Consider the following 57671-nt stretch of genomic DNA (forward strand, 5'->3'; position numbering starts at 1 on the left):
GGGGTTGTTTTAGAACCTAAATTTTATATAGAAAATGCCAACATGTTAAAAGAAAATCGTTTGCCAGTTTATAATTGGGTTTATGTAAGTGTATATCCTTATAAAAATGGAGTTAATGCTTATACTTATGGACTAAGAAATTTTAATCGTTTGGAATTTGAGGTTTATGAAAGTAAAATGGATGAAAAGGAATTGTTTTTTTCTTTGTATGATATTATTTTACATATTTTAACTTACGATATCGAATTAAAAGATTTAGATACTTTGAAATTTGAAGATGGCAAAAATATCAGTTTTTCAAAAAGTAAAGGAGTGAGTGTTGAAGGAGATAGTCTAAAAATAAATTTTTAGACTTCACATTAACTTCACAAAAATTAGATTTAATTCTTGCAACCAAAACAAAAAAAAGGAGAAAAAATGAAAATAAAATTAGGTTTAGCGGCTTTATTAGGAGCTACAGTGCTTTTAGCTAAAGATATTATTGTTCCTGCTAATACTCTTCCAAAAAATGCGCAAGAATTTATTGCTACAAATTTTAAAAATGCTCAAATTGCTTTAGTTAAAAAAGATATTGATTCTTTTGATGTAACTTTAAATAATGGGACAGAGATAGATTTTATGATCAATGGGGAATGGAAAGAAGTGGATGGAAAATATCAGGCATTGCCTAACAGTATTTTGCCAAACATTATGTCTAAGATAAGCACTTCATCAAACGCACAAATTTTAGAGGTGAGTAAAGAAGTGAATGGATATAAATTTGAATTAAATAATTATATGAAAATATATACAGATGCTCAAGGCAATATCTTAGGGCAAAAAATGGATCACTAATTATAAAGTGTTAAAAAATAATTAAAATATTTGATTTTTTTCAAATATTTTAATTAAAACCAAAAGAATATTTTTATATACTTCAATATAATACTTTGATCATCTTAAAATTCTACTGATTTATTAATTTTTAATTAATAAAATATTTCGTAAAAATTAATTATATAATAAAAATATCTGTAATATTTACAAAAATCTGATATAATGATTCACTTATTTTATCGTTAAAAAAAGGAAAAACAGATGAATACTTCTAACAATACATGGACCAGCCACGATATAAGGTGGGTGTTATCTCTTTTTGGAACAGCAATTGGCGCAGGTGTCCTTTTGCTACCTATAAGTGCAGGACTTGGTGGATTGATTCCCTTGCTAGTTATACTTGTTTTAGCTTTTCCTATGACTTATTTAGCTCATAGAAATCTATGTCGTTTTGTTCTTTCAAGTTCTAATCCAAAAGATGATATTACTTTTGTTGCAGAAAGTTATTTTGGTAAAGGCGGTGGATTTTTAATCACTGTATTGTATTTTTTTGCTATTTTGCCTATTTTGCTTGTTTATAGTGCAAATCTTACAACGACTTTGATTGAATTTTTAATCAATCAGTTTCATTATGATGCAGCAACACTTCATGGGGCTCGTATATGGATAAGCTTTTTAGTTGTAGGTGCTTTAGTTCTTGTTTCAATTTTTGGTGAAGGTGTGGTTACTAGAGCTATGAGTTTTCTTGTTTTCCCTTTCATTATATTTTTATTTATCCTTTCGTTGCTTTTAATTCCTCAATGGAATACAGCTTTATTTACAAATATAGATTTTTCAGTATTTCAAACAAGTAATTTTTGGGTGACTTTATGGCTTGTAATTCCTGTTATGGTATTTAGTTTTAACCATTCTCCTATTATTTCATCTTTAGCGTGTTTTTGCAAAAAAGAATATGGCGATGATGCAGAGTTTCGTGCTAGAAGAATTATTTCTTCAGCGGTAGTTTTAATGGTTTTTGTGGTTATGTTTTTTATTTTTTCTTGTGCTTTGACTTTTACTCCTGCAGAATTTGCTTCTGCAAAAGCTCAAAATGTTAATATTTTAACTTTTATCGCAAATAAATTCCCTCAAGTAGCTGTTTTAACCTATGTTGGGCCTATTGTTGCTCTTGTTGCGATCAGTAAAAGTTTCTTAGGACATTATCTTGGTTCTCAAGAAGGTTTAAATGGTATTTTATACAAGGCAAGTAATGGAAAAATTCAAGGTAAATTAGCTCAAACTTTAACAGCGATTATCACTTTTGCTATTGCTTGGTATGTGGCTTATGAAAATCCAAGTGTTATAGGTATTATCGAGACTATAGGTGGTCCTGTTTTGGCGATATTGCTTTTCTTAATGCCAATTTATTGCATTTATCGTTTTGATATTTTGGCAAAATTCCGTAGTAAAGCTTTAGATATTTTTATTGCTATTATGGGAATAGTAGCAATTTCGGCTGTTGTGCATAATCTTATTTTAGAATATTTTGTAAAGTAGGATATGATGAGTAATTTAAGTATTTTTAAAATAGGGGTAGGTCCTTCATCTTCACATACCTTAGGACCTATGCTTGCTGGAAATTTATTTTGTAAAAAGATTGCGAAAAGACTTGATGAAATAACTAAAATTCAAGTTACTCTTTATGGTTCTTTGTCTTTAACTGGCAAAGGACACTTAAGTGATAAGGCTGTAATTTGGGGCTTAAATGGCTTAGAAGCTAAAAATTTAAGCGCCTCTATACAAGAAGAAGCCAATAAAAACGCTTTAGAAAAAGGTAAAATCAATCTATGTGGAGAAAAAGAATTAAATTTCAATTATGAAAGAGATTTGATTTTTTCTAAAGATTTTTTACCTTTGCATGAAAATGGAATGCAAATTAAAGCTTTTAATGAAAAAGAGGAACTTGTTGATGAAGAAACTTATTATTCTGTAGGAGGTGGTTTTGTTTTAACTGCTGCAGAATTAGAAAAAAGAAATAAGAATTCAGGTCAAAACTTATCAAGTAAAAATGAAATAGAGCTTAATAGTGCTAAAGAAGTTCTTGAATTTTGCGAGAAAAATAATTGGAATTTGGCAGAGCTTTCTTATCAATATGAATTGCAATTTCATACAAAAGAAGAGATTAGGTCTTATTGCCTTGAAATTTGGGAAGTGATGCAAGAAGTTTATTATAATGGAATTCATCCTACCGAAGAGTATTTGCCTGGAAAGCTTAATTTAAAACGCAGAGCTAAAGGCTTACATGAGCGTATTTCTATGACAGCTGATCCTATGGGAATAATTGATTTCATTTCATTATATGCACTTGCAGTTGCAGAAGAAAATGCAAGTGGTGCTAGAGTAGTTACAGCTCCTACGAATGGGGCTTGTGCAGTTGTTCCTGCTGTTATGCTTTATCTTAAAAATCATACTATAGGTTTTAATGATGATCAAGCTGTAAATTTCTTATTAGCAGCTATGTTAATTGGTTCATTGTATAAGAAAAATGCAAGTATTAGTGGAGCCGAAGCTGGATGTCAAGCTGAAATTGGTAGTGCAAGTTCTATGGCTGCTGCCGCAATGGCTACGGTTTTGGGTGCTAATGCCTTCAAAGCTTGCAATGCTGCTGAAGTAGCAATGGAACATCATTTAGGTTTAACTTGCGATCCCGTTGCGGGACTTGTCCAAATTCCTTGTATTGAAAGAAATGCTTTTGGAGCGATTAAAGCTATTAGTGCGGCAAGAATGGCTATGACTCGACAATCAACCCCTAAAGTTGGTCTTGATGAAGTGATAGAGACGATGTATGAAACTGGTAAAGATATGAATTATAAATACAAAGAAACTTCTTTGGGTGGTCTTGCTACAAATTTAAAAACTGTATGTTAAAGCATTATGCTTTAACATTTTTTCTTTTTTTTAAAAATTCTCTTATTTCTTCTTTTGAAAATTTTTTTAATAAATTGATATGTTTAAAAAGTAGATTAGTGCTAATAGAACTTGCGATTAATACTATAATACATAAAATTAGAAAAAACAAATCGGTTAGGTTAAATTGTATCAAAAATAAACTAGCAAAAAACAAGCTTCCAAAAAATAAAAAAGATAAAAGCACACTTTGTTTTGTTTGAATTTCTCCGAGATTGTCTGAATTTTGGGTTAAATTTTTAAAAAATATGATTTTTCTACCAATATTTAAAATAAGAATTTCATCATTTTCCTTAAAAACTTGCTCTTTTATTCCTTGATAGATAAAAGTTTCCCCATTTGGATTAAGTTCATCTTTGTAAGACTTTAAAATATAATCTTTTAAAATAATATTTTTAATATCACTTTTCTTTTCAATTTTAAAGAAATTAAAATCATAATTTACGCGAAAAATTTTATTCAGATTCATAAATGCCATAGGTATCATTTCCTAAAAAATTTTTATAAAGAGGTTTTAAATTTAAAGGTATTGTAACATTTTTTTGATCATTTAAAATGGAACTTTGAAAAATTAAAAATAAATCCATTTCATTTTTAAAACTTTTTAAAAAATTTTCTCCTCCTTCATACATTAAAAATCTAGCTTTTTCTGGAATTTGAGTATAAATTTGGCGATTTGGAATTTGGAATAAAGGGATATTATGATCAAAATTTTCTAGTTTTTCATGGCTTAAAATGCAAAGATCGGGCGCCTTTCCTTGACAAAGTCTTGCATCTAAAGTCGGTTTATCTTTTCTTATGGTTTGACCACCTACTACCAAAAGATCTATGATTGATCGAATTTTATGAGCATAAGTTCTGCTTAATTCATTGCTAACGATTTTTCCTAAAGCTGATCCATTCATAGAAAGGGCTAATTTGAAAAGTTTAAATTGCCCTTTTTGCCATTTTAAAAAAGGTTTTAAAAGATCTTTTCCCTCTTTTTCGAGTATGCCAAATTCTACCTCTATATTTTGTTTTCTTAAAAAATCTCCCCCGCCTTTTGCGATATCATTTTCATCTTTAACACTGATAAAAATTTTTTTAAAACCAAGTTCGCTAAAAAGCTTTGCGCAAGGAGGGGTTTTTCCTTGATGAGAGCAAGGTTCTAAGGTAACAAAAGCGATAGCTTCTTTAAATATATTTTGATGATTTTTACAAATAAAATCATGCAAGGTATTAGCTTCTTTAGGCATTGAAATTTCAGGCTTTAATCTTTTAAAAGCATGAGCAATTGCATTGAGTTCTGCGTGTGCTAAACCTGCTTTTTCATGTGCTTTTATGGCTAATATTTTTTCATTTTTATCTAAAATCACACAGCCTACTGCAGGATTAGGATAGGTTAAAAATTGATATTTCCAAGCCTCGTTTAAGGCTAATTGCATGTAAAATTCTTTCATTGTTTCCATTAAAATTCTTTTTAGAGGATTATATAATATTATTATGTTTTTGTATAGGGTGGTATTTAAGAAGTTAGTGGCCGGGAGAAAGGGATTCGAACCCCTGGAGGTGTTACCCTCAACGGTTTTCAAGACCGCCGCTTTCGACCACTCAGCCATCTCCCGATTATGATTTTGTGCCTTTTTTGGAGGCGACATCCGGATTCGAACCGGAGATCAAGGCTTTGCAGGCCCATGCCTTACCGCTTGGCTATGTCGCCCTGATAAAATTAGAAAGTGGTGCCCGAGGCCGGACTTGAACCGGCACGGAAGAAAAATTCCGAGGGATTTTAAGTCCCTTGTGTCTACCAATTCCACCACCCGGGCGGGTGATATGGAGCGGGAAACGAGATTCGAACTCGCGACCCCAACCTTGGCAAGGTTGTGCTCTACCCCTGAGCTATTCCCGCAAAGTTTAAAGATGAAATTCTAGCAAAATAAACTTAAAATGAGTTTATTTTGCTATTTACATATAAATAATGCTGTAGCGCTTAAGCTTTGTTCTGTATTTTTAACAACAGGCAAGGATAATTGCATATCATTGGATTTTGCAGCAAAAAATCTTGGTGATATATTTGCATTTAAATTTGTATCTAGGGTTTTTAATGTACAAGTTTTATTTAAATCTTTAGAGTAAATTGTTTCATAAGAATAGGCCTTTTGTAAAAGTTGGCTATAAAGTTCTTCTTTATTTTCTTGTAAAAGTTTTTTTGAAAATTTAGGTTCTAAAGAAGGTATAGAAACTCCCACAAAAGAACTTTTTTTAACTATAGTATTTAAATCATTTAAAAAATGGTTGAAATTTTCAAGATCATTTTCTTTGATAACGCATTCTAAATTTGCATTTAATTTTTGTCCTTTTATGGTTTGTATGCCATCTTTGTAAGAAAAATTAGGTTCTAAAGAAAAACTTCCCCCGCTGCAAAAATTATCTTTTTGGGTACGTTGTATGATTTGATTAAAAGTATCTGCAATTTGTTTTTTTTCATCGTCGCTTAGGGTGATTTTGCTATCAAGATTTTCATTAGCCCAAAAGTTAATATTTGTATAGAATTCATCAGGTTTTAAATGAGTGCTAATTTCTATATTTCTTGAAAAATTTAAAGCTTGATTTGAATGTTTTTTATCTAAAAATTCAACATTAAAAACCACTCCAGCTACAAAAAGTAAAAGACATAAAAATCCTACACCTAAACCTTTAAAAAAAGCCAACATTTTTTTCCTTTATTGTTTTGTTATTTGAATAAATGATTATATCAAATAAAACTTGAAATCTTATTTTAAATTTAAAACTAAAAAATTTATAAATAATAATTAAATAATAAATATTTTTAAACTTAAACTGAATTGCCATAAATAACAATGTTAAAAATTTTCTAAAAATTTTTCTCATTATTTTTTCCTTGATAAAAAAATATTGATTTGCAAATCTTTCAAAATCATAACATAAAGTATTAACCCTTTTTTTGTTCAACTTAATTTAATCTTAAAGTAATTATTTTATAGGGATTTAAACGCAATTTTTATTTTTAAAAAAACTTAATTAAGTTTTTTTAAGTAGATTTTTTGCAAAAAATGATACTCGTTTAAATATCTATTTTTTCATACTTTTAAGTGAAATTTTTTCAAAAACTGCCACTATAAAAAAGCCACAAAAAAAAAAGGGGGGGGGTTAATATTTTTTTTCATTTTTTTTAAAAATGAGGAAAAAAAACTCTTTCAAAGCATCATTTTTTCATAGTTTAAAAAAATAAATTTTTTTCAAAAAAAATCATTCAAATGATTTTTTAAATTATTTTTTTAGTAAATTTTATTTTTTTTGTATTTTTTTAAATAAAATTTATATTTATTTCATATTTTTTATTATTTTTTTAGCTTGTTTTTTATTTATATTAAAGAAAGCTATTTATTTATAAAGATTCTATTTCTTATTGTGAAAAAGTTTTTTTCTTACCTTTGTAGTTTTTTCTATTTTTATTATTAATGCTTTTTCTTATCATATATTTTTTGCATATTTTGTATTATGTTTTCATATTTTTTATTATTTTTTCTTTTATTTGTGCTTTGTTTTTTTATCATTTTTTTAGAAAAAAAATAATTTATTTTGAGAGTAAAAAATTAAAAAAAGTTTTTCAAAAAAATATTTTTTATGTATTTTTTTTATCGTTTTTTTTATCATTTTTTTCTATTTATTTTTTATATTTTTTTTAGAAAAAAAATAATTTATTTTTTAAAAGCAAAAATTAAAAAAAGTTTTTTTTAATTTTATTTTTTGCAAAAAAATCTTTTTTAACGTTTAAAGACCTATAAAATAGGGATTTGAGTTAAAAAACAGCCACTATAAAGGGTTATCCTGCCTCTATACAAGTTTTATATTTTTTACTATAATTTTTTCAATTTCAAATTACAAATTTTTAAGAAAAAAAATGCAAAAAAAATATAGAAGAATTACTCGAAGAAATAAAAAAAGTTAGAAAAGCAAGTTCTGTTATAAAAGATAAATTTGATAGAAATAAAATATTTAATCATTATGTCAGTTCTTATTCAATAAAAAACAATGTTAATAATTTTAATAAATCCTCTTTTTCTAAACAAGTTGTCGTAAAACTTTTAAGTAATTTATCAAGTGCTGGAGCGAAAAGAGCGATAAACTATATCTTAAAAAATAATGATACTCCTTACCTGATTAATGAAAAAGGGGAAGAGGTTTTAGCTAAAGAAGTTTTAAAAGATTGGAATAATGATTTTTCTAAATCAGCAAACGCAAAAGATGCTTGGCATTTAATGTTTTCTATAAAAGAAAGTGCTACTCCTAAAAATCTTGAAATATTAAAAAAATCTGTTCAGCGAGTTATGGATAATAATTTTCTAGGTTATAAGTATGTTATGGTTTTACATACCCATCAAAATAATCCACACGCCCACATAGTTTTAAATAAAAGAAATATATTGACAAAAAAGAAAATTCATTTCAATAAAAAAGAAGATATAAAAGAGTTTTGGGACGATGTTAGAAATAATTTTAGTATGACTTTAAATAACAAAGGTTTGCGTTATCATAATCATTCCATTTTAGAAAAGGATTTAAAGAAAGAATGTCAAAGAATTAAAAGAAATTTATACCTTGATGAGTATGAAACCAAAAATGATTTAAATGAAATTTTATTAAATAGTATCAAGAGAGAAAATATTAAAATTGAAAAGAAAAAAAGTAGAATTGATTTCTTTTATGAAGAGAATAAAATTTTAAAAGATGAATGAAAAAATTTGCTTAATCTTTTTAATCAATATAAAAAGAAAAATAATAAAAAATTTTATAAAATTGGGCGAGATTTAAAGCTTAATAATAAAAAAATAAATGAGAATGAAAAAATTATTTTAAATGAGATAAAAGAGTTAAAAGAAATTTATCCAAAAATTGAAATTTTAAACAAAGAATTAAATAAATTAACTTATGAAAAAATAATCGATGTAAAAAGATTAGAAACGTTTTCAGATAGTATAAAAAATGTAAAAATTTCATCAAAAAAAGATTATCAAGAATTCTTAAAAGTTAGAAGTTCTATTTCTAAAAATAATCAAAATTTAGATGATACCATTAAAAAGAATTTGGAGGCAAATTTAATCTCTTTAAGTCTTTTTAACGGCAAAAAACAAAATATTTTTAATTTAAACAATAAAATTCAAAGTTTAGATAATGCAATTTATTTGCTTAAAAAATCAAATTCTGAAGTATGGGAATACGAAAACTACCTTAAAACTTTAGAAAGCAATAAGGACTTCTTAAAGGATAATATTTCCTTGAGATTTAAAAATTTAAAATTAGAACTTTCAAATAAAAGCACTAAAAAGATTAATCCTTTTTTGATTAAAGAATATCAGAAAGGTTGTGAAATTTTAAATATCAAAGATGATTTAAATATAATCAATAAAATTAATAATTCTAGTTATTTTGGTAAGGTTAATAATAAGCAAAATGAAAATTTAAATGATTTAAAGAATAGAAGTTATGATTAATGCGGATTATCCGCATTAATTAAGGTATTTACTATCTTTTGCTTCAGTAGGGTCGCAAATTACAGAGTTATTTTTTTCCTTATAACAAATAATATTGACTAATTTATATTTATTTTCATTATTTTTTAATAGAAAATAATTGAAATATTGATTATCGTCAGATGGATTTTTTTGAACATAGTCTGCTAAAAAATCGGCAATTTCATTTCTAAGTTTAGAATCAACATGACTTAAGTTTTTAATTGAAGTATAATCATAAATTTCACAATTTGGATATTTACTTTTAATTTTTTCAATTGCTGGATTATAAAAAGGAGAATTATCCTTATTTTCTGCTTTTATTAAGCTATCACTGCACCCCGCTAAAAAACTGATTAGCCCTAAGACTAAAATTCCTTTTAAATTTTTTTCATTTTTTTCCTTTCTTGAAATGTTTTTAAGGTTTAGAAAACCACTTTTCCATATTTTTATCAAAAATAATCTCCAAACTTATATCTTTAATCATTTTTAAATGTAAATGATATATTGTAGCTTTGCTTACTATGACGTGGCAATACAATATCACCAAAATTTTCATGATGAATCGCATCAGGTAAAGTCTGTGCCTCTAATGCAATGCCTTCATTTTTATTTGCCAAAGCGCCTTTATCTCGGCTAAATGAAATGTTTTGTCCTTCGATCTTTTCAGGCGTATAAACAACAAGTCCATTACGATCAGAATGCACGATAATTTGACGCTTGCTTTCTTTATCTTTTAAAATGGCAACCAAATTTGTTTTAAGCACATAAGCTGTATCTAGTCCTTTAATTTCTTTAAGCACGGATTCTACATTTTTAAAATGACGAAAATCATAAGGTGTGTTATCAACAGCGAGAAATTTTCCAGTAGGGATTAAATACTCATCAGTTTCTAAAATATGATCGCTATTGATTTGTAATTCATGCGTTGTCAAATCGCGACGATTGCTCAGATTAAAATAAACATGGCACGTTGGATTAAACAAAGTATCTTCTTCGCCACCTATTGCGCTATATACAATGCTTACTTTATTTTGATTATCCAAGGTATAAACAATACTAGCTTGTATCTCTCCAAAAAAGCCATCCATACTTTCATCGATCTTTTTTTGAAAAGTCACACTCGCTCCATTTTCATCAACCGAAGTTGAATATTCCCAATTCCAAGTTGAAAAGCCATGTGACCCACCATGAAGAGTATTACCATGATCGTTTTGCGGCAATTTATAATGCTTATAAGATGCGTTTTTGATCCTTCCAGCAACCCTGCCGATTGATTTGCAAATATTTTGAGGATTTGAGTAATAATCGTTAATATTATCAAAACTCAATAATAAATTTTGATGCTCTTTATCCTTAGCCGGAACTAAAAACTGATGCCAAATTGCCCCCATACTAAGGCAGGAAATTTCTACATTATTGTCATTGATCAAACGAATTCGCGTCACTTTTTCATCATTATACTCGCCAAATGTTTCTTGCAATATTTTCATTTTTACCCTCCTAAAAAATCTTATACAATTTTGACATTAATTAATAAATACTTTTTAAGAATGGTGTAAAAAAAATTTAAAAGTGATTTAAAAAGATAAGAAGTAAAAAAATATTTAGGGAATAACCCTAAATATTAGTGAGAACAAGCGCTTTTTCCATTCATAATAGGCTGAATTGCAGAATTATCCGCACCGCCTTCATTGTTAATCTTTTCTATGAAATTCCAAATTTTCTCAGCCGCCATTAAATAACGCTTTGAACTCACGCTTTCAGGATGATAAAAACTCACTGGTTTTCCATCATCCCCACCTTCTCTAACGATCATTTCAATAGGAATTTGTGCTAGAACTTCGCTTTTGTAAGCTTTCGCCATTTCTTCAGTAGTTCCTTTGCCGAAAATATCATATTCTTTGCCATTATCAGGGCATAAAAATCCACTCATGTTTTCTACGATACCTGCGATTGGAATATGAAGTTTGTTAAACATATCAAGCGCTCTTTTGCTGTCATCTAAAGAAACGGTTTGTGGAGTGCTTACACATACACCTGCAGTGATTGGGATGCTTTGTGCAGAAGTGATTTGTGCATCACCTGTTCCTGGAGGCATATCCAAAAATAAAACATCAAGTTCAGGCCAAATCACATCAGCGAGTAATTGCTCCATCGCTTTCATGATCATCGCACCACGCCACATAAGTCCTTGTCCTTCTTCGATTAAAACTCCCATACTCATCATATAAATTCCATGAGTTAAAATAGGCTTTAATCTTTGTCCAACCACTTCAGGTTGAGTTTTGGTTTCTCCAAGCATTCTTGGGATATTTGGCCCATAAATATCCGCATCCAAAATCCCTACTTTTTTACCCATTTTTGCCATAGAAATAGCTAAATTTACGGTTGTGGTCGATTTGCCCACGCCACCTTTACCACTTGAAATCATGATGAAATTTTTCACTTGCGGAACGATATTTTTACCGCTTCTTGAATTGCTTTTTTCTTCAGGAATTTTTGGTGTGATGATATTAATTTCTATATTTTTTAAATTTAAAGATGATAAAACTTCGCTAACATTTTTGCGAATTTCATTAGAAACTTCAGGATTAGACGAAGCGATTTCGATATTGATAAAAGCTTCATTATTTTCTACTTTAACTTCTTTTACAAAATTAAAACTGACTATATCTTTTTCAAAACCAGGATATTTAACGCTTTTGAGTTTTTCTAAAATTTGTTCTTTCATAATTCTAATCTTTCCTTAAAAAATTAAAAATTTATTTTACTAATAAAAATCTAAAATTTAGCTTTTTGTAAGTGTATAATATGGTAACATTATATACATAGATAAAATTATAAATTTTAAGGAACAAAAGTGCAAGAATTAAGTCTAATTATGCTAGCAGCTGGAAATTCTACACGTTTAAATATGGAAGTTAAAAAGCAATTTTTACGTATAGGAGAAGATCCTTTATGGCTTTATGCGACAAAAAATTTAAGCTCTTTTTATCCGTTTAAAAAGATAATTGTTACTTCTGGTAATGTTTCTTACATGAAAAAATTTACAAAAAATTATGAAATTGTAGAAGGTGGAGACACAAGAGCGCAATCTTTAAAAAAAGCCTTAGAATTAGTCGAAACAGAATTTGTTATGGTTAGCGATGTTGCAAGAGTTTTTATCAGTAAAAATTTATTTGATCGTTTGCTTGAAAATATCGATAAAGCAGATTGCATCACCCCTGCTTTAAAAGTTTGCGATACCACGCTTTTTGATGAACAAGCCATACAAAGAGAAAAAATCAAACTCATTCAAACGCCACAAATTTCACGCACAAATTTACTCAAAAAGGCCTTAGAGCAAAATTCTGATTTTACGGATGATAGCACCGCTATCGCAGCTTTAGGAGGTAAAATTTGGTTTATAGAGGGTGAAGAAAATGCTAGAAAACTAACCTTTAAAGAAGACTTAGTTAAATTAAATCTCCCAAAACCTAGTCATGAAATTTTTTGTGGAAATGGTTTTGATGTCCATGAATTTGGCCAAACAAGACCTTTAATCTTAGGCGGTATCGAAATTCATCCTAGCATGGGCTTAAAAGCACACTCAGATGGCGATGTTTTAGCGCACTCTTTAACCGATGCGATTTTAGGTGCGGCTGGCTTAGGCGATATAGGCGAACTTTATCCCGATACTGATATGAAATTTAAAGATGCTGATTCTATGGAACTTTTAAAAAAGGCTTATCAAAAAGTCAAAGAAGTCGGCTTTGAGCTTATAAATGCTGATATTTGCGTTATCGCAGAAGCTCCAAAACTACACAAATTTAAAGAAGAAATTAGAGCTAATATAGCCTCAACCCTTAATATCAGCGAACACAGGATCAATGTAAAAGCCACTACCACAGAAAAACTAGGATTTATCGGTCGCAAAGAAGGCATAGCGGTTTTAAGCAATGCAAATTTAAAATATTTTGATTGGACAAAGTTATGAAAGTTTTAATCATAGAAAATGAAATTTACTTAGCACAAAGCATCGGTATAAAACTTAATAATATGGGCTATGATTGCACTATTATTAATTCTTTTAATGAATTTAATGAAGAAAAACGTTATGATATTATCTTACTTTCAGCTAATACTAGTAATTTTTTAAAAGCTGTAGAACATTTTAAAAACAGTATTATTATTTTACTGATTTCTTATATAAGCACTGATGTAGTTTCAACGCCTTTAAAAATGGGTGCTAGTGATTACATACAAAAACCTTTTATGATAGAAGAGCTAATAAGAAAAATAAAACACCATCAAGATTTTAGAAAGCTTTTAGCAGCAAATAAAACTTATGAAAGCTACATAAAATCTCGCATAAAAATGATAAAAATTCCAGAATACAATTATAAAAAAATCAAACTTCCACTCATTTTAAAATCCAATCTCCAAAATTCAGCCGATGCTTTTGTTTTTAAATATCTTTATGAACACAATATGGAATTTGCTTATATTGATTTAGCTGCTACTAATGCCATCGAAAAAGTAATGAAATTTCATTTTGAAAATTCTCTTTTATTTTTAAATAATCTTCAAATTTTAAAAACATCAGAGAGAGAAATTTTATTTAATTTCATAAAAAATAAGCCTGTAATTTTGCACACGAATTCTCAAATAGAAAATTCAAAATTCAATCAAATAGATCTAAACGATGATCAAAAGGGTATCATCAGTGATGAAATTTTAACTATTGATGAGTATATAAGATACATAGTTTTAAACTATCAAAATGTGCTTTCTGATACAGAGCTTTCTAAAAAAATAGGAATTTCTCGCAAATCCTTATGGCAAAAAAGGAAAAAATATGACCTCAAGAAAAAATAAAACAATCATAATTGATGAAAATGAATTAGGCATTCTTTCTCTTATAGAAGAAGGTTTACTAGGGAATTGCAATTATTTAATGGATGAAAATGAAAGTAAAGAAATTTTAAAAACTGGCAAATTAAAACGAGAAAATTTTCCCTATCCTTTCACCTTTGCTCCTAAAAATGCAGAAAAAGTCTTAAAAGATCTTAAAGAAAAAGATAAAATCGAACTCATTTGTAATGAAAAAATAGTAGGTTATATAGAATTTAAAAATAAATTTAAAAATGATAAAAATTTTTCGAGTATTTTCAGCTCTAGAACCTGTTCTTTAGAAAACAATGGAAAAACTTGTATCAGTGGAAAAATAAAAATCTATGATTCTCCTATAAAAACTATCAAACAACAATTTCAACTCGTAAAAGAAAAACTCAATGCTCAAAAAATAACTGCTTTAGTGACCAATCTTGATCCTTTGCATAGAGCACATGAAAGAATGTTTCGTTGGACTATAGATAAAGCGGATTTAGTAGTGATCTTTTTAGTAGAATCTTTTGATGAGGATGGCTTTGAATTTAATTTAAAAGAAAAATATTTGCAAAAACTCATACAAAATTATTTGCCACCCGATAAAATCTTTGTTTTTCCCTTAAAAAATATTGATCTTTTTCATTCTCATTTAAATCCTGCACTTGAAAGCATAGTGGCAAAAAATTTAGGCTGCACTAAACTTGTGGTAGGACAAAATCACACAGGCCTTGGGATGTTTTATGATGAAAATCAACCCAAATCGATTTTGGATGAATTTTCCAAAGATTACGGCATAGAAGTGATTATTTTACCTGAATTTGTATTTTGCAATGTTTGCCATATGATCGTAAGTACTCGATCTTGTCCGCATGGATTTCACCATCATTTACATTATAATTCTCAATCTTTGAAAAATTTATTAAGATTGGGTATTATTCCACCTGCGCTTTTTATGCGAAAAGAAATTTCAAGTATGATTTTATCTTCAATCTTTCCAAAGCGTTTTAAAAATTTTCAAAAAATATATAACGATCTTTTTGCCACAGATGGCATTTTAGAAGATAAAGAAGATGAAGAATTTTATCAAAAACTTTTAGAAGCGTATCAAATGTCTTATATCGTTTGAAAGGTAATAATGCAAAAAATTTTCTTGACTTTTTTTTATTCAGGTTGCGCCCCAAAAGCATCTGGAACTTTTGGAACTATCGCTGCTTTAATCCCCGCTTTTTTTATTTTAAGATATCTAGGAAGCACCACATTAGTACTACTTAGCTTTTTGATTTTTCTTATCAGCATACGTGTGATTGATGATTATGAAAAAAGCACAGGAATTCACGATGATAAACACATAGTAATTGATGAAGTTGCGGGAGTTTTTTTAGCTTGTGCTATAGCAGCTAATGCATCGAATTCTTTATTAAATTTCATCATGGCTTTTGTATTTTTTCGCTTGTTTGACATCACTAAACCTTCTATTATAGGAAAGATTGATAAAAAAGTTAAGGGTGGCTTAGGAGTGATGCTAGATGATATGGCAGCGGGTTTATTTGCTGGACTTTTAAGCGCTGTAATCTATGGAATTTTAATCAAATTTGATCTTTTATTTTGGGATAAAAAATTAATAGATTTATTTTGAAATTTTTCTTAAATTAATGAAATTTTAAATTTTATTCTTATATAATTAACCCTTAAAATTTCAAAAAAGGAATATTTAATGGCAAACCATAAATCTGCTGAAAAAAGAGCGAGACAGACTATTAAAAAAACAGAAAGAAATAGATTTTATAGAACAAGACTTAAAAATATCACAAAAGCTGTAAGAGAAGCAGCTGCTAAAAATGATAAAAACGCTGCAAATGAGGCTTTCAAAATAGCTAATAAAAGCATTCATGCTATGGTTAGTCGCGGTTTTCTTAAAAAACAAACTGCTTCACGCCGTGTAAGCCGCTTAGCTCTTTTAGTTAATAAAATTGCATAATTTTATTTTTAATGTTAGCTGATAAACTAGACCCTTTTTTAAAACGCTATGAAGAGTTAAATTCTCTTCTTAGTAGCTCTGATATCATTAATGATATCGAAAAGATGACTTCTCTCTCAAAAGAACAAAAGAATTTAGAACCTATTGTTTTAAAGGCTAAAGAATATTTAAAAACTTTAGAAAGTATAGAAGAAAACAAGGCTTTGCTTAATGATAGCGAACTTGGAGAACTAGCTAAAGAAGAACTAAAAATTCTAGAAGAATCTAAACCAAAACTTGAAGAAGAACTTAAAATTTTACTCTTACCTAAAGATCCAAACGATGAAAGAAATATCTTTTTAGAAATTCGTGCGGGCACTGGTGGAGATGAGGCTTCTTTATTTGTTGGCGATCTTGTAAAAGCCTATTCAAGATACGCAGAAAATCGCAATTATAAATTAGAAATAGTTAGCTCAAGTGAAGGAAGCGTTGGAGGTTTTAAAGAAATCATAATGCTAGTTAAAGGCATAGGGGCTTATTCTAGACTAAAATACGAAGGCGGAACTCATAGAGTTCAAAGAGTTCCTCAAACAGAATCTCAAGGAAGGGTACATACTTCTGCAATTACGGTTGCTGTTATGCCAGAAGTAGATGATATCGAAATACAAATCAATCCTAATGATCTAAAAATCGATGTGATGCGTTCTTCAGGTCATGGCGGACAAAGTGTTAATACTACCGATTCGGCCGTTCGTATTACTCATATCCCTACTGGTATAGTTGTGGTCAATCAAGATGGAAAAAGTCAGCATAAAAACAAAGAAAGTGCCATGAAAGTTTTAAAAGCTAGACTTTTTGAAATGCAAGAAAGCGAACGCTTAGCACAAGAAAGTGAAGCAAGAAAATCTCAAGTGGGAAGTGGAGATAGAAGCGAACGCATACGCACTTACAATTTTCCTCAAAATCGTATCAGTGATCATCGTATAAATTTAACCTTATATCGTTTAGACTCTATCATGCAAGATGGACTTTTTGATGAAATTATCGAGCCTTTAATCGCCCATTATCAAGCCGAGTCTTTGCAAGAGCAAAATTTATAATTTTGCTCTTTTAGTGTTTGTGTGGAAATTTATGTGGATTTCCATTAGCTCCTGCAAAGCTAATCATGCCTTGATTGATATCATAAGCTTGTCCAAAACCTTTAACAAATCTTCCTTTTTTGAATTCAAGTTTAACTAAATGAAAATCAAGCATTTTTCTTATAGTTTTTATTCCGCCTTCTGCACCTGTTTGTCTTTCAAATTCATCATAAATTTTATCAAATTGCTCCCCTCTTTCTATAAAATTTGCATCCACCCTATAACGCAACCTTTTGCGAAGTATCACAGAAGCAGCTTTGCTTTCATCCTCTAAAAACATTATTTCTATATTGCTTGGATTTGCTTTGATATTGTTAAAATGCTCACTCACTTCACTGATATAAATATAATTCCCCAAATCAGTCGCTACAAAAGGTGCATAAGAGCAAACAACTTCATTATTTTCACTTAAAGTCGCTAAACATACAGAATTAAAACTTGATTTAAATTCCTCAATTTCCTTAGCCACTCCGCTAAAATCCTGCTCGGTTTTTACACTCATACAAAGAGAAATAATCGTATCTTTTAAAGTCTCTTCATTCGCTTTTTTAGGGAATTCAATACGCAAGGTTTCATCATCGTTATAAATGATATCCAAACCCTCAAAATCAACATGACTTAATTTCACATCTTTAACTTCTTTTACACCTCCAAATTTTTTACAAAGATCGACTAAATTTGATCGGTGATGTTCATTCATGTGAGAAATAATGCTTTCTAGATTCATTTTTATTCCTTTTATTAAAAATTTTAATTTTAAAATGATATCAATTATCAAATTAAATAAATCTTAAGGACTAATCTAATATTTTTAAAATCAAAAATTTTATTTATTTTTAAGACAATAAACGATAAATTTATCACTTTATATTATGATATACATTATCATTATTTAATCTCTTAAGGAGTTAATCTTGCATAAAAAAATAACGTTGATAAAATTCTTTATCCTGATAAATTTTTTACTCATTGATATTAATGCACAAGAAAACAACGAAGAAGATAAGGTTAAACTGGATGAAATCGTTGTTTCTGCAAGTAAGCAAGATTTTGATAATAGTTTAAGAAATGTCATCGTTATTAACAGCTCCGATTTGCAAAAAAAAGGTTTTAGCTCCATAGAACAAGCTTTAGAAAGAATGGCTGAAATTAATTTTGTTAATTTTGGACTAGGAAGAAATATTGACATGCGAGGTCAAGGCGATAAATCCAATGTCGCTGTTAAAGTCATGATCGATGGAAAATCAATTAACATGCTTGATAATTCTCATGGAGTAACTCCACTAAATAGTATCAATCTTGATAATGTTGAACGTATAGAAATTATCCCAGGTGGAGGCTCTGTACTTTATGGAAATGGTACTCGCGGAGGTGCGATCAATATTATCACAAAAAAACAAAAAAAAGATTTATTTTCTATAGCTATAAAAGGAAATGGATACAATCGACACAAATTAGGTGGCAATTTAGAAATCAATGCGGCCAAAAAAATCAACGAAAATCTAGCCTTTAGTTTTAATATGGAAGGCTTTAATCAAGATGGTTATCAAGATGGTTATAATGAAAAAGGCTATTTTATAAACACTAAAACCTATATCAACCCTAATGAGCAAAGCGATTTGATTTTTGGTTATAATTATTTTAAAAGCAAAAATACAGGAAGTGGATATTTAACAAAAGCACAAATTGAAGACAATCCTAAACAAAAAGGCAATGGAGAAAATATCACCTCTATCAATAGACCTGAAATCACTCTAGATTATCATTACTATCTTGATGATACTTGGGAATTTGATCTAGAAACTTTCTGGCAAAATCAAAAAATCAATTATCTCAAAGATATTTCCATGATGACTGTTATGGGTATAACCTTGCCTGTATATCAAAATGGAAGTAGTTTTGAAGATACCTTTACAGGGATAAATCTTAAAAGCAGATACAACTATAAAGACAATTCTTATCTTATCTTTGGTTATGAATTTGCTAATCATGATGCTAAAAGAACAAGCATTATCCATTATGATATAAATATGCCTAATTTTTCAATCAATCACACCATGACAACTCTTATGGATATGAAAAAGCAAAGCCATTCTTTATTTGCACTTGATTCTCATGAATTTAATGATATTTTCAGCATTTCTAGTGGGTTAAGATATGAACGCAGTTTTTATAAAACAAATAGAAACTATACAAGCAGAATGCTTATTTTTCAAACACAAAAAAATAATACTGAAACCTTTAATACTGAAAATCAAGGCAATAATTTTGCCTTTGAAATCACTCCAAATTTTAAATACTCAAACACAGGAAGTTTATACCTTAAATATGAAAGAGGCTTTATATCTCCTTCACCGGCACAATTTGTCAATAAAGATCAAAAAACACAAAAATATTATTCTTCAGATTTAAATTCTGAAATTTTTAATACCTTTGAACTAGGAATCAATGATCTTTGGTGGGATTTTTATGGATTTAATTTAACTTTATTTTACACCTTAAGCAAGGATGAAATTTCATATCTTGGAAATCCACATTCTGAGGCAGGTGCTTTTTGGAAATATTACAATATCGATCAAACTCATCGTATTGGCGCGGAATTAAATTTCGATCAAAGCTTTTTAGATGATGCGCTTATATTTAGACAAAGCATAGCCTATATAGATGCTAAAATTTCAAAAGGGATTAACAAAGGAAAAAGAATTCCTTATGTCTCAAAAATCAAAGCTAGTCTCGGTGTAGAATACGCTATTAATTCAAATTTTAGTACCTTTTTGGATCTAACTTATTATTCTCGTGCTAAAGATGGTGGAATGATAGATGAAAAAACCGGAAAAATGAGTAAAAACACTTGGATAAAAGATTATGCTTTAACAGATATTGGTTTAAGCTATTATTATAAAAAATTACAAATTTCTAGCGGAATCAGAAATCTTTTTAACAAGCAATACTACACCTATCAAGACAGCCTCAATGACGAATATTTATCAGGAAGTGGTAGAAATTATTATTTAGAGTTAAAATATGTTTTTTAAAAATTTTATTTGGGCTATAATTATTTTTATTATTTATTTAGGAGTTATCCTTATCTCTCTTTGCTTAGGAGATGAAAATTTAAGTCCTACTCAACTTTTTTCTCATCTTATTTCAGAAAATGAAATTTTGCGTCAAATTATAATTGATGGACGTTTACCAAGAATTATAATGGCTATTTTAATTGGAATGCTTTTAGCAAGTAGTGGAGCTATAACTCAAAATGTCTTTTCAAATCCTATAGCTGATCCCTATATTATAGGTATAGCTTCAGCAGCAACTTTTGGTGCAGTCCTAGCTTATCTATTAAAATTGCCAGATTATTTTTATGGAATTTTGGGATTTTTTTGCTCTGCTTTTTTTACCTTGGCAATCTTTAAAATTTCCTCAAAATCTTCTATGGCTACTTTGCTTATCATAGGAATAGCGACTTCATCTTTTTTAGGAGCCTTTGCTTCATTTTTTACCTACCTTATAGGCGAAGATTCTTTTAAAATAGTTGCTTGGTTAATGGGAAACATTGGGTCAGCTTCTTGGTATGAAGTTGTTATTTTAATACCTCCGCTATTTTTATCTTTGTTATATTTTTATATACACAGAAACGAACTTAATATTATTTTAAGTGGTGATGATGAAGCTAGAAATTTAGGAGTGGATGCAAAAAAACTTAAAATTAATTTACTTATAATTTCTTCCCTATCTGTATCTTTTGCTATATCTTTTACAGGATTAATTGGCTTTGTAGGTCTTATTATTCCTCATGGAGTAAGAATTCTATTTAAAAATTATAATAATATTTTAATAATACCTTTTTGTACAGTTTTTGGAGGTATTTTTTTGCTTATTTGTGATACCCTAGCTAGGACAGTTATAGCACCTATACAAATTCCTATAGGAATTTTAACCGCTTTTATTGGATCACCAATATTTTTATATTTAACTTTGAAAGCTAAAAGGTTATTATAATGTTTGAAATAAAAAATTTAAATTTTTCCTATAATAAAAAAATACTGCTAGAAAATATTAATATAAATATTGAAAGTCAAACATTTATAGGAATTTTAGGTCCTAATGGATCGGGTAAAAGTACTCTTTTAAAAATTATGCTCAAAAATTTAACCCCCAAAAGTGGTGAAATAATACTTTTCAATAAAAATATTAAAGATTTTCAACTTAAAGAATTTGCTAAAATTTGTGGCTTTGTTCCTCAAAATTCAGAACTTAAAACGCCATTAAAAGTTTTAGATGTGCTTTTAATGAGTAAATTTATTCATTTAAAAAATTCTTTTAATACATACTCAAAAAAAGATATATTAGAAATTCAAGAATTAGCTCAAATGATAAAAATAGACGAATTATTACACAGAGATATATTATCTTTAAGCGGAGGAGAATTTCAAAAAATATTATTAGCTAGAGCTTTACTCAAGCAACCAAAAATTCTATTTTTGGATGAACCTACATCAGCACTTGATTTAAACCATGCTATTGAAATTCTAAGTTTTTGTGAAAATTTAATTCAAGAACAAAAAATTACTATTATAGCGGTACTTCATGATCTAAACCTTGCATCACTTTTTTGCAACAAATTACTTTTTTTAAAAAAAGGCAAGGTGAGATATTTTGGCAACACTAAGGAACTTTTAAAAAAAGAAATTTTAAAAGAAATTTATAATTTAAACTGCAAAATTATTTATGAAAATTCAAAACCTTATATTTTAGCTTTAAAGGAAGTAAAATGAAAAAAGTACTAATCTTATGTTTCGTATTTATAATAACACTCCAAGCAAAAGAACGTATTATTTCTCTTGATCCAGCAAGTATTGAAACGCTTTTTATGTTAAAAGCGGATGATCAAATCATAGGCATTGTCTCTTTAACGCATTCAGATATTTATCCAAAAGAAAAAACTTCTAAAATTACAAGTGTTGGAACATTTACAAATCCATCAGTTGAAAAAATTATTTCTCTTGATCCAACTTTGGTAATTTTAAGTTCTTATTCTCTTAACTTAAAACAAAAACTTGATAATTTTGGTATTAAAACTATGATTTTTAAAACGCAACATCTTAATGATATAAAAGATAACATAAAAATTCTTGCAAAAATAACACAAAAAGAAAAGGAAGGAAAAAAAATTTTAAAAAAATTCGAAGATGAACTAAAAAATTTAGAGAAAAATCCTTTAAATAAAAGTGCAATTTATCTTTATTCTAGCAATCCTTTAATGGCTTTTAGTGATAATTCTTTAATTGCTGATATTTTAAAACTTATCGGAATAAAAAATTTAAGTCCGAAAAGCAATATAACACGTCCAATAATATCAGAAGAATATATACTAAAGCAAAATCCTGATTTACTTATATTTGGAATCAATGCAACTGATAAAAATCTACTAAATAACAGCTCTTTATTAAAAAATACCAAAGCAGTTAAAAAAAATCGAATCTATACTTATAAAAATACATATTTATTATTACGTTTAAGTCCTAAAATTATAGATAGAATTAAAGAATTTAAAGCGGAAATTAAAACAGTCTTGCCTTAAAAAATTCACAACTTTGACAAAGCTTTTCGATGCGTTTATTTTCCTCAAAAGCTTTTTTCATCGCCGTTAAACGCTTAGAATTTAAAAGATTTTCAAAACCATCTTTAAAAACATTGCCCAAATTTATATCCCCTTTAGCATCCAAACAACAAGGAACTAAAGTTCCATCACTCAAAATTCCAATTTGATCTTTTAAGGCGTAACATTTTCCATGAAAATATAAAGGCGTATCATCCAAATTTGGCCACTTAAAAAGCTTATTTTGATGAAGGATAATGTGCCTTGCTAAATAATTTTTTGCCAAAGGAAAATCAATATCTTTTTGAAATTCTTTAGATAAAAATTCATAAATGATAAAATTTTCTTTAGGTGCTTTAAAATCAGTATCTAAATTCCAAAGCCTAAGATTAATAAAGCTTGTTTTTTGGCACCTTATATGTTCTTTGCAAAATGTTAAAATAGGATCAAAATATTGCTTTAAAGAAAACTTACTTTGGCTTAAAAAAGCCATCAAAGAAATATTAATCTGACGGATATTTTCATAATTTAATAATAAATCACGATTTTTAACATCAAAATAAAAACCGCTTGTAGTAATCTCAAGTTTCATATCATAATCTTTAGCAATGTCTAAATAACTCTTTAAATCCGGCAAAAGTAAAGGATCGCCTAAAAGATGTAGAGTAAAAAGCTTAGATTGATTATGAATTTGCTTTGCTAAAGTGATAAAATTTTCTTTAGACATAATTTTTCGTATTGCTTTTTGTGAAGGGCAAAAATCACATTTTAAACCACAAATATCGCTTAGTTCTATATAAATTTTTTTAAATTTCATTCTTTTATCCAAAAACAGTTATTTTACCAATTTTCAAGTAAAATAGTAACATTATTTATAAAAATTCTTATTTTTTTATTCCTTTACTTAGGTATTTTAAAGTATTAAAAAAAATCATGCTACACTTAAAATAAAAACTTGCAATATTAAGGACTTGTATGCAAAAATCTACTCATAAAATTCGCTCTATCATGGCAGCAAGCAGTGGAAATCTAGTAGAATGGTTTGATTTTTATATCTATGCTTTTACAGCAACATATTTTGCTCACACTTTTTCAACATCAGATAATCCTACAATCCAACAAATTAATGCTTTTGGAGTTTTTGCCGCAGGATTTTTTATGCGCCCCATAGGCTCTTGGATCTTTGGCTCTTTAGCTGACAAGATGGGTCGTAAAAAATCTATGATAATATCTGTAGTTTTAATGGCTTTAGGTTCTTTTATGATAGCAGCCCTACCAAGCAAAAATATAGTTGGTAATCTTGCTATTATCTTGCTTTTAATAGCAAGACTTATACAAGGTCTTAGCGTAGGCGGAGAATATGGTATAGTAGCAACTTATCTTTCAGAACTCGCCGTAGAAGGAAAACGCGGTTTTTACTCTTCTTTTCAATATGTAACTCTAATAGGCGGACAACTTCTAGCGGTTATGAGTATTAGTATAATGTTTTTATTTTTTAGTATTGATGATATGAAGGAATATGCTTGGAGAATACTTTTTATCATAGGTGGAATTTTAGCACTTGGTTCATTTTTTTCAAGAAGGATGATAAATGAAAGCGCCACCAAACTTCATCAAAATGAAGATCGTGGAACTTTAAAAGCATTATGTAAATCTTGGAAACCTTTTTTAATAGTGCTTGCAATAACCTCTGGAGGTTCTTTAACTTTTTATACTATCACTACTTATACGAAAACCTTTATAGAAAATGCAGGTATGGATAAAATACTTGTTAATAATCTTTTTTTAGGTGCTTTATTTATACTTATGATTATCCAACCTATTTTTGGTTATCTAGGAGATAAAATAGGACATAAGAATTCTTTAATTATATTTTGTATTTTAGCCCTTGTAGGAATTTATCCTATTTTTGCATTGATCACTAAAAATGCACAAAATAGTTCTTATTTGGTATTTATCTTGGTAGTATTATTATTTATTATTTTAAGTTTTTATACTTCAGTCGCTGGAATTTTTAAAGCTAAACTTTTTCCTGAGCATATAAGAGCTTTAGGAACAGGTCTAGGTTATGCTATTTCAAATGCTGTTTTTGGGGGCTCTGCACCTTGGATAGCTTTACAATTTAAAAATGCAGGTATGGAAAATGGCTTTTTTATCTATATAACTATTTTTATAATCATTATGCTTATAGCCACTTTATGCTTACCTAAAAAATCAGAACTTAAGTAAATTTAGAGCTTTTAAAGAAAGTATTGATAATGGGATAGATTTTAGTTCTTTAATTTCTTTAAATTCATAATCTTTAGTTTTAATTTTTAAAATTTGATGATACACTTTAATATTGATTTTATATTTAGTATAACTATGTTTAAACTCTCCTAAAAACATCATATTTTTTTGCTTTTTAAATTCATTTTGCTTAAATAAAGGAAAATTATACATGCCCTTATAAAGCTTTTCTTGACTTTTTTCAATAGCAATTTGATCTTTATAAATATAAAAAATAAGTGCTAAATTTAATTTTTCATAAAGAATTTTCTTATTTTCAGGATAAGAATGTGGGTTAAATTTGGCCTTGCAAAAATCATACAAAGGGCAAACTCCACATTTTGGATTTTTTGGCAAACAAACCAAGGCACCTATATCAAGCAAAGCTTGATTATGATTAAAAGCATCATTTAAATTTAGGATTTTATATGCTTTTGATTCGAGCTCTTTCATGTTCGTATTTTTTAAAGCAAAAAGGCGAGAAAGCACACGGCGTATATTGCCATCAACAAAAGCCACCTTTTGATCATAAGCAAAACAAGCAATTGCACCTGCTGTATAAGCGCCTATACCGCTTAAGCTTTTTAATTTCTCAAGCTCTTTGGGCAAAATACCACCAAATTTCTCCATACATTCTAAAGCTGCTTTTTTTAAATTTCTAGCACGAGTGTAATAACCAAGTCCTTGCCAAGCTTTTAAAAGCTCATCTTCATTAGCACTAGCTAAACTTTGCAAAGTAGGAAATTTTTGTAAAAATGGAAAATAAAATCTTTCTAAAACAGATTTTACCTGAGTTTGCTGAAGCATAATTTCACTGATATAAACCCCATAAGCTCTATCAATTTGTTTCAACCTATCATCACAATGAGTACTTTGTAAATTCCGCCAAGGTAGATCTTTTCGCCCTTTATCTTCATACCAAAGAAGTAATTTTTTTTGAAGTTTCTCAATGGTTTGTTTTTGCATAAATCAAAGTATATCAAAAATTTTAGATTTTTTTTGATAAAATAAACAAAATCGATTCTTAAAAAGGGGAAAATATGTTGGTAAATACCAAAGAAGATTTTTTACTTTTAATCAAACAAATAGAACAAAAAAGTGGCTATAAACAGCCTAAAGCTTTTGGTATAGCAAGACTTGATAGAGGACAAATCAATAAAAATAAAATCTTACAAGCGAGTTTTGCTTTGGTAAATTATGAGCAGAATTTTAGTTCAGCTGCGATCATACTTGAATCTTTTATGCAAAGGGGAATCGAGATCGATTTTAATGCGAGCGAATTTACTCAAGTTTTAAAAATGGAAGATATTGAATTTGCTTTATCTTGCTTCAAACCTTTTTTAGAAGAAGAAGGGCATAAAAATATCGACTTGTTAAAATTGATTAAAGAGAAATTTAAAGACGATGAATTTGCTTTTGTATGTCTTTTTGAAGATAAAGAGCCTTTGAGTGTTGAAAGCGTTTATCTTAAACTTTATTTGCTTTCTACAAAAAAAGTGCCTTTAAGAAGTATCAATCTAAATGGCGCCTTTGGACTTTTAAGCAATGTTGCTTGGAGTGATGATAAGCCTATAGAGCTTGATTATTTAAGAGAAAATGAAATGCGTTTAAAGATGACTAATCAATATCCAAAAATTGATTTTGTTGATAAATTCCCAAGATTTTTAGCGCATATCATACCTGAAGATAATACAAGAATTTTAGAAAGTTCAAAGGTAAGAATGGGTGCTTCTTTGGCAGCAGGAACAACGATTATGCCAGGCGCTTCTTATGTGAATTTCAATGCAGGAACAACGGGAGCTTGTATGGTAGAGGGTCGCATAAGTTCAAGTGTAGTCGTGGGAGAAGGATCTGATATAGGCGGAGGAGCTTCTATATTAGGAGTTTTAAGCGGAACAAGTGGAAATGCGATCAGCATAGGCAAAGCTTGTCTTTTAGGCGCTAATTCTGTTACCGGCGTTCCTTTGGGTGATAATTGTATCGTTGATGCAGGAATTGCAGTGCTAGAGGGAACTAAATTTTTATTAAAAGATGCACAAGAACTCGCAAAGCTTAATCCAAATTTCACTTTTGATAAAGAAATATACAAAGGTTTAGAACTTCAAGGCTTAAACGGACTTCATTTCCGTCAAGATTCTACAACGGGAGTGATGATCGTTGCTTTAAATAAAAAAGCAGTCAAACTCAACGAAGCTTTACATTAAGATAAATTCTCAAGTTTAGCTTGGGATTTATTTTTTAACAATAAAAAATATTTTGGATTGTTTTTTAGATAGGAAGTAAATCCTAGCATAAGCTAGGATTTTATTAAGCTACAAATTCAATAAAAGCCATTTCAGCAGCGTCACCACGACGAATTCTAGTTTTAATGATTCTAGTGTAGCCACCGTTTCTTTCTTTAAATTTTGGAGCGATTTCTGTGACTAATTTGTTAGTAGCGTTTTTATCTTGCAATGAAGCAAAAACAGCTCTATGCGCATTAAAATCGCCCAATCTTGCTCTTGTAATAAGTCTTTCTACATATCCTCTTAATTCTTTAGCTTTTGGTAAAGTTGTTTCTATTTTACCGCTATTAACTAAAGCTATCGTTAAATTTTTTAACAAAGCAGCACGATGAGATGAAGTTCTGCCAAGTTTTCTATATCCGTGTTTATGTCTCATTTTTTATCCTTCATTTTGTGCTTTTAATTCAGTGATTTTTTTGCTTAATATATCTCTATTATCACTTAATTTAGAAGTTCCTACAGGGAAACCTATGCTTTCCATGATGCTTTTGATTTCATCAAGTGATTTTTTACCTAAATTTTTAAGTCCCGCAAGTTCATTTACACTCATTAAGGCAAGTTCGCCTATATAAACAACTCCTGCTTTTTCAAGGCAATTGTAACTTCTTGCACTTAAATTTAAGTCAGTGATATTTTGCAATAATTTAGTATTTTCTAATTCATTGCTAGTGGCTTGATTTTTAATGATACTTCTAACATTAGTGATTTTATCAAACACTGATAATTGTTTATACATAGCTTCTAAAGCATTTTGAAAAGCTTCATTTGGAGTGATTTGTCCATCTGTGGTGATAGTTAAAACCACTTTTTCATAATCAGGATTATCTTCAAATAAAACTTTTTCAATATCATAAGTCGCTTCTCTTACTGGAGTAAAGAAAGCATCCAATGCTATAAATTTAGGATCATCTAAAAATTCTTTGATTTCTTCGCTTGGAACATAACCAATACCTTTTTCTATAATCAAAGTAAATTTAAGATCCGCATCTTCATTGATGGTTGCTAAATATGCATCAGCATTTACCACTTCAACTTGATCATTGTTCAAATCTTTGCCATAAATTTCTTTAGGGCCTTTGAAGTTAAATTCTACGATTTCTTTATCAGAATCATTCTTAATCTTAAAACGTAATTTTTTCAAGTTAAGAATAAAAAGCGCGATGTCTTCAAACATACCACGCATACTGTCAAATTCATGAGATATTCCATCAATATGAATTGCAGTTGGAGCGTAGCCTACGGTGCTTGTATAAAGCAAGCGACGTAAAGGATGGGCTAGGGTGATCCCATAGCCGATTTCAAAAGGCCAAGCGCTGATTTTAGCCACAGTATCACTAATATTTTCTATTGTAAATTCTGTTGGCGTATAAGCGGATGTTGTAATTTTTCTCATATTTAGCCCCTATTATTTAGAGTAAAGCTCAACGATAAATCTTTCCTCTACCGGAATGACAACTTCTTCTCTTTCAGGTTTTCTTGTAAAAATTCCAAATCTCTTGTCTTTTTCTACATCAACCCAAGCTACTATACCGGTTTGCGCTGTAAGCTCTATTGCTCTTGTAATTTGAGGATTATTTTTGCTTTTTTCGATGATTTCGATTTTAGCACCTGCTTCTACTCTAAAGCTAGGGATATCCACTCTTTTACCATTAACTAAAATGTGTCCATGAGTTACAAGTTGTCTTGCAAAACGACGAGTTGTTGCAAATCCCATTCTATAAACTACATTGTCTAATCTTTGCTCTAAAAGTTGGATGAGTAAAACCCCTGTATTACCATCTTTTCTAGCTGCTTCTGCAAAAAGTCTTCTAAATTGCTTTTCGCTAACTCCATACATAAATTTAGCTTTTTGTTTTTCTCTTAATTGAAGTCCATATTCGCTAATTTTACCTTTTCTTGCTCCGTGTTGTCCTGGTGCATAAGGGCGTTTATCTAATGCACTTTTTCCGGCTAATCTTCTTTCTCCTTTTAATGCCAAGCTAACACCAAAGCGTCTTTCTAATTTTTCTACTGGTCCTCTATATCTTGCCATAATAATCTCCTAAATTTTTCTTATATTTTAGACGCGACGACGCTTAGGCGGTCTACAACCATTGTGAGCTAATGGAGTGATATCTTTTAAGAAAGTAACTTTGATTCCTTCCATAGCGCCTACACTTTTTACAGCAGTTTCTCTACCACTTCCTGGTCCTTGAACTTTTATACCTACTTCTTTAATTCCGTGTTCTTTTGCTTTATTTAAAGCGTCTTCTACTGCTTGTTGTGCCGCATAAGGGGTTGATTTTTTAGAACCTTTAAATCCTAAACCACCTGCACTGCTCCAAGCAATCGCATTTCCCATTTCATCAGTTACTGTTACCATGGTATTGTTAAAAGTTGCACTGATATATACAATACCTTTTGCTATATTTTTTTTAACTACTTTTTTCTTTACAATTTTTCTTTTAGCCATTTCTTATCCTTATGATTTTGCACCAACGGTTTTTCTTTTACCCTTGCGAGTTCTAGCATTTGTTTTTGTTTTTTGACCACGAACAGGTAAGCCTTTTCTATGTCTTAAACCTCTAAAACTTCCCAAATCCATAAGAGCTTTGATATCCATAGCAACTTGTTTTCTAAGATCCCCTTCAACCATATAGTTTTCTTGGATTTCTTTTCTAATTGCCGCTGCTTCATCTTCGCTAAGTTCATGAACTCTTTTATCGTAAGAAATTCCTGTCTTATCAAGAATTTTTCTTGATGTAAAAAGCCCTATACCATAAATGTAAGTTAGTCCATACTCAATTCTTTTTTTCTTTGGTAAATCAACACCTGCAATACGAGCCATGTTTATCCTTGTCTTTGTTTATGTTTTGGATTTTCGCAAATAATGCGAACTACGCCTTTACGGCGAACTACTTTGCACTTGTCGCACATCTTTTTAACAGATGGTCTCACTTTCATGAGCGTCTCCTTTTAAGTAAATTCCACTTGATTTGCGACTGCATCAGGTTTTATGAATAACCAACTATTTTTAAAATAAGTGGTGAATTTTAAAAATACTTCTTTCATAGTTCGATACAAAATGTCGCAAAAACGCTAATTTTATCGAAAAAAAACTTTTAATTAGCTTATTTATATCTAAAAGTAATACGTCCTTTATCAAGACTATAAGGCGTGAGTTCTACTTTAACTTTATCACCAGGCATAATTCTTATATAATGCATACGCATTTTTCCTGCAATGTGACAAAGAATGACATGTTTATTGTCTAATTCTACTTTAAAATTTGCATTAGGTAATGCTTCGAGTACTGTTCCGTCGATTTCTATTACATCATCTTTTGCCAAAAGTTTTCTCCTTTTAATTTTTAAAATGTAAAAATTATTCTATCAAAAATTATTAAAAAATTTACTTATTTTTTGTTATTTATCGTTTGATATTTTTTTGATAAAATAAAAACAACCAAATCTTTATAAAAAGGAGATGAAATAATGATCGATTATAAAATTTTAGACAATGGAAGAATTCATAGCAAGGGCTATGCCATGCTTGGCAAAGATGCGAAATTTACCCCTTTTGAATTTTCTCGTCACGTTATAGGCGATAATGATATTTTGATAAAAATTTTATACGCAGGAATTTGTCATAGTGATGTGCATACTGCAAAAAGTGAGTGGGGAGCGACTATTTATCCTTGTGTTCCTGGCCATGAGATCGCTGGAGAGGTCATCTCTGTAGGTAAAAATGTGACTAAATTTAAAGTAGGTGATTATGCGGGTGTAGGTTGTATGGTTAATTCTTGTGGAGAATGTGAAGCTTGCAAACGCTCTCAAGAGCAATTTTGCGAAAATGGAAAAACAATTTATACCTATAACAGTAAAGATATTTTTCATAATAATGAAATCACTTATGGTGGATATTCTAACAATATAGTCGTGAGTGAAAAATTTGCAGTTTGTGTTCCTAAAGATGCACCTCTTGAAAAGGTTGCACCTTTGCTTTGTGCGGGTATTACAACTTATTCTCCTTTGAAATTTTCAAAAATCAAAGAAGGTTCTTTGGTAGCTATAGCAGGTTTTGGCGGACTTGGAATGATGGCGGTAAAATATGCGATTAAAATGGGTGCAAAAGTGAGTGTTTTTGCGAGAAATGAAAATAAAAAAAGTGACGCTTTAGTAATGGGTGCAAGTTCTTTTTATACGAGCACGGATAAAGATGCGGTTAAAGAGCGTTTTGACTTGATCATTTCAACCATTCCAACACCTTATGATCCTTCTGTTTATCTTGATTTGCTTAAATTTGGAGGAGAATTAGCTATAGTAGGACTTCCACCGGTTGAGCATAAAATAGGAATTCAAATCAATACCTTAATCCATAAAGCAGGCAAAAGGGTTTATGGATCTTTAATAGGTGGAATAGCTGAAACTCAAGAAATGCTTGATTTTTCACTTAAAAATAAAATTTATCCAGAAACCGAGCTAATCACTCCGCAAGAAATCGATAAAGCTTATGAAAATTTAACTTCTGGAAAAGCAAAATTCCGTTATGTAATCGATATGACAAAAGAATAATCAGCGATCAAAAATCAGATCGCTGATATCAAAATTTCTTTCTTTGGCTATTTTTAAAAGTTCTTGCAAGGTTTTTTCATCTAATTTTTTTCTTGCTAAAATCCATAGATATTTTTTATCAGGACTTCCGACAATAGCCACTTGATATTCTGTATCGATGAAAATAATTTCATAATTGGTTTTATTAAAAAGATTCATAAAAAAATTAAAGCTTACAGCTAATTTTCGATTAGCATTTAGCTTTGCTTTACCTTTGATGCTTGAAATTTCATTTTCTTTTTGGCAAAAATTTTCTATTTCTATATAAGGAGTTTCACCTTTGTATTTTAATGTGTATTTGGCTTTTGAGCTTTGACAGGCTTTTTGAAAAAAATTAGGCTTTCTAGCGATTTCAAGCCATTCACCCATGTAATTTTGTAAATTAATATCGCCGATAAGTTCTATCATAATTTATCCTTTTTTGTGATTTTCGCCCCATTCGCACATGGCTTCTAAGATAGGAATGAGACTTTGTCCGCGTTTAGATAAGCTGTATTCTACTTTAGGAGGAATTTGAGGATATTCTTTGCGTATGATGAGTTTATCATTTTCTAAACTCCTTAAAGTGTTGGTGAGTGTTTTAAAAGAGATTGGTTTTAAAATTCTTTTTAATTCATTATATCTTATCACTTGATTGCGAAAAAGGCAGTATAAAATACTCATTTTGTATTTACCTTCAATAAGGGATAGGGTATAATTAAAGCCACATTCATTGAAATTGCAATTTTCATCTTTTATCATCAAACGCACTCCTTTAGTATAGTATCTTACTTTATTTTTCGTATTGACTATTGTTTATAGTTAAAATATAATTTTAGCACAAAAATTGATTAAAGGAGTGAAGATGAAGACAATATTATTACTCAATGGAGCGAAGGAGTTTGGACATTCAAATGGCAAACTTAATTTTACTTTGCACAATCATGCTGCTAAAATTTTAAGTGATTTAGGATTTGAAATTTTACAAACACACATTGATAAAGGCTATAATGCACAAGAAGAATTGGAAAAATTTTTAAAATCTGATGTTATTATTTATCAAATGCCAGCTTGGTGGATGGGTGAGCCTTGGATTGTTAAAAAATACATCGATGAAGTTTTTACTGTAGGGCATGGCAAACTTTATGCTAACGATGGAAGAAGTCATGAAAATCCTACAAAAAATTATGGAAAAGGTGGTTTGGTTAAAGATAAAAAATATATGTTTAGCTTAACTTGGAATGCACCTATTGAAGCTTTTAATGATCAAAATGAGTTTTTTGAGGGTAAGGGCGTGGATATGGTGTATTGGCATTTGCACAAAGCTCATGAATTTTTAGGTATGAAAGCCTTAGAAACTTTTATATGTAATGATGTCATAAAAAATCCACAAGTTGAAAAATACCTAAGTGATTATGAAGTACATTTGAAAAAGGTTTTTAAATAAAGCAGGAAATTTCCTGCTTTATTCTTTTCTTGTTTTAGCATCTACTTTAAATAAAGGTTTATAAAGCAGTTTAAATCCGCCAATAAAACTTAAAGTATCGTCACTTGTAAGCCAATTGATGAATTTTTTTGCTTCAGTGTAATTAACATTTTTACAATGTTTTGGATTTACTGCGATTACAGAATAAAAATTTTTCAATCTATCATCACCTTCATTAACGATGATCAAATTTGGTTTTCCTTTTTCATTAAATTCATACTTGATATAAGTGCCACGATCGGTTAAAATCACTCCTTTTTTCTCTTCAGCGATTTTAATACTTGCAAGCATTCCTTGTCCGCTTTGTTGATACCAACTTTCTTTTTCTGGAACTTTGCCTATGCTTTTCCACAAGCTTTTTTCTTTATTATCGGTGCCTGATTTGTCCCCTCTTGAAATAAAGGTTAATTTTTCATCTCTTATAAGTTTTAAACTCTCTTCTAAATTTTTACCCTTAAATTTTGGCGCTAAAGATTTATCCGCAATAATGACAAAATCATTATACATTACAGGGGTTCTATCAATTCCATAACCTTTTTTGATGAATTCCTTTTCAGCCTTTGGAGAATGCACAAAAAGCACATCTGCATTACAATCTTCACCCATTTTCAAGGCCGCGCCTGTGCCAACAGCAACCCATTTTAAAGTATTGCCTGTTTCTTGCTTATAAAGAGGTTGTAAGCCATCGAGTAAGCCTGTATTGTCGGTGCTTGTTGTGGTTGCCATTCTTAATTCTGCTGCTTGAATGTTTAAAGCCAAAAACAATCCTAGAAATATCGTTTTTTTCATCTTTTTCCTTTAAAAAATTTTACAAAATATAATGTAGAAAGATTTTAACATAAATTATGCTAAAATTTCTTAATTTATTTTTTTGGACTTGTGAATTTGGAATATATTTTTGACGGTTTTAAACAAGCTTTATTATTGTTATTAAACACTGATGATAGTGTGATTTCAGCCATAAAAACAACCATGTTAAGTTCTAGTATATCTGTAGTTTTAGCTTTAGTGGTGGGCTTTCCTTTGGGTTTTGTTTTGGGATTTTTTAATTTTAAATTTAAACGTTTTTTAAGGCTTATGATCGATACAAGCCTTTCTTTTCCAACCGTGGCGGTGGGTTTGATTTTATACGCTTTGATTTCAAATCGTGGGCCTTTAGGGGAGCTTGGCTTACTTTTTACTATAAAAGCTTTAATTTTAGGCCAATTTATACTCGCCTTGCCTATAGCAATAGCTCTTTTTGCGAATCTAGTTGAAAATATTAGCAAAAAGCAATTATTGCTTATTAAATCGTTTCATTTAAATTCTATAAAGCTTATTATGATTATCATCCATGAGTTAAGGTTTTCTCTTATCAGCGTCATAGCTTTGGTTTATGGGCGTATTATAGCTGAAGTGGGTGTGGCTATGATAGTTGGCGGAAATATCAAATACGATACAAGAACAATTACAACGGCAATTTCTTTAGAAACCAATAAAGGCGAATTTGCCAGTGGCATTGCCCTTGCTTTGGTTTTAATCTCAATTGCTTTTGTTTTAAATTGCATCATTTATAAATTTAAAAGGCGTTGAGTGATAGAGCTTAATAATTTTAGCTTTAGCTATGATCAAAAAAATATTTTAAATATTAAAAAATTAGTTTTAGATACTAGCAAAATCAGTATTTTAATGGGTTTAAATGGGAGTGGAAAATCCACGCTTTTAAGAATACTTAAATTTCTTGAAGAGGATTTTGAAAATATTTCTTATTTTGGAAAAACGCATTTAAATTCAGATGAAAAGCGTCAAATTTATCTTCTTTTTCCAGAGCCTATATTTCTCAATCGCAGTATTGAAAAAAATTTTTTATTTCTTTTAAAAACTTATAAAATCGATTTAAAAGAAAGTCAAAATCGTATCGATGAAACTTTTAATTTGCTTGAGATTGATAAAAGCTTACTTAAAAAACATCCTAATGAACTTTCTTCAGGACAAAGTCAAAAACTTGCCTTTGCTTTGGCTTTGAGTGTTCGTGCGAAGTATTATTTATTGGATGAGCCTAGTGCTTTTTTAGATCAAAAAACAGCCATTTTGTTTAAAAAAGCAATTTTATTTATGCAAAAAACTTACAATAGCGGCTTTTTAATTGCAAGTCATGATAAAGTTTTTTTAGATTCTTTAGCGCAAAAAAGATATTATTTGCATTCTGGTGAAATTTTGGAATTTGAAAATACTAATGTTTTCGATCTTGAAAATAAAGGAATTTATTTTGATCGTTTTATGGATTTTAGTCCTTATATGAAAAAAAATTCAAGTAAAATAGCCATAAATCCTTATAAAATTTCTTTTGCAAAAGAAAAAGATAATTTAGATCATGCTTTTGATTTTATAATTGATAAATGTTTAGTTATAGCTTTAAGAACTAGAAAAGATTTTGTTTTCGTACGTATTAAAACTCAAGATAAAATTTTAGAATTTGGCTTAAATCAAGATCAATTTAGCCAAAGCGGTTTAAATTTATACGATGAAATTATTCTTACGTTTAATCAAGATGCTATTTATTTTTTAGATTAACATAATTTTTGTAAAATCGCTTTTTAAGATTAAAATTCAATTTTAATTTAAAAAATGTTAATAGAAAATCGTTATTGATTTTAGTTTAAAAATAAAGGATTATTATGCTTCAAACTTGTATTTTTCCTGCGGCTGGTTATGGGACTAGATTTTTACCTGCTACGAAAAGTCTGCCTAAAGAAATGTTGCCTATACTTACTAAACCCTTAATCCATTATGGAGTTGATGAGGCTTTAGAAGCTGGAATGGATAATATGGGCTTTGTCACAGGAAGAGGTAAGAGAGCTTTAGAGGATTATTTTGATATTTCTTATGAATTAGAACATCAAATTTCTGGGACAAAAAAAGAATACTTACTTAAAGACATACGATCTTTAATTGATCAATGTACCTTTACTTTTACACGTCAAAATGAAATGCGTGGTTTAGGTGATGCCGTGCTTAAAGGAAAGCCTTTGGCGGGAGATGAAGCGTTTGGGGTTATTTTAGCTGATGATTTATGCGTGAATGAAAACGGCTTAAATGTAATGGCACAAATGGTTAAGATTTATGAAAAATATCGTTGTACTGTTATAGCGGTTATGGAGGTACCAAAAGAACAAGTTTGTAATTATGGAGTGATCGCTGGAAATACAGTAGAGGAGAATTTGATCATGGTAAATTCTATGATAGAAAAGCCTGATCCTGATGAAGCTCCGAGTAATTTAGCTATTATTGGAAGATATATTTTAACTCCGGATATTTTTGGAATTTTAGAAAATACAAACGCGGGTAAAAATGGAGAAATTCAACTTACAGACGCACTTTTAACGCAAGCAACTAGTGGTATGGTTTTGGCTTATAAATTTGAGGGAAGGCGTTTTGATTGCGGTAGTGTTGAAGGTTTTGTCGAGGCGACAAATTATTTTTATGAGAAGAGCAAATGCTAAAAAATTCGATTTTTTTTAAAAAAGTAGAATTTTCTACCATTACTTCTTATGCTTATCGCATCAATGATGAGGTTCAAAGCGGTGAAATAGGGTATTATCATCTTTTTAATACGAGTTTGCCACTCGTTGAAGAAAGTTTAGAATTTATCAAAAAACAAGATCATGTTAGAAATATTGTTTTGATTGGAATGGGCGGATCAAGTTGCGGAGTTAAGGCTTTAAAAGATATGCTTTTAAATCAAAAAAGCAAGGATAAAGAGCTTTTTATCCTTGATAATACAAGTACTTATTCTTTATTTTCTGTACTGGAAAAACTCAATTTAGAAGAAAGTTTATTTTTAATCACAAGTAAAACAGGTAGCACTATAGAGGTTGTTTCGCTTTTTAAATTGATCATTGATTATTTTAAGATTGAAATTTCTAATTTAAAAAAATATTTTGTTTTTATTACGGATGAGAATTCTAAATTGCATCAAGAAGGTGAAAATTTAGGCATTAAAAGTTTTTTTATTCCTTCAAATGTTGGGGGACGCTTTAGCATTCTTTCAGCTGTTGGTATTGTGCCACTTTGTTTTTGTGGCTATGATGTAAAAGCTCTTTTAGAAGGTGCTAAGGCTTGTTTTGATGATTTTTTTATCCATAAAAAAGAAGAAATTTTACAAAAGGCTTATCATTATTGCACGCATAAAAATGCAAATATCAATGTACTTTTTTCCTATGATGATGTTTTTAAGGGTTTTAATGAGTGGTATATTCAATTAATCGCAGAAAGTCTTGGAAAAAAGCAAGGTTATAAACGCATAGGACTTACGCCCATTGCTTTAATAGGTGCAAGGGATCAGCATAGTTTCTTGCAATTAATCATGGATGGCCCAAAAAATAAAACCATCACTTTTTTAAAAGTAAAAGACAATGAAAAATCGCCTATAATTCCTGATATTCATTTTAAATTTTTAGATTCTTTGAGTAATAAAGTCAATTTACACGATCTTTTAAACGCACAATGTGATGCGACAATGCATGCTTTGATTTCTGAAAATTTAAGCGTAGATGTTATAGAAATGGAAAAACTTGATGCTTGGCATGCGGGTTATTTGATGTATTATTATGAGCTTTTTACCTCAGCTTGTGGCATAATGCTAGGTATTAATACCTACAATCAGCCTGGTGTTGAAGTGGGGAAATTGATTTTAAAAAATATTTTAAAATCCTAACCATTTTTTAAATAAAAAGAGTATAATAGTTATTAGATAAATTATATGATATAAATTTTTAACTAATAATAATTATTATTTAAGAATTTTATGTTATAATTTTCAAAAATTAAAAAAGGAGTTTAAAATGTCAGTTGTTAAACAATTATTACAAATGCAAGCGGATGCTCATCACTTATGGATTAAATTCCATAATTATCATTGGAATGTAAAAGGTTTGCAATTTTTTTCAATCCATGAATATACAGAAAAAGCTTATGAAGAAATGGCAGAGCTTTTTGATGATTGTGCTGAAAGGATTTTACAACTTGGTGAAAAAGCGATCACTTGCCAAAAAGTTTTAATGGAAAATGCAAAAAGTCCTAAAGTGGGTAAAGATTGCTTTACACCAACTGAAGTGATCGAGTTAATCAAACAAGATTATGAGTATCTTTTGGCTGAATTTAAAAAGTTAAATGAGGCTTCGGAAAAAGAAGGAGATACAACTACAGCCGCATTTGCACAGGAAAATATTGCAAAATATGAAAAAAGTCTTTGGATGCTTAGCTCCACTTTACAAAACACTTGCAAAATGTAATCATAAAGGGGTTTTTACCCCTTTATGATTTTGATACTTTTTTAAATTTATCATCTAAAAAATCTTTAACTCGTCAAGAATTAAATTTCAAAGAAAAATTACACTCTAAATTTCAAGAAAATAAACAATATTTGATCCAAATGTATCATTATTCTTTGCTTTCTCATGCTGCTTATTTGAATTTAGATTTAAAAGATATCTTTGTTAAAGTTGGCCAAAAAGAACTCTTTAGGGTTTTAACAAATTTTTCTTATAAAAATGGTATAGCCATAGGAAAATTTGATCCTTTTGTGGCATTTTATTTTATAAAAAATTTCGTTTTACTCGCTCATATTAATGAAAATTTCTTAGAATCTAAAGGTGGTTTTAGAGCGAGTTTGTTTCAAGATAGAAACACTCAAGAATTTATTTTAGCCATTGTTGGGAGTGATTTAAGGCCGATTAAATTTGATCTTGGAGATATTTGGAGTGATTTTTTAATTTTAAATCACAAAATCCCCAAAGCACAATATTTATCTCTTTGCTCTTTTTATAAAAAACTCAAATTAAAATTTCAATTTAAAAAAATCACTCTAGTAGGGCATTCTTTAGGGGGATATTTAGCACAAATTTTTATGGCGCGTTTAGGATTTGCTGTAGATAGAATTTATACCTTTCAAGCTCCTGGGCTTTCTAAAAATATAAAAAATAACAGCTTACATATAAAAAATAATTCTTATCATTTTTATACCCATCATTTGCCTAAGGAGCAAATTTGTTGGCATCATTTTAATTTTGTCCAAGCCTTGTACTCTAAGAAGGGAAATGAGATCATCTTAAATTTAGGAACAAGATTGCATCATCCAAGACTTTGTCCTGTGATGATTTATAAAGTTTTAAAACTTTTATGAAGAAAAAATTATTATAATATCCTTTTTAAAAGGAAAAAAATGAAAGTATTGAATTTTTTCTATGAAAATGCACCCAAATTTGAAATAAGCTATGAAAGAAAAGTGCAAATTTCACAAGCCAATATCATCCTTAAAGGCCCTAAAAAATCAGGTAAAAAAACCTTAATTTTTAATTATCTATCCCAATTTAAACCCGAAGAAATTTTATTTTTAAATTTAAGTGATATACGTTTTGAAAAAGAGAGTTTAAAACAACTTGGAGTTTTTTTACAAAATCATCATCAAATCAAAATTCTTTGTCTTTATGATCTTGATTTTACTTCGGATTTGCAAGATATCAAAATTCCTATTATAGTAAGCACAGATAAAAAAGATTTACATTTTAAAGATTTTAAAGAACTTTGGCTTGATTATTTTGATTTTGAAGAATTCATAAGTATCAATAAAAAAAATCTACCCATTAATCACTTAGTAGGGCTTTTTTTGCAAACTGGACGCAGTGAATTGAGCCAAAAAAATGAGCTTTTAAAGCAAAGTTTTAACTTTTTAGAGCTTGAAATTTTAAAATATTTAGCCAAAAATTTAGGGCAACAAATCAGCATTTCTAAGTTATTTTTAGAGTTTAAAACAAAGATAAAAACTTCAAAAGACAGTGTTTATCATGCCATAAAAGAGCTTGAAAATCGTTATATTATTTATCCTATTATGCATGGTGAAAAAAAACTTCAAAAGATTTATTTTAGAGATTTTGGTTTAAGGAATAATCTTTGCATTTATAAGGATTTTGCGCATTTATTTGAAAATGTGATTTTAAATGAGCTTTTTAAATTTCAAGAAGATTTTTTTTACAATAAATATTTTCATTTTTTTAGCAAAGAGTTAAAAATCGCTTATATTTCTAGTCCGACTTTGGATATTGATTTGATTAAAATTCGTGCAAGAAAAATCGTTTCTAAGGCTTTAGAATTAGGAATTTATAATGTGATATTTATCACCCTTTCGAGTGAAGATAGTTTTTTAGAGCAAGGGGTTAAATTTGAAATTTTGCCTTTTGATAAATTCGCACTTGGTTTTTAATTTTTAAAAAGATCTAAGCTTGGCTTAGAATTAAGATTATCGTATTTTTCAAGATGATATTTATCCATGACCTTTGTTACGATATCGATATAAAAATCTTTACGTTCTGAATAAGCGTGCAAGGTTCTTATAGCTTCAAAGCCTTTTATAAGTTTGCCTTCTTTCATATCTTGATACCTTGCTTCTCTAAAATTAGCGTAAGCAAAATGTCTGTTTAAATTTAAAACGTAAGAATTAACACTATCTTGTAAAGAATCAAAAATTTTAATTTTATGCTTTTTATTAGGATGTCTTAGATCAGGAATCAAGCCTTTATCACCCCAAGTCCATTCCCCAAAAAGATTGTTTGCTTCTTTTGCAAAACGACTAGTGCCGGTTGCGCTTTCAACTAAAGCTTGTGCTATGCCCATAGATTTTGGGATAGGAGCGATTCTTTTTTTATACTCGTAATAATCAAAAAGATTTTGCACTCGATATTTTTCTTTGAGTTCTAAAAGTTTGGCAAAAGCTTGTTGATTGGCCAATCTAAAGCCATTTTGAAATTCGTATTTAAAAAATGCATCGATGAAATCTTGCTCTTTAGCGATTTCTTTAAAACTTTCATCAAACATCGCATTCATTTTGACAAAAAAAACTTGCCTTTTTTCTTCTATGCTTAAGTTATAATAATCTTCCCCAAAGCCATCTTCTAAATTTGATGTAGCAAAAATTTGACTCAAAAAAAGACTAAGAAAAATTATAATTCGCCTCAAAACAGTATCTTACCTTTCCTTTAAAAAACAATTCTTCATGTTCTAATCTAAAATCAACTTTTTCTCCGCTTTTTGGAAATACGCTAGCTTTATCTTGAATTTTTTGCTCTAAAAATGCAAGATAAAAACAAGCTCCCATTCCTGTTCCACAAGCTAAAGTTTCATTTTCGACACCGCGTTCAAAGGTTCGTACCTTTAAGGAATTTTCATTTATGATTTTTGCAAAATTGACATTTGCATCATACTTTTTTCTCATTTTTTCACAAAGTATGATATCAAATTCATCTAAATTTTTACAAAAATGTACTAAATGTGGCACTCCAGTATCGCAAATTTGCCAAGTTTTTCCAAATTCTTCAAATGGGCTTTTTATATTTTTAACTTGTCCAAATGAAATTTCTACCAAATCATTTTCAACTTCGGCCTTGATCACACCTGCTCCAGTTAAAAAAGTCATTTTTGATGGTGTTTTATTGATATGATGTGCAAAATGTGCCGCAGCCCTTGAGCCATTGCCACACATACTTGCATAAGAGCCATCATTGTTATAAAATTCCCATTCAAAATCGTATTTTTCATGAGGCAAGATCACGATAAAACCATCTGCACCTATGCCTTTATAGCGATCGCAAATTTCTTTAGCTAATTCACTTCTATTTTCTTTTTTATCAGCATTTGTAATGATAAAATCATTGCCATTAGCACAATATTTATAAAATTTCAAATTATTCCTTTGGAGATTTTTTTAATCGTCAGTATGCATTCTTTTTCAAAATCGGCATAAGAGCCAGTATTTTTTATAATCAAATCCGCTTTTTTAAGTTTTTCTTCGATATCCATTTGAGAATAAAGCCTTTCTTTGGCAGCTTTTAAATTTAAATTATCCCTTTTCATAAGTCTTTCTAGGCTTAATTCTTTAGGAGAATATATCAAGATCACTTTGCCTAAATTCTCATAAGCTTTGCTTTCAAAAAAAAGTGGAATTTCAACGAAATAGGGTTTATTTTGTTTTTCTAAAATTTGCATTTGCTCTAAAATTTGCATTCTGATTTTTGGGTGGGTAAAATCTTCTAATATTTTTTTTGCTTCCTGATCGTTAAAAATGATACTACCAAGAATTTTTCTATCGATTTTTTTGTTTTCTTTTAATAATTTTTGATTTTTTGTATTGAATTTTGAAAACATTTGTGCAAGTTCTAAAGAGTGTTGATCTAAAATTTCATGAGCGATTTCATCTGCGCTGATGCTTTGAAATCCCATAGAATTTGCAATTTGTATAAAAGTGCTTTTGCCGCAAGCGATTGAAGCGGTTACAAAAAAAGCATTCTTCATCTTATGCCTTATTAAAACTTTTTTCGTTAAAATAACTTTTTATTTCTTAAAGGAAAATTAATGAAAATTTCATACGAAGATGCTGGAGTAAGTATAGATAACGGTAATGCTTTTGTTGAAGCTATAAAGCCACTTGTAAAAGAAACTTTTAATGAAAATGTTATCGGTGGCATAGGATCTTTTTCAGGTGCTTTTAGAATGCCAAGTGGCTTTAAAAAGCCTGTGATGTTAAGTGCTACAGATGGAGTTGGGACTAAACTTCGCTTAGCTATAGACGCAAAAAAATACGACACCATAGGGCAAGATTTGGTTGCGATGTGTGTGAATGATCTTATTTGCAATTTTGCTACGCCTTTATTCTTTTTGGATTATTATGCTACGGCTAAATTAGAAGTGGATGTTGCAAAAGTTGTTGTTGAAGGGATCGCTAAGGGTTGTAAGTTGGCAAATTGTGCTTTAATCGGCGGTGAAACTGCTGAAATGCCTGGAATGTATGCAAAAGATGATTTTGATCTTGCGGGTTTTGCTGTGGGCATGGCTGAAGAAGATGAAATCGATCGAAGCAAATTTGTAAAAAATGGTGATATTTTATTAGCACTTCCAAGTTCTGGACTTCATTCTAATGGCTATTCTTTAGCTAGAAAAGTGCTTTTTGAAAGTTTAAAGATGAAGTTTGATGATAAAGTAGAAGGAAAAAATTTAATCGATGTTTTATTGGAGCCTACAAGAATTTATGTGCGTGAATTTCTTACTTTAAAACCTTTTATCAATGCTTTAGCACATATTACTGGTGGAGGCTTGGTTGAAAATTTACCGCGTGTTTTACCGCGTGGAATGGGAGCAATCATCCGAAAACATCATCTTAAAACCCCTGAAATTTTCTATACCATAGGCGAAGCGGTTGAAGAAAATGAAATGTATAGAAGTTTTAATATGGGTGTTGGTTTAGTGATGGTGGTTGATCCATCAAATGTAAGCAAGGTTTTAGAGGCAAGTGATGCTTTTATCATCGGTGAAATTGTGATCAATGAAGGTATAGTTTTAGAGTGAAAGCAAATTATTACGATGCTTTATGCACGCAAATGTATGAAATTTTGCATACAAAGGCTCCTGAAGATGAATTAAATTTTTATCTTTCTTATGCTAAAAAAGAGTATAAAATTTTAGAAATGATGTGCGGAAGTGGACGTTTTTTACTCCCTTTTATAGAGCGCGGTTTTGATATTAGCGGGGTAGATAATTCTATTTTTATGCTGGAAAAACTAAAAGAAAAAGAGCCAAACGCAAAGATTATACAGAGTGATGTTTTAGATTTTTTTACTCATGAACGTTTTGATTATATTTTTATAAGTTCGGGTTCGATTTGTTTGATTGGTGATGTAAATGAGTGTAAAGAGTTTTTAAAAAAACTAAAATCTTTTTTGGTAAAAGGTGGAAGATTGGTCTTTGCGCTTGACACTATAGCGACAAAATGTAAAGATGATGAGGATTATAAAATAAGCGTTAGTGTTAAAACAAAGCAAAATTTTGACTTGTTTTTGAAAAGTAAAAATCATTATGATGAGCTTACAAAGACTCAATTTTCACCTTCAATTTATGAATTATACGATAAAGATAAGCTTTTAAAAAGTGAAACTATGGATTTTAAAATCCATCTTTATGATTTAGAGGAAATAAAAAATATTTTACAAGAGCTTGACTTTGAGTGCTTTTTTATATATTCTTCTTTTGATAAAAGAATTGCTAAAGATGATACAAGTGAAATGTTTTTATGTGAATGTATCAATTAAGAAAAGGAGATAAATAATGAAAAGTATAGATTTACGGGGGGGGGTATAAGCAACTTTGCGTAGGATTTTATTGTCCTTATGCTATAGGAGATATGATTGCAAGTTTAAAAATGCTTTATGTGCTCAAAGCAATTTTTAATGCCAAGGTGATTATATTTTGTAGAAAAAATATCCAAACTCTTGTAGAAAGTTTAGATTTTGTTGATGGATTTGAAGTGATCAATCCTTTTAAAAGTGAAAATCTAACTTCGATTTTAGAAAAAATTAATTCTTATCATTTTGATTATATTATTCCATATCATTCTAGATCTTTTGAAATTAAATTCTTATTGCAAAGTAATGCTAAGTATATCATTGCTAGACTTAAATGGATAAGTTTTTTTCATCCGCGTTGCATCACTTTTAGTTTTAAGAAGCGATTTTTTAGAAATAAAAGTATAAAAACAAGAATGCCATATTGTATAAGAAAAATCAATCCAAAACTTTTTGATGAAAAAATTAAAAATTTATCCTTTGATACTAGAATCAAAATTTCAGCCGAGAATGAAATTTTTATTCAAAATTTCTTAAATTCTTACAAGTTAAAAGAAAAAGATTTTATCGTGATCAATCCTTTTGCTATCACAACTTCATATAATCTAAGCATTCAAGATTACATCACTTTAATTTGTAAAGCCAGTTTGATGAAAAAAGTTATCATTCCTACCTATGAAGTAGTCCATCAAGAATTTATGGAGCAAATAAATAGCTTAGATACTTTGTTAAATAAACAAATTTTTATTTTTAAAAATAATGAGGATATTTTAAATTTAGTCGCCTTGCTTAGCTACTCTAAATGTTTGATTAGTCCTAGTACAGGAACGATTCACCTTGCTACCAATCTTGAAATCCCAAGCATAGGTTTATATCCTTATAAGGATGATGTGCAATGGCCAACTTTTAATAAAAATTATGTTTTTATCCCAAAACCACAAAAAGAGTTAATCAAGGAAGAGATTGATGAAATCATTGAGGAATGTTTAGATAGGTTAAAGCAATTAATTGATTAAAATTTGTTCGTTAAAATATAGAGATTTTCTGGATAATTTTTATTGGAATACTTTGTCAAATAGAAATTATGATCTAAGCGCTAAAAATCCAAATGTTAAAGAAGAAAAATCTTTGCGTGAAGTGGAAGAAATTTTAGAGGAATTAAAACAAAATCAAGAAAAAGCTAAAGAGTTATTTGTTGGCATCTTAAAAACTATAAGATAAACTAGATTTAAAATGATTTATATATAATAAAAAGCTTAAATTATTTTTTTTACAAGGAAAATTTATGGAAGATCGACAAAAAATCGCTAGAAATGTGAAAATTTTTGCTCTTACAAGTTTAACTCTCAGTGTGTTGGCTATAATACCTTTAATAGGCCCTCTCTTTAATATAGCTAGTTGGATTTTATATATCATTGTTTTTTATAAACTCAAAGTTCATGCTGGCGCTAAGAAGTTATTTATTAATTTTTTTAGCATAGTGGGTATTGTTGTGCTTGGCGTCATCATTGAAATTATTTTGAGGTATGCTTTTCATAGTCAAGACATTACTATCCTAGTTGTAGAATTTTTATTGTATGTTATCGTGTTAGCAGTTTCTTATAAATTTGCTAAGAATATGTTTTATGAAATCGCAAGAGTAACTCATCAAAAATATTTTATCAAAGCTTTTTATATGTATTTTATAGGTATGTTAACAATATTTCTTGTCTTTCCAATTATACTTATTTTCATTGGTTTTATTTATCATATCCTAGCTTGGATTAAATTTAAAAGTTTTGATGAAGAGATAGAAATAAATAATATAGAAAATCAAATTGATTTAAACTCAAAAAAATAAAAGGAAATCTTATTGGAAAATCGACAAAAAATCGCTAGAAATGTGAAAATTTTTGCTCTTATAGGTTTAACGCTTGGCTTGTTAGGTTTTACTCCTATGATAGGTTTATATTTTAGTTTAGTTAGCTCTATTTTATTTATCATTGTTTTTTATAAACTCAAAGTTCATGCCGGTGCTAAGAATTTATTTAGTAATTTGTTTAGTATAATAGGTATTAATCTAGCTTTTTTAATGCCTGTATTTTTAATTTTACATGCAAAAGGTATGATAGGCAATGAATATATGATAGTGCTAATTACGGCATGTATGATTTTTGATTATTTATTATCTTATAAATTTGTCAAAAATATATTTTATGAAATCGCAAGAGTAACTCATCAAAAATATTTTATCAAAGCTTTTAAGTTGTTTTTTATAGGTTTGTTAATCTTTATTGTAGGCATGGGTTTATCTTTAGGGAATTTAGAAATGAAAGTTATTAATCTAGGTTTCGTTCCTATAGGTGGCAATATAGATTTTAAAAGTATTTCTATCTTAGCAGTTGCTTCGATTTTGCTTTGTGTGGGAGTTATATTTTCTCTTGTAAGTTTTATTTATCATGCTTTAGCTTGGTTAAATTTTGAAAGCTTTGATGAAGAGAAAAAAGAAAAAAACTATACAACAACCACTCAAGGATTAAAACTTATCAAAATTATAATGATTTCTAATTTATCATTAAATTTTATTTTAAATATTGGCTTATGGGTTGATTTTAAGTTTATTTTCAATGGTTTGAATTTTCTTTCTAATTCTATGCAAATTGTTAATATTACTGGAATTTGTCTTTTTTATACACTTTCTTTTATATCTGTCATGCTGCTTTGCAAAAAAATACGATCGTATAAAATGTTATTGTTTTTTATTTCGTGGATGGTTTTTGGTTGTATCGGTAGCTATGTGATTCCGCTATTTGATTATTTTACATCTTTATATGGGTTTTTTCTTTGTAGTGCCTTATTTTTAATTTTAAGTATTACATCAGCATTTTTCTTTTTTAAAGAACTAGTCAAAATAAGTGGAATGAAAATCTTTTTTGTAGTTTTTAGTTTTTTATTTATTTGTGGTTTTTATGTTTGGTTTCAACCAATAGCAGATATTTTAATAGATCGTTTTTTAAGATTTTCTGATTCGGGATATTTACTAGATTTTTTTAGTTTAAGCGATCTTGTAGAATCTTATCCTGTAGTTTTAATTGATTTGATAAATTGCATCTATATCATCCTTTCTATTGTTGCTTGGAGTCGGTTGAAAATAAAAATTATGCCTAAGGCATAAACTAATCAACTAAAAGTTTGAATTATTTTTACAAGGAAAATCTATGAAAAATCGACAAAAAATCGCTAGAAATGTGAAAATTTTTGCTCTTATAGGTTTAATGCTTGGCTTGTTAGGTTTTACTCCTATGGTAGGTTTATATTTTAGTTTAGTTAGCTCTATTTTATTTATCATTGTTTTTTATAAACTTAAAATTCATGCCGGTGCTAAGAATTTATTCAGTAATTTTTTTATTGCCATATTTATAAATTTAATTTTCTTTTCATTTGCTATTTTAATTTTGCATCCAACCGGTCATATAAGTTTTGAACATGTAGTGGAAATAATTGCAGTATGTATGATTATTGATTGTTTATTATCTTATAAATTTGTCAAGAATATATTTTATGAAATCGCAAGAGTAACCCATCAAAAATATTTTATCAAAGCTTTTAATTTGTTTTTTATAGGTTTATTTATATTTGTTGTAAGTGTGAGCATAGGTTTATTTTTATTAAATTTAAATGTTGATTTTTCTCTTTCTTATATACTTAATGTGCTTTTAGATAGAGGATTTGATGAGAATAACGCCTTTTTTTCAATTGGTGCTTCAATCTTAATTTTTATAGCAGCTTTATTTTTAATTATAGGGTTTATTTATTATGTTTTAGCTTGGTTAAATTTTGAAAGCTTTGATGAAGGGATGAAAGAAGAAAATTATACAACAACTACTCAAGGATTAAAGCTTATTAAAATTATAATGATTTTTGCTTTAATATCAAATTTTCTTTTGAACACTAGTGTTCAGATTGTTTATGATTTTATTTTCCCTTATATTTTTTTCTCAGAAATAGAAGTTTTTAATTTCGAGTCGATTTTTTCCCCTAAAGCAATTGCAATTGTTTTAGAATGTCTTTTTTATATATTTTCTTTTATATCTATTTTATTACTTTGTAAAAAGATACGATCGTATAAAATGTTATTGTTTTTTATTTCGTGGATGGTTTTTGATTGTATCGGTAGTCATTTGATTCCGCTATATGTGATTCCGCTATATGATTATTTTACATCTTTATATGGGTTTTTTCTTTGTAGTGCCTTATCTTTGATTTTAAGTATTACATCAGCATTTTTCTTTTTTAAAGAACTAGTCAAAATAAGCAGCATGAAAATCTTTTTTGTAGTTTATATTTTTTTCTTTGCTTATCATTTTTACCCAATAGATAATGTGCTGGTAATTTCTCAATTAGAAGATCTTATGAAATTTTTTGGCTTAAATGATTTTATAAAAGTTTATTTAAAAAGTTTTATAATGTTTTTTGATCTAGAAAAATTTACTTATTTTCGTATTAATTTAAATTGTATCTATATCATCCTTTCTATTGTTGCTTGGAGTCGGTTGAAGATAAAAATTATGCCTAAGGCATAAAAACTATATCAACCAAACTCTCATTTTCTAAAATTTCACATTCTTTAGGAACGATCATTAACGCAGCCTTGTGATTAAGGTTGTTAATGATCGCACTAGAGCCTTCTTTTTTCCCTTCTAAATTGACTAAAATACGTCCCTCTTTAAATTCTACATTACAAGCAACGAATTCTAAATAAGGCGTTTTTTTCTTATAACTTCCTTGCAAGAAAGCTTTAGTGATATAATCTTTTTCTTGACACAACCAAGAATTTAAAATCTCTCTTGCATAAAGATTAAACATCACCATAGCAGAGTATGGAAAACCAGGTAAGGCGATGATGAATTTATGATTTGCTTTAGCGATTTTGATGTGGCGTCCTGGTTTGATATCTACTTTATCAATGATGATTTCATACTCTTTAACAGCGCTTTTCAAAAAATCAAAATCTCCCATAGAAACTCCGCCTGTCGTGATTAAAATATCGCAGGATTCTAAAGCACTTTCTAAAGTTTTTAGCGTCGCTTTTTCATCATCTTTTAAAAGTGGAAAAACCCTTGTATCACAAGCTAAATTTTTAGCTAAATTAGCGATAGCAATGTGATTAGAGGAGCGAATTTGAGCAGGATTGTCCAAGGTTTCTCCTAGATCTTTGATTTCACTACCGCTGCTTAAAACTCCAATGATTGGTTTTACAAAAACGCTGATGTGAAAAAAGCCTAATTCTGCTAAAAGTGCAATTTCACTATAATTTAATTTTGTACCTTTTTTGAGTAAAATTTCATCTTTTTTATAATTTTCTCCAATTTTTCTAACCGCAAAACCTTTTTTAACGCTTTTTTCTATAAAAATTTGATCTTTTTCCATGCGGACGTTTTCAACTGGAACAAGCGTGTCGCTTCCTAAACTCATCAAAGAGCCTGTAAAAGTTTTGACACAAGTTCCATTTGTTACTTCAAATTGTGGCATGGTGCCCGCAGGGGTTGCGCCTAAAATTTTTAAAGCTTTATCTTGATCTTCAAATTTAATCGCATAGCCATCCATAGCCGAAGTTTCCATTTCAGGCTGATTTTTAAGAGCTTTAATATCACAAGCTAAGATACGTCCTAAACATTGAGTGAGTGCTATTTTTTCTATTCTTTCATAACTTTTTATATGAGAATGTAAAATTTTTAAACTTTCTTCATAAGAAATTAACATTAATTATCCTTTACCAATTTAAATTCCAAATCTTTATAATCATAATAAACACTATAAATTTCATCAGGAGCACCGAAAACACGATGAAAATCTTTCCATAAAGGAAAGATTTTTCAAGTTTGTTTATCGCTTTTTGGTTTTTTATCACTTAAAGCTGTTGCTTTAAAAATTTGTTTGATCATGATAAAATTCCAGCCCCTAAAAGCTTACTTGATCTATCTAGGGCATAAATTCTTTCACCATGTTTAAGATCGTATTTCCAAATGGGTGCATTAGCTTTAAAATCTTCTACAAAGTCACTTATAAGTTTTAAGCCTAATTTTCTTTGTTTGCTTAAAACACCTGCAAAATATGAACTTTCTCCAACTTTTACATCGCCAATAGAATGCGCAAATAAAAGATAAACAGGCTCTTTTTGAAGTCTTTCTTGCCAATTTTTAAACCAAGAAATGAGTAAAGGCTCGTAAATATCAAAACTCAAACCTTCTACCTTATCATCATCTCTGACTATGCCGCAAAAAGTGATTAAAGCCCCACAATTTTGTTTGATGCTAAATTCATACCATTTTGTATAAATTTCAGGGATATTTAAAGGGCCTTTATGGAGTGAAAAGTATTCCATCAACCACCGCCAACAGGAGGTAAAAGTGCGATTTTATCTCCATCTTTAAAAGTTGTATTTTCATTAAAAATGATTTCGTCATTTAAGGCTACCGCACAAAGATCAAGCCATTTTTTCAAACTTTCATCTTGTTTTAAAAATTCTTTTAATTCTTTTAAATTTTTAACTTCTAATTCCAAACTAGCTTTATTAATGGGTCCTAAAAATTCAATTTTTACCATTATTTTCCTTTACTTTTAAATTTCCCATCATGCCTAAATCTTCATGTTCTAAAATATGACAATGATACATTCTAAGTCCAACAAAATCTTGTTTCATTCTTAGTCTTAATTCTTCTTTTGGACGCACGTTAATGGTATCTCTTAAGGCTCTAAATTCAGCTTTTTTTATATCACCATTTAGTTTCGATGAAATAAGTTCAAATTGCGTTCCATGTATATGAAAAGGATGATCCATGTGCGAGTCATTGATAACGATCCAATCCTCAACAACTCCAACCTTTGAAATCAAGTCTATGCGGTTTAGATCGTAGGTTTTTTTATTGATTAAAAACATAGAAGCTAAAGCAGCTTTTTGTTCTTCTTTGCTTTTTTTCATCATGCCGTGCATTTTGTGATGATCTTCACTCATTATGATTTCTTTGAAATCTTGCGGATCTTTTAAGGTTTCAAATTTTCTCAAAGTAGAAGGCAGATTTTTAGGATTTTTTTCTATATTAAGATGGGCTAAGAATAAATTTTCTTTCTTTTCCTTAACCATCATTTTATCTCTATCATAATAAATGCTTTCTAGTTTTAACTCCCCTTTTTTATCCGTTTGTATGAAAACTTCCACTCTTGAAGCAGGAGCTAAAAATAATTCTTCTTTGATTATAGGTTTTTCTATAAGCCCACCATCAGTTCCTACTAAGATAAATTTAGCGTTTTGAATTTTTAAGTTTAAATATCTTGCTGAACAAAGATTATAAAGACGAATTCTTTCACCTTGTAAAGAAATTTTAGGTTGATATTGTCCATTGATCAAGACAAATTCACCCTCTCTTCCATTAAGCCAATCTGTTAAAGTATTTTCAGGAATTTGCGCGTTTTCATCGAGTCTTAAATCACTAAAAACTAAATCTTTTTCATCAAAATGAGATAAAGCATCTTTTCTAGCCTTGATCACAAAAATTCCAGCAAGCCCCATATAAACTTGTTTAGAGGTGATGTAATGAGGATGTGGATGATACCAGTATGTGCCTGCAGAATTTAAAGGCAATGTGAAACGATAAATTTTTTCCTTTCCTGCTAAAATAGGATCATGTGGGCTACCGTCTTGATCAGGAGGAACAGGAACTCCGTGCCAATGTATGGTTGTAGGTTCTTTGAGTTGATTTTTGACTAAAATTTCAACCGTGTCGCCTTCATAAACTTCTATTTTTGGGCCAGGGATTAAACCATTGTAAGTGTAGCATTTGGTTTTTTTGCCTTTGATGAGTTCTATTTGGCTTTCTTTAATCTCTATAGTAGCGCGGAAAAAATTTTTTTCTTTACTTTCATTTTTAAGCAAAGTTAATTTTTTTAGTTTTTTTTCACTTGGAAACTGATCCTTGCTAAGAAGTTTAAGATCATTAGGTGCAAAATTGATAAAAGAAGTGTTGATGGCATTAGGGGTATTATTGTGATGCATTTGATGCATAGGGGAACCATAAGCTATACCAATACTTGCTAAACTTAAAGCATTAAATTTTAAAAATTGTCTTCTATTCATTATAAATTCCTTAAATGATAAAATCGTATTATAATCATTATTTTTAAAAGCTCAGTAAATTATTTAAAATTTGGCTTGTTTTTGGTATCATTTCGCAAATTATAAGGAAGTGTTTATGTATGGAAAAATTCAAACCCCAGCTTATATTTTAGAAGAAGATAAATTACGTAAAAATTGCGAACTTTTAGCTTATGTCGGTAAAGAAAGTGGGGCAAAAATTTTATTAGCCCTTAAAGGCTTTGCTTTTTCAGGAGCGATGAGGATTGTCGGAGAATATTTGCAAGGTTGTACTTGTAGCGGACTTTGGGAAGCACAATTTGCTAAAGAATACATGGATAAAGAAATTCATACTTATTCTCCAGCTTTTAAAGATGATGAAATCAAAACAATTTCTTCTTTATCGCATCACATCGTTTTTAATTCTTTATATCAGTTTGAAAAATATAAAAATATATGCACTAAAAATTCCCTTGGACTTCGCTGCAACCTTGAATTTTCTTTAGCTCCAAAAGAGCTTTATAATCCTTGCGGAAGATATTCTAGGCTTGGAATTCGTGCTAAGGATTTAATGGATGCTAATTTAGAAGGTATTGAGGGTTTACACTTTCATGCTCTTTGTGAAGAAAGCGCACAAGCTTTAGAGCAAGTTTTAAAGGTATTTGAAAATAATTTTTCTTCATGGATTAAGAAGATGAAATGGGTTAATTTTGGTGGAGGTCATCATATCACAAAAAAAGGCTATGATATCCAAAAACTTATTGATCTTTGTAAGAAATTTAGCGATAAATACGGCGTTCAAGTGTATTTGGAACCAGGGGAAGCTGTGGGTTGGCAAACGGGTGTGCTTGTATCCAGTGTGGTTGATCTTGTAGAAAATGAAAAGAAAATCGCTATTTTAGATACTTCAAGTGAAGCACATATGCCAGATACTATTATCATGCCTTATACAAGTGAAGTTCAAGACGCTAGAATTTTAAGCACAAGAGAAGGAGAAAACATTTCTTCTTTGGAAAAAGATGAAACAGCGTATTTGCTAACAGGCAATACTTGTTTAGCGGGTGATGTAATGGGAGAGTATGCTTTTAAAAAAGAGTTAAAAAGGGGTGATAAGGTTGTGTTTTTGGATCAAATTCATTATTCTATTGTTAAAAATACAACTTTTAATGGTATAAGATTGCCTAATTTAATGTTTTTAGATAAAAATAAGAATTTAAAAACTATAAGAGAATTTACTTATGAGGATTATGCAAAAAGGAATTAATTTATTATTTCTATCTTGCATAAAATATTTTTCATCTTAAAAATATACTGATATTTTTTACATTATTAATTTTTAAATTCTATATTTTATAAATGATGAATTTTGCTTATTTTTAATGATTGATTGTGTTTAAAATGAGTAAAATTCAGTTTTTTTTAACTCAAATCATAATAAGATAGAACCTATTGAAATTTAGGATTTAAAGACTATATTAAGTCATATTTGCATAATAAAGTCTGATTTGATTTTTACAAATCTAAATTTTTAGGAATTGATTATGAATTTAGAGCAATTGAGATTAGCAAGAAGTCTTTATTATCAATTTTTTGGCGATCTTTTTGTTTTTTCTTATTCTAAACAACATTTAGATTCTTTGTATCGTTGTTTGGAAGTAATGAAAGAAAATTTGTTTGATGAAGATTTGTTAGATAGTTTTGATTTGTTATTACAAAATTCGCAAAAAAACTTGGAGTTATTTTTTAAAGAATATGAAGAACTTTTTTTATCTTTAAAGAGTGCTATTCCTATGACATTTTCATATCTTGAAGAAGGTTTTGAAAATTCAAAAGCCTTACTTTGTGTGAGAGAAATTCTTTCAAAAAGTATTTTAAGACGCAATGAAATGAAATTTAAAGAAAGTGAAGATAATGTAGGATTTTGTTTTTTATTAATGAGTGAGTTTTTAAAATTAAAAGAAGATGATTTAGCTAAGGAGTTATTTCAAAAACTAATTCATCAAAATATTGATGAATTTATCACGCTAATTTTAGAGCATAAAAAGGCGTATTTGTATAAAGAAATAGCTAAGATACTTGCAACTTTTATAGAATTTGAAAGATCGTGTTTTGATCTTGGTAAAGTTTTAAAAACCACTTCTAAAAAAGTTCAAAACGATCTTTCAAGATCTGAAATTCTAAGAAGAGAGACTAATAAAAAAAGGAGGATGAATGCAAAATCGTAGAGAATTTCTTAAAAAATCCGCTTTGGCTTTAGGAAGTGCTAGTTTATTGCCTAGTGCCGGTTTAGCTTTTGCTAAAGAAGAAAATAAAGATGTAGTAAAAGGCAAAAGTAAGAAAAAAGAAGTGCTTTTTCAAAGAAGTGCAAATTGGGAAAATTATTATACAAAGGCTGAATAATGTCAAGTGTTGATATAAAACTTAATCGTCGTAATTTTTTAAAAATGGCGGCTCTTTCAAGTTTAGCTACCCCTTTGCTTGCAAGAAGTGAAAATCTTAGAGAGGCAAGCAAGACTGAATTAAAAGAAGCGTTTGAGGGAAGCAAAAAAATTAAGACAATCTGCACAGCTTGTTCTGTGGGTTGTGGCATCATTGCTGAAGTGCAAAATGGAGTTTGGGTACGTCAAGAAATCGCTCAAGATCATCCAATAAGTTTAGGTGGGCACTGCTGCAAAGGATCTAATATGATCGATATGGTGCGTTCTCATGTGCGTTTAAAATACCCTATGAAAAAAGAAAATGGAGAGTGGAAACGCATTTCTTATGAACAAGCTTTAAGCGAGATCGGAGAAAAACTTGCCACTTATCGTAAAGAAAATCCAGAAAGCGTGATGTTTTTGGGATCTGCCAAACTCAATAATGAACAAGCTTATTATATAAGGAAATTTGCAGCATTTTTTGGAACTAATAACGTAGATCATCAAGCTCGAATTTGACATAGTGCAACAGTCGCCGGTGTGGCGAATACATTTGGTTATGGCGCTATGACAAACCATCTTGGAGATATACAAAAAAGTAAGTGTATTATTATCATCGGTGCAAATCCTGCAGTAAATCATCCAGTAGGTTTTAGGCATTTCTTAAAAGCTAAAGAAAAGGGTGCTAAGCTTATTGTTATGGATCCTAGATTTACAAAAAGTGCGGCAAAGGCGGATATTTATGCAAGAATTCGTCCAGGAACTGATATAGCTTTTATGTATGGAATGCTAAAAATTATTTTTGATGAGGGCTTAGAGGATACAAAATATATCGATGAAAGGGTTTTTGGAATCGATAAAATTCGTGAAGAAGCCGCAAAATGGACAGCAGAAGAAGTTGAAAATGTCACAGGAATTTCTAAAGAGCTTTTAGTAGAGATCACTCATGAAGTGGCTAAAAATAAACCGACTACTCTAGTATGGGCTATGGGTTTAACTCAACATTCTGTAGGAACTTCAAATACACGTTTAGCTCCTATTTTACAGATGGTGCTTGGAAATATAGGTAAATTTGGCGGCGGGGTTAATATCTTACGTGGTCATGATAACGTTCAAGGCGCATCGGATATGGCTTGTTTGAGTGAAAATTTACCAGGTTATTATCCTTTAAATGAAGCGACTTGGAGGTATTACGCTAAAATTTGGGGTGTGGATTATGAATGGCTTTTAGGAAATTTTGTCAGCAAAGATTGGATGCATAAAACCGGACTTTCTCTTGCTAGATGGTGGGCAGCAGCTTTAAATGGCAAAGATGGAAATGATAGGGTTGATAATGCAGGAACGCCTTTAAAAGCTTTAGTTGTTTTAGGAAATGGTATCACTTCAACCGCACAGCAAACTAAAGTTAAAGAAGGTTTAGAGGCTTTAGAACTTTTGGTTTTAGCAGATCCTTTTGTAAATGAAGCAGGTATTATCGCAGAAAGAAAAGATGGAATTTATCTTTTACCGGCTGCAACTCAATTTGAAACCAGTGGAAGCGTAACAGCGACTAATCGTAGTGCGCAATGGAGATTTAAGGTTGTTGATCCACTTTATGAGAGCATGGAAGATCAAGAAATTTTATTTGAACTTGCTAAAAAGCTTGGCTTTTATGAAGATTTCACTAAAACTTTGCGAGATGAAAAAGGTGAGATTGTTTGGCCTGAAAATGCTACAAAAGAAATTGCTAGAGCGGTTAGAAGTATAGGTTTAAATGGTTGGAGTCCTGAAAGACTTAAAAAACATACTTTAAATTGGGATAAATTTAACGAAGTCACTTTAGAGGGAAAAGATGAGGTTGATGGTGAATATTACGGACTTCCTTGGCCTTGCTGGAGTGATAAACATCCAGGAACTCCTGTGCTTTATAATGTGGATGTTGAAGTAGCAAAAGGTGGTATGGGCTTTAGAAATAATTTTGGGCTTGAATATGAAGGTGAAAGTTTATTAGCTAAAAATGCGCCTTTAAATTCACCTATTGATACAGGATATCCACAAATCACTAAAGAAAATATTGAAAAAATTTTAGGAATTACTTTAAGTGCTGAAGAAAAAGAAAAAATGGGTGCAACTTGGTCTTATGATGATAGTAATATTATTGCAAATAAATGTATGGAAAAAGGCATAGTTCCTTATGGTAATGCTAAAGCTAGGGCCATTGTTTGGACTTTTAAAGATAAAATTCCACTTCACCGTGAACCTCTTCATTCTCCAAGGAATGATTTGGTACAAAAATATCCTACTTTTGAAGATCAAAAAGCACTTTATCGCGTGGATACAAAATTTATTTCTATGCAAAAGGCTAAGGATTATTCTAAGGAATTTCCACTCAATCTCATCACAGCAAGGCTTGTTAATCTAAATGGTGCGGGTATGGAAAATAGAGCTTCTATGTATCTTTCACGTTTAACGCCTGAAATGTTTTGTGAGATCAATCCAGAGCTTGCAAAAGAAAAAAATATCCAAAAAGGGGATATGATTTGGATCCATTCTCCAGAGGGAACAA

General features: G+C 29.5%; 63 protein-coding genes, 4 tRNA genes and 1 pseudogene (1 of these 68 running past the window's edge). 38 read left to right on the forward strand and 30 right to left on the reverse strand.

Annotated features, from left to right (window positions below):
* From H2280_RS01475 to H2280_RS01490, 4 genes are all read left to right on the forward strand, one after another.
* Window positions 1-351 (forward strand): DUF4261 domain-containing protein (locus H2280_RS01475; RefSeq protein ID WP_337215462.1); only part of this gene is annotated, 351 nt, incomplete at its 5' end.
* Between the two features lie 66 nt (window positions 352-417).
* Window positions 418-834, forward strand: coding sequence for a PepSY-like domain-containing protein (locus H2280_RS01480; protein ID WP_337215463.1), 417 nt, complete (start codon window positions 418-420; stop codon window positions 832-834).
* A 243-nt stretch (window positions 835-1077) separates the two neighbouring features.
* Window positions 1078-2352 carry an aromatic amino acid transport family protein gene (locus H2280_RS01485; RefSeq protein ID WP_137623107.1) on the forward strand — a complete coding sequence of 425 codons (1275 nt, stop codon included), beginning with the start codon at window positions 1078-1080 and terminating at the stop codon, window positions 2350-2352.
* A gap of 6 nt (window positions 2353-2358) precedes the next feature.
* On the forward strand, window positions 2359-3723 hold the full coding sequence (locus tag H2280_RS01490; RefSeq protein WP_337215464.1) for an L-serine ammonia-lyase: 1365 nt from the start codon (window positions 2359-2361) through the stop codon (window positions 3721-3723).
* Window positions 3724-3727: 4 nt separating this feature from the next.
* Here the strand turns inward: H2280_RS01490 and H2280_RS01495 are convergent, their stop codons facing one another.
* The 7 genes from H2280_RS01495 to H2280_RS01525 all read right to left on the reverse strand — a co-directional run bounded on the left by H2280_RS01495 (window position 3728) and on the right by H2280_RS01525 (window position 6455).
* Window positions 3728-4240, reverse strand: coding sequence for a hypothetical protein (locus tag H2280_RS01495; protein WP_337215465.1), 513 nt, complete (start codon window positions 4238-4240; stop codon window positions 3728-3730).
* On the reverse strand, window positions 4218-5201 hold the full coding sequence (gene ribD / locus H2280_RS01500; protein ID WP_337215511.1) for a bifunctional diaminohydroxyphosphoribosylaminopyrimidine deaminase/5-amino-6-(5-phosphoribosylamino)uracil reductase RibD: 984 nt from the start codon (window positions 5199-5201) through the stop codon (window positions 4218-4220). The genes H2280_RS01495 and ribD overlap by 23 nt, the downstream gene beginning before the upstream one ends.
* Before the next feature lie 77 nt (window positions 5202-5278).
* Window positions 5279-5366, reverse strand: a tRNA-Ser gene (locus tag H2280_RS01505).
* Window positions 5367-5387: 21 nt separating this feature from the next.
* Window positions 5388-5461 (reverse strand) — tRNA-Cys (locus H2280_RS01510).
* A 17-nt stretch (window positions 5462-5478) separates the two neighbouring features.
* A tRNA-Leu gene (locus H2280_RS01515) sits at window positions 5479-5567 on the reverse strand.
* 8 nt (window positions 5568-5575) lie between these two features.
* A tRNA-Gly gene (locus H2280_RS01520) sits at window positions 5576-5650 on the reverse strand.
* Window positions 5651-5702: 52 nt separating this feature from the next.
* Complete coding sequence (locus H2280_RS01525; RefSeq protein ID WP_137623104.1) at window positions 5703-6455, reverse strand: hypothetical protein; 753 nt, start codon at window positions 6453-6455, stop codon at window positions 5703-5705.
* Between the two features lie 1470 nt (window positions 6456-7925).
* On the opposite strand from H2280_RS01525, the gene H2280_RS01530 reads away from it, so the two are divergent.
* Window positions 7926-8501 (forward strand): relaxase/mobilization nuclease domain-containing protein, encoded by a 576-nt coding sequence (locus H2280_RS01530; protein WP_442862336.1) that lies wholly within the window; start codon window positions 7926-7928, stop codon window positions 8499-8501.
* 6 nt (window positions 8502-8507) lie between these two features.
* Entirely contained in the window at window positions 8508-9257 is a 750-nt protein-coding gene (locus H2280_RS01535) for a hypothetical protein (RefSeq protein WP_337215466.1), read from the forward strand.
* A gap of 15 nt (window positions 9258-9272) precedes the next feature.
* Here the strand turns inward: H2280_RS01535 and H2280_RS01540 are convergent, their stop codons facing one another.
* The 3 genes from H2280_RS01540 to H2280_RS01550 all read right to left on the reverse strand — a co-directional run bounded on the left by H2280_RS01540 (window position 9273) and on the right by H2280_RS01550 (window position 12009).
* Complete coding sequence (locus tag H2280_RS01540) at window positions 9273-9731, reverse strand: hypothetical protein (RefSeq protein ID WP_337215467.1); 459 nt, start codon at window positions 9729-9731, stop codon at window positions 9273-9275.
* Between the two features lie 23 nt (window positions 9732-9754).
* Window positions 9755-10768: an aldose epimerase family protein gene (locus H2280_RS01545; RefSeq protein ID WP_337215468.1), complete on the reverse strand. Its 1014-nt coding sequence runs from the start codon at window positions 10766-10768 to the stop codon at window positions 9755-9757.
* Between the two features lie 134 nt (window positions 10769-10902).
* Window positions 10903-12009, reverse strand: coding sequence for an Mrp/NBP35 family ATP-binding protein (locus tag H2280_RS01550; RefSeq protein WP_137623093.1), 1107 nt, complete (start codon window positions 12007-12009; stop codon window positions 10903-10905).
* 129 nt (window positions 12010-12138) lie between these two features.
* On the opposite strand from H2280_RS01550, the gene H2280_RS01555 reads away from it, so the two are divergent.
* The 6 genes from H2280_RS01555 (at window position 12139) to prfA (ending at window position 17204) form a co-directional block, all read left to right on the forward strand.
* The gene (locus H2280_RS01555) at window positions 12139-13254 is read left to right on the forward strand and encodes a bifunctional 2-C-methyl-D-erythritol 4-phosphate cytidylyltransferase/2-C-methyl-D-erythritol 2,4-cyclodiphosphate synthase (RefSeq protein ID WP_137623094.1); all 1116 of its coding nucleotides are present in this window, start codon (window positions 12139-12141) and stop codon (window positions 13252-13254) included.
* Window positions 13251-14135, forward strand: coding sequence for a response regulator transcription factor (locus H2280_RS01560; protein ID WP_137623095.1), 885 nt, complete (start codon window positions 13251-13253; stop codon window positions 14133-14135). The genes H2280_RS01555 and H2280_RS01560 overlap by 4 nt, the downstream gene beginning before the upstream one ends.
* Window positions 14116-15273: a sulfate adenylyltransferase gene (locus H2280_RS01565; protein ID WP_337215469.1), complete on the forward strand. Its 1158-nt coding sequence runs from the start codon at window positions 14116-14118 to the stop codon at window positions 15271-15273. Before H2280_RS01560 ends, H2280_RS01565 begins: the two co-directional genes overlap by 20 nt.
* A gap of 9 nt (window positions 15274-15282) precedes the next feature.
* Window positions 15283-15783: a phosphatidylglycerophosphatase A family protein gene (locus tag H2280_RS01570; RefSeq protein WP_137623097.1), complete on the forward strand. Its 501-nt coding sequence runs from the start codon at window positions 15283-15285 to the stop codon at window positions 15781-15783.
* A gap of 78 nt (window positions 15784-15861) precedes the next feature.
* Window positions 15862-16125: a 30S ribosomal protein S20 gene (gene rpsT, locus H2280_RS01575; protein ID WP_137621647.1), complete on the forward strand. Its 264-nt coding sequence runs from the start codon at window positions 15862-15864 to the stop codon at window positions 16123-16125.
* Between the two features lie 11 nt (window positions 16126-16136).
* Complete coding sequence (prfA, locus tag H2280_RS01580; protein WP_337215470.1) at window positions 16137-17204, forward strand: peptide chain release factor 1; 1068 nt, start codon at window positions 16137-16139, stop codon at window positions 17202-17204.
* A 10-nt stretch (window positions 17205-17214) separates the two neighbouring features.
* Here prfA and H2280_RS01585 read toward each other — a convergent pair whose 3' ends face one another.
* Entirely contained in the window at window positions 17215-17970 is a 756-nt protein-coding gene (locus H2280_RS01585; RefSeq protein WP_337215471.1) for a HugZ family heme oxygenase, read from the reverse strand.
* A 187-nt stretch (window positions 17971-18157) separates the two neighbouring features.
* Here H2280_RS01585 and H2280_RS01590 point away from each other — a divergent pair, with 187 nt between their 5' ends.
* Genes H2280_RS01590 through H2280_RS01605 form a run of 4 tightly spaced genes read left to right on the forward strand, consistent with a single transcriptional unit; the run spans window position 18158 to window position 22824 of the window.
* The gene (locus H2280_RS01590) at window positions 18158-20278 is read left to right on the forward strand and encodes a TonB-dependent receptor (RefSeq protein WP_337215472.1); all 2121 of its coding nucleotides are present in this window, start codon (window positions 18158-18160) and stop codon (window positions 20276-20278) included.
* Window positions 20268-21242, forward strand: a complete 975-nt coding sequence (locus H2280_RS01595) for a FecCD family ABC transporter permease (RefSeq protein ID WP_337215473.1) — start codon at window positions 20268-20270, stop codon at window positions 21240-21242. Before H2280_RS01590 ends, H2280_RS01595 begins: the two co-directional genes overlap by 11 nt.
* Window positions 21242-22018: an ABC transporter ATP-binding protein gene (locus H2280_RS01600; protein WP_337215474.1), complete on the forward strand. Its 777-nt coding sequence runs from the start codon at window positions 21242-21244 to the stop codon at window positions 22016-22018. The genes H2280_RS01595 and H2280_RS01600 overlap by 1 nt, the downstream gene beginning before the upstream one ends.
* A complete protein-coding gene (locus H2280_RS01605) occupies window positions 22015-22824 on the forward strand; it encodes an ABC transporter substrate-binding protein (protein WP_337215475.1) in 810 nt (269 codons plus the stop codon). The genes H2280_RS01600 and H2280_RS01605 overlap by 4 nt, the downstream gene beginning before the upstream one ends.
* On the opposite strand, the gene H2280_RS01610 is transcribed toward H2280_RS01605, so the two are convergent.
* A complete protein-coding gene (locus H2280_RS01610) occupies window positions 22805-23659 on the reverse strand; it encodes an SPASM domain-containing protein (RefSeq protein WP_337215476.1) in 855 nt (284 codons plus the stop codon). The genes H2280_RS01605 and H2280_RS01610 overlap by 20 nt on opposite strands.
* 158 nt (window positions 23660-23817) lie before the next feature.
* Here H2280_RS01610 and H2280_RS01615 point away from each other — a divergent pair, with 158 nt between their 5' ends.
* Window positions 23818-25071: an MFS transporter gene (locus tag H2280_RS01615; protein ID WP_337215477.1), complete on the forward strand. Its 1254-nt coding sequence runs from the start codon at window positions 23818-23820 to the stop codon at window positions 25069-25071.
* On the opposite strand, the gene mutY is transcribed toward H2280_RS01615, so the two are convergent.
* Window positions 25057-26076, reverse strand: coding sequence for an A/G-specific adenine glycosylase (gene mutY, locus H2280_RS01620; RefSeq protein WP_337215478.1), 1020 nt, complete (start codon window positions 26074-26076; stop codon window positions 25057-25059). The two genes, H2280_RS01615 and mutY, sit on opposite strands and share 15 nt — an antisense overlap.
* Window positions 26077-26153: 77 nt before the next feature.
* On the opposite strand from mutY, the gene H2280_RS01625 reads away from it, so the two are divergent.
* On the forward strand, window positions 26154-27314 hold the full coding sequence (locus tag H2280_RS01625; protein ID WP_337195410.1) for a tetrahydrodipicolinate N-succinyltransferase N-terminal domain-containing protein: 1161 nt from the start codon (window positions 26154-26156) through the stop codon (window positions 27312-27314).
* 103 nt (window positions 27315-27417) lie between these two features.
* On the opposite strand, the gene rplQ is transcribed toward H2280_RS01625, so the two are convergent.
* From rplQ to infA, 7 genes are all read right to left on the reverse strand, one after another.
* Window positions 27418-27771, reverse strand: coding sequence for a 50S ribosomal protein L17 (rplQ, locus tag H2280_RS01630; protein WP_134237776.1), 354 nt, complete (start codon window positions 27769-27771; stop codon window positions 27418-27420).
* Between the two features lie 3 nt (window positions 27772-27774).
* Complete coding sequence (locus H2280_RS01635) at window positions 27775-28788, reverse strand: DNA-directed RNA polymerase subunit alpha (protein ID WP_137623090.1); 1014 nt, start codon at window positions 28786-28788, stop codon at window positions 27775-27777.
* A gap of 12 nt (window positions 28789-28800) precedes the next feature.
* The gene (gene rpsD / locus H2280_RS01640; protein WP_137620237.1) at window positions 28801-29427 is read right to left on the reverse strand and encodes a 30S ribosomal protein S4; all 627 of its coding nucleotides are present in this window, start codon (window positions 29425-29427) and stop codon (window positions 28801-28803) included.
* 27 nt (window positions 29428-29454) lie between these two features.
* Window positions 29455-29847 (reverse strand): 30S ribosomal protein S11, encoded by a 393-nt coding sequence (gene rpsK / locus H2280_RS01645; protein ID WP_002779544.1) that lies wholly within the window; start codon window positions 29845-29847, stop codon window positions 29455-29457.
* Window positions 29848-29856: 9 nt separating this feature from the next.
* Complete coding sequence (rpsM, locus tag H2280_RS01650; RefSeq protein WP_002779545.1) at window positions 29857-30222, reverse strand: 30S ribosomal protein S13; 366 nt, start codon at window positions 30220-30222, stop codon at window positions 29857-29859.
* 2 nt (window positions 30223-30224) lie between these two features.
* A complete protein-coding gene (gene rpmJ, locus H2280_RS01655; protein WP_002781429.1) occupies window positions 30225-30338 on the reverse strand; it encodes a 50S ribosomal protein L36 in 114 nt (37 codons plus the stop codon).
* Window positions 30339-30505: 167 nt separating this feature from the next.
* Window positions 30506-30724 carry a translation initiation factor IF-1 gene (gene infA, locus H2280_RS01660; RefSeq protein WP_002781436.1) on the reverse strand — a complete coding sequence of 73 codons (219 nt, stop codon included), beginning with the start codon at window positions 30722-30724 and terminating at the stop codon, window positions 30506-30508.
* Between the two features lie 147 nt (window positions 30725-30871).
* Between infA and H2280_RS01665 the strand changes: the two genes are divergently transcribed.
* Window positions 30872-31948: an NAD(P)-dependent alcohol dehydrogenase gene (locus H2280_RS01665; RefSeq protein ID WP_337215513.1), complete on the forward strand. Its 1077-nt coding sequence runs from the start codon at window positions 30872-30874 to the stop codon at window positions 31946-31948.
* Here H2280_RS01665 and H2280_RS01670 read toward each other — a convergent pair whose 3' ends face one another.
* Both H2280_RS01670 and rrpA read right to left on the reverse strand, forming a co-directional pair.
* Entirely contained in the window at window positions 31949-32395 is a 447-nt protein-coding gene (locus H2280_RS01670) for a lipocalin family protein (RefSeq protein WP_137623089.1), read from the reverse strand.
* Window positions 32396-32398: 3 nt separating this feature from the next.
* A complete protein-coding gene (rrpA, locus tag H2280_RS01675; protein WP_137623088.1) occupies window positions 32399-32728 on the reverse strand; it encodes a MarR family transcription factor RrpA in 330 nt (109 codons plus the stop codon).
* A gap of 103 nt (window positions 32729-32831) precedes the next feature.
* On the opposite strand from rrpA, the gene H2280_RS01680 reads away from it, so the two are divergent.
* Entirely contained in the window at window positions 32832-33413 is a 582-nt protein-coding gene (locus H2280_RS01680; RefSeq protein WP_337215479.1) for an NAD(P)H-dependent oxidoreductase, read from the forward strand.
* An 18-nt stretch (window positions 33414-33431) separates the two neighbouring features.
* Here H2280_RS01680 and tupA read toward each other — a convergent pair whose 3' ends face one another.
* Entirely contained in the window at window positions 33432-34241 is an 810-nt protein-coding gene (tupA, locus tag H2280_RS01685; RefSeq protein WP_337215480.1) for a tungstate ABC transporter substrate-binding protein TupA, read from the reverse strand.
* Between the two features lie 96 nt (window positions 34242-34337).
* On the opposite strand from tupA, the gene tupB reads away from it, so the two are divergent.
* The 7 genes from tupB (at window position 34338) to H2280_RS01720 (ending at window position 40692) form a co-directional block, all read left to right on the forward strand.
* Complete coding sequence (gene tupB / locus H2280_RS01690) at window positions 34338-35024, forward strand: tungstate ABC transporter permease TupB (protein ID WP_337215481.1); 687 nt, start codon at window positions 34338-34340, stop codon at window positions 35022-35024.
* On the forward strand, window positions 35025-36005 hold the full coding sequence (gene tupC / locus H2280_RS01695; RefSeq protein WP_337195390.1) for a tungstate ABC transporter ATP-binding protein TupC: 981 nt from the start codon (window positions 35025-35027) through the stop codon (window positions 36003-36005).
* A gap of 104 nt (window positions 36006-36109) precedes the next feature.
* Complete coding sequence (gene galU, locus H2280_RS01700) at window positions 36110-36934, forward strand: UTP--glucose-1-phosphate uridylyltransferase GalU (protein WP_337215482.1); 825 nt, start codon at window positions 36110-36112, stop codon at window positions 36932-36934.
* Window positions 36928-38148: a glucose-6-phosphate isomerase gene (locus H2280_RS01705; RefSeq protein WP_337215483.1), complete on the forward strand. Its 1221-nt coding sequence runs from the start codon at window positions 36928-36930 to the stop codon at window positions 38146-38148. Before galU ends, H2280_RS01705 begins: the two co-directional genes overlap by 7 nt.
* Window positions 38149-38275: 127 nt before the next feature.
* Entirely contained in the window at window positions 38276-38725 is a 450-nt protein-coding gene (locus H2280_RS01710) for a Dps family protein (RefSeq protein WP_337215484.1), read from the forward strand.
* The gene (locus H2280_RS01715) at window positions 38713-39615 is read left to right on the forward strand and encodes a lipase family protein (RefSeq protein WP_337215485.1); all 903 of its coding nucleotides are present in this window, start codon (window positions 38713-38715) and stop codon (window positions 39613-39615) included. Before H2280_RS01710 ends, H2280_RS01715 begins: the two co-directional genes overlap by 13 nt.
* Before the next feature lie 39 nt (window positions 39616-39654).
* Window positions 39655-40692 carry an ATP-binding protein gene (locus H2280_RS01720; protein ID WP_337215486.1) on the forward strand — a complete coding sequence of 346 codons (1038 nt, stop codon included), beginning with the start codon at window positions 39655-39657 and terminating at the stop codon, window positions 40690-40692.
* On the opposite strand, the gene H2280_RS01725 is transcribed toward H2280_RS01720, so the two are convergent.
* Genes H2280_RS01725 through coaE form a run of 3 tightly spaced genes read right to left on the reverse strand, consistent with a single transcriptional unit; the run spans window position 40689 to window position 42776 of the window.
* Entirely contained in the window at window positions 40689-41444 is a 756-nt protein-coding gene (locus H2280_RS01725) for a glucosaminidase domain-containing protein (protein WP_137623079.1), read from the reverse strand. The two genes, H2280_RS01720 and H2280_RS01725, sit on opposite strands and share 4 nt — an antisense overlap.
* On the reverse strand, window positions 41419-42168 hold the full coding sequence (gene dapF, locus H2280_RS01730; protein WP_137623078.1) for a diaminopimelate epimerase: 750 nt from the start codon (window positions 42166-42168) through the stop codon (window positions 41419-41421). The genes H2280_RS01725 and dapF overlap by 26 nt, the downstream gene beginning before the upstream one ends.
* Window positions 42165-42776 carry a dephospho-CoA kinase gene (gene coaE, locus H2280_RS01735; RefSeq protein WP_137623077.1) on the reverse strand — a complete coding sequence of 204 codons (612 nt, stop codon included), beginning with the start codon at window positions 42774-42776 and terminating at the stop codon, window positions 42165-42167. The genes dapF and coaE overlap by 4 nt, the downstream gene beginning before the upstream one ends.
* A gap of 60 nt (window positions 42777-42836) precedes the next feature.
* On the opposite strand from coaE, the gene purM reads away from it, so the two are divergent.
* The 7 genes and pseudogenes from purM to H2280_RS01770 all read left to right on the forward strand — a co-directional run bounded on the left by purM (window position 42837) and on the right by H2280_RS01770 (window position 49161).
* Window positions 42837-43826 carry a phosphoribosylformylglycinamidine cyclo-ligase gene (gene purM / locus H2280_RS01740; RefSeq protein ID WP_137623076.1) on the forward strand — a complete coding sequence of 330 codons (990 nt, stop codon included), beginning with the start codon at window positions 42837-42839 and terminating at the stop codon, window positions 43824-43826.
* The gene (locus H2280_RS01745; RefSeq protein WP_337215487.1) at window positions 43823-44566 is read left to right on the forward strand and encodes a class I SAM-dependent methyltransferase; all 744 of its coding nucleotides are present in this window, start codon (window positions 43823-43825) and stop codon (window positions 44564-44566) included. The genes purM and H2280_RS01745 overlap by 4 nt, the downstream gene beginning before the upstream one ends.
* A 92-nt stretch (window positions 44567-44658) precedes the next feature.
* Window positions 44659-45615 carry a glycosyltransferase family 9 protein gene (locus tag H2280_RS01750; RefSeq protein WP_337215488.1) on the forward strand — a complete coding sequence of 319 codons (957 nt, stop codon included), beginning with the start codon at window positions 44659-44661 and terminating at the stop codon, window positions 45613-45615.
* A gap of 52 nt (window positions 45616-45667) precedes the next feature.
* Window positions 45668-45820: pseudogene (locus tag H2280_RS01755) on the forward strand (SAM-dependent DNA methyltransferase); the annotation flags it as partial.
* A gap of 64 nt (window positions 45821-45884) precedes the next feature.
* Entirely contained in the window at window positions 45885-46439 is a 555-nt protein-coding gene (locus H2280_RS01760) for a hypothetical protein (protein WP_337215489.1), read from the forward strand.
* 12 nt (window positions 46440-46451) lie between these two features.
* The gene (locus H2280_RS01765) at window positions 46452-47753 is read left to right on the forward strand and encodes a hypothetical protein (protein ID WP_337215490.1); all 1302 of its coding nucleotides are present in this window, start codon (window positions 46452-46454) and stop codon (window positions 47751-47753) included.
* A 43-nt stretch (window positions 47754-47796) separates the two neighbouring features.
* Window positions 47797-49161, forward strand: coding sequence for a hypothetical protein (locus H2280_RS01770; protein WP_337215491.1), 1365 nt, complete (start codon window positions 47797-47799; stop codon window positions 49159-49161).
* Here the strand turns inward: H2280_RS01770 and H2280_RS01775 are convergent.
* The 4 genes from H2280_RS01775 to H2280_RS01790 all read right to left on the reverse strand — a co-directional run bounded on the left by H2280_RS01775 (window position 49151) and on the right by H2280_RS01790 (window position 52712).
* Window positions 49151-50341 carry a molybdopterin molybdotransferase MoeA gene (locus tag H2280_RS01775; RefSeq protein ID WP_337215492.1) on the reverse strand — a complete coding sequence of 397 codons (1191 nt, stop codon included), beginning with the start codon at window positions 50339-50341 and terminating at the stop codon, window positions 49151-49153. The genes H2280_RS01770 and H2280_RS01775 overlap by 11 nt on opposite strands.
* Window positions 50342-50519: 178 nt before the next feature.
* Entirely contained in the window at window positions 50520-50963 is a 444-nt protein-coding gene (locus H2280_RS01780) for a molybdopterin synthase catalytic subunit (RefSeq protein WP_137623070.1), read from the reverse strand.
* Window positions 50963-51184, reverse strand: a complete 222-nt coding sequence (locus H2280_RS01785) for a MoaD/ThiS family protein (protein WP_337215493.1) — start codon at window positions 51182-51184, stop codon at window positions 50963-50965. The genes H2280_RS01780 and H2280_RS01785 overlap by 1 nt, the downstream gene beginning before the upstream one ends.
* A complete protein-coding gene (locus H2280_RS01790) occupies window positions 51171-52712 on the reverse strand; it encodes a multicopper oxidase family protein (protein WP_337215494.1) in 1542 nt (513 codons plus the stop codon). The genes H2280_RS01785 and H2280_RS01790 overlap by 14 nt, the downstream gene beginning before the upstream one ends.
* Window positions 52713-52827: 115 nt before the next feature.
* On the opposite strand from H2280_RS01790, the gene nspC reads away from it, so the two are divergent.
* The 4 genes from nspC to H2280_RS01810 all read left to right on the forward strand — a co-directional run.
* Window positions 52828-53973 (forward strand): carboxynorspermidine decarboxylase, encoded by a 1146-nt coding sequence (gene nspC / locus H2280_RS01795; protein WP_337215495.1) that lies wholly within the window; start codon window positions 52828-52830, stop codon window positions 53971-53973.
* Window positions 53974-54250: 277 nt separating this feature from the next.
* Window positions 54251-54934 carry a molecular chaperone TorD family protein gene (locus H2280_RS01800; RefSeq protein WP_137621610.1) on the forward strand — a complete coding sequence of 228 codons (684 nt, stop codon included), beginning with the start codon at window positions 54251-54253 and terminating at the stop codon, window positions 54932-54934.
* A complete protein-coding gene (locus H2280_RS01805) occupies window positions 54921-55109 on the forward strand; it encodes a twin-arginine translocation signal domain-containing protein (protein WP_137623065.1) in 189 nt (62 codons plus the stop codon). The genes H2280_RS01800 and H2280_RS01805 overlap by 14 nt, the downstream gene beginning before the upstream one ends.
* Window positions 55109-57671: the 5' portion of a formate dehydrogenase subunit alpha gene (locus tag H2280_RS01810; protein WP_337215496.1), read on the forward strand. 236 nt of this gene lie beyond the right edge of the window; 2563 of the gene's 2799 nt are visible here — the first part of the coding sequence; the start codon lies at window positions 55109-55111; the stop codon falls past the right edge of the window. The genes H2280_RS01805 and H2280_RS01810 overlap by 1 nt, the downstream gene beginning before the upstream one ends.

Origin of the sequence: Campylobacter sp. 2457A (genome assembly GCF_020135895.1) — a bacterium.
GTDB lineage: Bacteria > Campylobacterota > Campylobacteria > Campylobacterales > Campylobacteraceae > Campylobacter_D > Campylobacter_D taeniopygiae.

Bases quoted from the DNA above. Each gene is read 5' to 3' on its own strand.
- rpsD (WP_137620237.1), bottom strand. From the start codon at position 29,427: ATGGCAAGATATAGAGGACCAGTAGAAAAATTAGAAAGACGCTTTGGT.
- H2280_RS01550 (WP_137623093.1), bottom strand. From the start codon at position 12,009: ATGAAAGAACAAATTTTAGAAAAACTCAAAAGCGTTAAATATCCTGGT.
- H2280_RS01635 (WP_137623090.1), bottom strand. From the start codon at position 28,788: ATGAGAAAAATTACAACATCCGCTTATACGCCAACAGAATTTACAATA.
- H2280_RS01495 (WP_337215465.1), bottom strand. From the start codon at position 4,240: ATGGCATTTATGAATCTGAATAAAATTTTTCGCGTAAATTATGATTTT.
- H2280_RS01770 (WP_337215491.1), top strand. From the start codon at position 47,797: ATGAAAAATCGACAAAAAATCGCTAGAAATGTGAAAATTTTTGCTCTT.
- H2280_RS01775 (WP_337215492.1), bottom strand. From the start codon at position 50,341: ATGTTAATTTCTTATGAAGAAAGTTTAAAAATTTTACATTCTCATATA.
- H2280_RS01480 (WP_337215463.1), top strand. From the start codon at position 418: ATGAAAATAAAATTAGGTTTAGCGGCTTTATTAGGAGCTACAGTGCTT.
- H2280_RS01570 (WP_137623097.1), top strand. From the start codon at position 15,283: ATGCAAAAAATTTTCTTGACTTTTTTTTATTCAGGTTGCGCCCCAAAA.
- H2280_RS01750 (WP_337215488.1), top strand. From the start codon at position 44,659: ATGATTGCAAGTTTAAAAATGCTTTATGTGCTCAAAGCAATTTTTAAT.
- rrpA (WP_137623088.1), bottom strand. From the start codon at position 32,728: ATGATAAAAGATGAAAATTGCAATTTCAATGAATGTGGCTTTAATTAT.
- H2280_RS01710 (WP_337215484.1), top strand. From the start codon at position 38,276: ATGTCAGTTGTTAAACAATTATTACAAATGCAAGCGGATGCTCATCAC.
- H2280_RS01670 (WP_137623089.1), bottom strand. From the start codon at position 32,395: ATGATAGAACTTATCGGCGATATTAATTTACAAAATTACATGGGTGAA.
- H2280_RS01785 (WP_337215493.1), bottom strand. From the start codon at position 51,184: ATGGTAAAAATTGAATTTTTAGGACCCATTAATAAAGCTAGTTTGGAA.
- rplQ (WP_134237776.1), bottom strand. From the start codon at position 27,771: ATGAGACATAAACACGGATATAGAAAACTTGGCAGAACTTCATCTCAT.
- H2280_RS01610 (WP_337215476.1), bottom strand. From the start codon at position 23,659: ATGAAATTTAAAAAAATTTATATAGAACTAAGCGATATTTGTGGTTTA.
- H2280_RS01705 (WP_337215483.1), top strand. From the start codon at position 36,928: ATGCTAAAAAATTCGATTTTTTTTAAAAAAGTAGAATTTTCTACCATT.
- tupA (WP_337215480.1), bottom strand. From the start codon at position 34,241: ATGAAAAAAACGATATTTCTAGGATTGTTTTTGGCTTTAAACATTCAA.
- H2280_RS01565 (WP_337215469.1), top strand. From the start codon at position 14,116: ATGACCTCAAGAAAAAATAAAACAATCATAATTGATGAAAATGAATTA.
- H2280_RS01760 (WP_337215489.1), top strand. From the start codon at position 45,885: ATGGAAGATCGACAAAAAATCGCTAGAAATGTGAAAATTTTTGCTCTT.
- H2280_RS01595 (WP_337215473.1), top strand. From the start codon at position 20,268: ATGTTTTTTAAAAATTTTATTTGGGCTATAATTATTTTTATTATTTAT.
- H2280_RS01780 (WP_137623070.1), bottom strand. From the start codon at position 50,963: ATGGAATACTTTTCACTCCATAAAGGCCCTTTAAATATCCCTGAAATT.
- rpsK (WP_002779544.1), bottom strand. From the start codon at position 29,847: ATGGCTAAAAGAAAAATTGTAAAGAAAAAAGTAGTTAAAAAAAATATA.
- rpsT (WP_137621647.1), top strand. From the start codon at position 15,862: ATGGCAAACCATAAATCTGCTGAAAAAAGAGCGAGACAGACTATTAAA.
- H2280_RS01605 (WP_337215475.1), top strand. From the start codon at position 22,015: ATGAAAAAAGTACTAATCTTATGTTTCGTATTTATAATAACACTCCAA.
- H2280_RS01680 (WP_337215479.1), top strand. From the start codon at position 32,832: ATGAAGACAATATTATTACTCAATGGAGCGAAGGAGTTTGGACATTCA.
- rpsM (WP_002779545.1), bottom strand. From the start codon at position 30,222: ATGGCTCGTATTGCAGGTGTTGATTTACCAAAGAAAAAAAGAATTGAG.
- coaE (WP_137623077.1), bottom strand. From the start codon at position 42,776: ATGAAGAATGCTTTTTTTGTAACCGCTTCAATCGCTTGCGGCAAAAGC.
- ribD (WP_337215511.1), bottom strand. From the start codon at position 5,201: ATGAAAGAATTTTACATGCAATTAGCCTTAAACGAGGCTTGGAAATAT.
- mutY (WP_337215478.1), bottom strand. From the start codon at position 26,076: ATGCAAAAACAAACCATTGAGAAACTTCAAAAAAAATTACTTCTTTGG.
- nspC (WP_337215495.1), top strand. From the start codon at position 52,828: ATGTATGGAAAAATTCAAACCCCAGCTTATATTTTAGAAGAAGATAAA.
- H2280_RS01525 (WP_137623104.1), bottom strand. From the start codon at position 6,455: ATGTTGGCTTTTTTTAAAGGTTTAGGTGTAGGATTTTTATGTCTTTTA.
- H2280_RS01615 (WP_337215477.1), top strand. From the start codon at position 23,818: ATGCAAAAATCTACTCATAAAATTCGCTCTATCATGGCAGCAAGCAGT.
- H2280_RS01720 (WP_337215486.1), top strand. From the start codon at position 39,655: ATGAAAGTATTGAATTTTTTCTATGAAAATGCACCCAAATTTGAAATA.
- H2280_RS01545 (WP_337215468.1), bottom strand. From the start codon at position 10,768: ATGAAAATATTGCAAGAAACATTTGGCGAGTATAATGATGAAAAAGTG.
- H2280_RS01790 (WP_337215494.1), bottom strand. From the start codon at position 52,712: ATGAATAGAAGACAATTTTTAAAATTTAATGCTTTAAGTTTAGCAAGT.
- H2280_RS01485 (WP_137623107.1), top strand. From the start codon at position 1,078: ATGAATACTTCTAACAATACATGGACCAGCCACGATATAAGGTGGGTG.
- H2280_RS01585 (WP_337215471.1), bottom strand. From the start codon at position 17,970: ATGAATCTAGAAAGCATTATTTCTCACATGAATGAACATCACCGATCA.
- H2280_RS01805 (WP_137623065.1), top strand. From the start codon at position 54,921: ATGCAAAATCGTAGAGAATTTCTTAAAAAATCCGCTTTGGCTTTAGGA.
- H2280_RS01490 (WP_337215464.1), top strand. From the start codon at position 2,359: ATGAGTAATTTAAGTATTTTTAAAATAGGGGTAGGTCCTTCATCTTCA.
- H2280_RS01560 (WP_137623095.1), top strand. From the start codon at position 13,251: ATGAAAGTTTTAATCATAGAAAATGAAATTTACTTAGCACAAAGCATC.
- prfA (WP_337215470.1), top strand. From the start codon at position 16,137: ATGTTAGCTGATAAACTAGACCCTTTTTTAAAACGCTATGAAGAGTTA.
- H2280_RS01800 (WP_137621610.1), top strand. From the start codon at position 54,251: ATGAATTTAGAGCAATTGAGATTAGCAAGAAGTCTTTATTATCAATTT.
- purM (WP_137623076.1), top strand. From the start codon at position 42,837: ATGAAAATTTCATACGAAGATGCTGGAGTAAGTATAGATAACGGTAAT.
- rpmJ (WP_002781429.1), bottom strand. From the start codon at position 30,338: ATGAAAGTGAGACCATCTGTTAAAAAGATGTGCGACAAGTGCAAAGTA.
- galU (WP_337215482.1), top strand. From the start codon at position 36,110: ATGCTTCAAACTTGTATTTTTCCTGCGGCTGGTTATGGGACTAGATTT.
- H2280_RS01600 (WP_337215474.1), top strand. From the start codon at position 21,242: ATGTTTGAAATAAAAAATTTAAATTTTTCCTATAATAAAAAAATACTG.